The organism is Paraburkholderia sp. 22098, assembly GCF_052045935.1.
Classification (GTDB): domain Bacteria; phylum Pseudomonadota; class Gammaproteobacteria; order Burkholderiales; family Burkholderiaceae; genus Paraburkholderia; species Paraburkholderia caledonica.
On the sequence record NZ_JBQEPV010000008.1, the window covers coordinates 226,521 to 282,855 of the forward strand.

A 56,335-nucleotide genomic window follows, 5' to 3' on the forward strand; every position below is an offset into this window, starting at 1 on the left:
CCTCCGAGGAATGCGGGCGGAATCGACCAGAACTGGCACAGTGCTCCCAGAATGCCAATCGTGGCGAACGTGAGGGACACGACAGCCGACGTGACGTTGTGCGGTACCAGCGTGCTCGCCACGAGGCCGGCCGCGCCGATCACGGCCGGCAGCGCCACATGCCAGCGACGCTCCTTGCTCCGGTCCGAACTGCGTCCCAGCAGCACCATTGCGATGGCCGCGGCGCCGTAGGGGATCATCGTCAGCAGGCCGACGTTGAAAGCGTCGCTTACGCCGGATGCCTTGATGAGCGTGGGAAGCCAGAAGCTGATGCCGTAAAGGCCCATGATGATGCCGAAGTAGCACAGGCACAGCACCCAGACGCGTTTGTTGGTGAATGCACCGCTCGCACTATGCACCTCGATGTGCCCCGCCTCCTTAGCCAGCCCCGTCTCGAGCAGCGACTTTTCTTCATCGGTCAGCCATTTCGCGGCGCTGATCCTGTCGTCGAGATACAGCAGCACGGCAATGCCGCCGAAGATGGAAGGCAACGCCTCGAGCAGGAACAGCCAGCGCCAGCCCGCCATGCCGTGCACGCCGCTGAAGCTGTTCAGAATCCAGCCCGACAGCGGACCGCCAATGACGCCGGCAATTGGGATTCCGGTCATGAACATCGCGGTAATCTTTCCGCGGCGCGAAGACGGATACCAATAGGTCAGGTAGAGGATGATGCCTGGAAAGAAGCCGGCTTCGGCGACGCCGAGCAAAAAGCGCAACGCGTAAAAGGCGGTGGGCGTCTTCACGAAAATCATCGCGCCGGAAAGCACACCCCAGCTGAGCATGATGCGGGCGATCCATTTCCGCGCGCCAAAACGATGCAGCGCGATGTTGCTCGGCACTTCGAAGATGAAATAGCCGATAAAGAAAATCCCCGCGCCTAAGCCGTAGATCGTTTCGCTGAATTTCAGGTCAGTCAGCATCTGCAGCTTGGCAAAGCCTACGTTGACCCGATCGAGGTAAGCGAAGACGTAGCAGAGAAAGAGGAAAGGAATCAGCCGCCATGTCACCTTCGCATAGGTCCGGTCTTCGCTGTGAGCCGGCGAGACGACATCGCCGTAAGTGGACTTCAACATCGTTGTCTCCTTGATCCGCGGCCGGTGCGCTCTAGTCGCGCCGGTGCGGTCTGTTGTGTATGTGACGGCCTATGCTGGCCGTTCAGTCGAACATGTCCGGGCTGGTCTGCGCGAGCTGGTCATAAATCGGCTGGAAATGCAGCCAGCCGATGTATTCGCTGCCGACGTGTTCACGGCTGTAGCGCGAACTGTGCTCCGGCACCATGACGGGCTTGATGCCGGTCGCCTCCACCAGTAACTGCTGCTGACAGCAGCGCTCCAGCGCGATGAACCAGAACGCGGCGGCTTCGATGCTGTGGCGGCTCACCGTCAGCAGACCGTGATTCTGGTGAATGGCTGCCTTGACGTTCTTGAAATAGTCGGCAACCGACAGCCCGGCCTCCTCCTCCACCGCGACCGCGCCGGCCTCGTCCCTGATCACGACATGGTCCTCATAGAAGGCCGCCGCGTCCTGCGTGATGGGGTCGAGCGGCCGTCCGAGCGCCGCGAACGCAGTGCCGTAGACCGTGTGCGCATGGCACATCGCAACAATGTCGGGATTGGCTTCATGCACCGCTGCGTGCAGCACGAAGCCGGCGCGGTTGAGTGCGTACTTGCCTTCCACAACCTTGCCGGTATGGTCAGCGAGAATCAGGTTGGAAAGTTTCACCTGGGAGAAATGCACGGCCATCGGATTGGTCCAGTACAACTCCGGAAACTCAGGATCGCGCACGGTAAGGTGGCCGGCGAAACCATAGTCGAGCTTATGGAGCGCAAAAGCGCGGCATGCGGCGACGAGGCGTTCCTTGCGGTGCTGGCGTTCCTGCGCGAACGACGAAAAGTCGGGCAGCTCGGGAAACTTCAGCCCTGCCTGCTTCGGGCGATAAATGGAATTGTTCGAGGGATGCGAAATCGTGCGGCGAAGTTCGGCCTGCTGCGCGCTGATATAGATTTTTCCAGTGCCGGTGCTCATGCTGTCTCCTGTCGTAGCGGTGATCGTGTGTCGCTAACGATAAGGAAAGACCGGCCGCCGATCTAGGCGTGGCGGACAATAGGATTTATTACGCCGCCATATAAATCCCCGGCGCCTATGGCTTCTGCCAGGGCGGCTCGCGGAAGACGTCGACGAAGTAGTCGATAAAAGCGCGAATGCGCGGCACCAGTTGGCGCTCGGGCAGATAGACGACATGGATCGCGGTGTCGTCCTTCGCCTGGTACTCCGGGAGGAGCGGCACCAGATCCCCTCGGCGGATCGCGGGCAATGCAAGGTGTTCGGCGAGGCGCATGATGCCCACGCCGGCCACGCAGAGCTGAAAAAGCGTGGTGCCGTCGGTACTGCGGAAACTGCCCTGTACCGCGACCCGTTCGAGCCTGCCGTTGATCATGAATGGCCACAGGTTGAGATGCTCGCGCGGCGACTCCCATGTCAGGCAGGCGTGCCTCGCCAGGCCGAGCGGAGTCACAGGTGTGCCGTGTGCGGCAAGATAGCCCGGAGACGCCACGACGATGCGCTGGAGATCGCAAAGCTTTCGGCTGCGCAAAGAGGAATCCTGCAGCCGGCCCATGCGGACTGCGACGTCGAAGTTATCCTCGATCAGGTTGACGTTGGAGTCCGACAGGGAAAAATGCACGCATACCTTTGGGTAGGACGACAGAAAACCGGGCAGCGCGGCCACCAGTTGATCCATGCCGAACGCGTGAGGCGCGCTGACGCGCAGATTGCCGCTCGGCTCGCTGGACCGGACCTGCGCTTCCGCTTCCTCCAGGCTTTCGAGAATGTCGTTGCAGGACAGCAGAAAGCGCTCGCCCTCATGGGTCAGCCGTTGCGTGCGCGTTGAACGATGCAGCAACTGCACGCCGAGCCTTCGCTCCAGAGCGTTGACGCTTTGGCTGACGAACGGTTGGCTCACTCCCAACATGTTTGCCGCAGCGGTGAAGCCCCCGGCCTCCACGACCGCCTTGAAGACACGCATCTCCAGCAATCTTTCATCTTTCATCTGTCGGATCCGTGTGCGGCAGTGGGCTCTCTGCAGTTTACCCGGATTGGCATCGATCCCTTCCGTGCCTGCCTGCTCCGCTCGTTCCGTAACGCTGATGTCCACATCACCGCCTTTGATGCCAGACCGCCTTTGTTGCCAGACCGTCTTTGCAGTCATGGCGGATGTCACGCCGCTTGTGGCCCGAACCTCAGCGCGCAACAACGAACGATGTGTGCATGCCCATCTCATAGTGCCCCGGCCGATTGCAAATCAGCACATAGCGTCCTGGCGCAAGTTTCAATGACAAGCGCTTGGTCGAACCCTGCGCAAGGTCCTCCACCTCGCCCATCTTCCTGAACCGGCTCTCCGTGACCACGCCTTTATGGACAGGCAGATGCGCGTCATCCAGCTCTGTCCTCAGCACCACGAACTCATGTTCGGTATTGCCGTTCGCTGCGTTGTTCACCTCGAACGTGACGCGCCCGGCTTTCGCTGTGCCGGGATCGAGTTGAATCATGTTGTCCGAGAGTTTGACGTGGATCGTTTGGTCCGCATGACTGCTCAGCGGCACAACGCCGAGCGCAAGCGCCGCCAGGACAAAAACGGTATGGCTTCTGTCGTTCATGATGTTTCTCCGCGAAAGGGCCGCGTTGCCGCGAGACGCGTCGAACCACGGTGCCGGGTTCGCCGGCGCCGAAGGTTAGCCACGGCGCAAGCAGATTTGCACGCGTTGCGCGCGTGAATGCATCGCGGATGAGGACCGAGCTCGCCAGTGCAGGCGAACCTCGGTAGTAGAACGTGAGCGGGCTTCGAAATATTCCGTCCGATGTCGCGTGCGGTGTGCTGAAAATTGCCTATGCTCTCCCGGTACTGGTACTCGCCGCATTTCGTCATGCCAGGCCCGGCGGAGATTCGTCATGAAAGACCGTGTCCTCTCGAACCGCCGCTGCATTGCGAAGCTGCTCGGCGTTCTTTCGATGATCGGACTTGCCGCAATGGCCATCCATAACAGCGCGGCCGCTGCGGGCACTCCACTCACGGCCGACCTACCGTTGACCCACGTCGCCGACATCCCGCTGCCAGGTCGCGCCACCCGGCTCGATTACGAAAGCTACGATCCTGATAGACATCTGCTGTTCATCGCGCACCTGGGCGACAGCGAAGTAATCGTTTTCGACACGCAACACTCACGCGTTGTCGCCCGAATTGGCAACATCGCCGCCGTTCATGGCGTCCTGGTAGTACGTGAACAGTCGCGCGTGTACGCGTCCGCGACCGGCACGAACGAAGTTGTTGCCATCGACGAGACCACCCTGAAAATCACTGCACGTATGCCGGGAGGCGTCTATCCGGACGGAATGGCCTATGCACCGGACACCCGGAAACTTTATGTATCGGACGAGACAGGCGGGACTGAAACCGTAATCGATACCCAGTCCAATCGCCGCATCAAGGCAATCCCGTAGGGCGGCGAAGTCGGCAACACCCAGTACGACCCAGTGTCCCGTCATATCTTCGTCAATGTCCAGTCACGAGGACAACTCGTCGAGATCGATCCAACGACCGACGCAATCGTCGCGCGGATCGATCTGCCGGGCGCGCGAGGCAATCACGGCCTCTATATCGTTTCGCAGCCACACCTCGCGTTCGTCGCGTGCGAAGGCAAAGACAGACTGCTGACGCTGAACCTGCTCACCAGGCAGGTCATCCAGTCATTCGATGTTGGCGCCGATCCCGACGTGATTGCATTCGATCCCGGTGCGGGCACGCTTTATATCGCCGGCGAGGCAGGCATCGTGTCGATGTTTGCCGTTGGGTCTTCAACGGTGTCGAAAATCGGCGAAGGCCGCATCGGACCCAATGCGCATGTGGTCGCTGTCGATCCATCAACGCATCGTGCCTATTTCCCGCTGAAGAACGTCGACGGACGTCCGGTGCTGCGCGTCATGGCGCCCCGGTCGATGGTGCCGTCTCCGTGAAACGATACCCGCCCCGATGAGGTATAAATCTGAACGTAAGAAGTCCACGACCTCATGGTCGATCTGGCGATGCACCTCCGCGCGATCAACCCCGGGCGCATCCTGACAGATCAGAGCCGCATTGGCCGCGACCGAGGCCGGAGTGAACGGACCCCCACTGCTGCGAGACCAATCGCCAACGGCGCGCTGGCGATTGCATGTTGTTGGGGACCGTTACTGTTCCCGGCGGCTGCGGACGCCGCGAGCGGCGTCCGCAGCAGAACCGTCTAGAACCTTCGCGCGTCGAAACCCGGCAACGGCTGCGTGCCCTCCATTACCACTGCATTGAGCAGCTTCGGATCGAGCCCGAGCACACGCAGTATTGTCGGCGCGACTTGCGTTGTCTGCACGCGCTCACTGACCTCCCGGCCTGCACCCGGCGCGCCAGGCATATAGACGACAAGGCCCAGATGGCTGTCATCCGGCGCATTGCCTCCGTGCTCCTCGTCCTTCTTCGTGCTCGTCGTGTAGATGACGCCAGGGTTCGGCTGAACGATGATGTCCGGGGTTCGGCCACCCGCTGGATCGCCAAAGCGCACGGCGAGCGGACGGCCGTACAGAATATATGCCTGCGGGCCGTCCGCGCAGATCCCTGGCGCGTTGCAACTCAGGTTGTCCTTGAGCGTCTTGACGGCGGCGGCGAGCTGACTCTGATCGCGCAGCCATACGAGCCCGACGTCGTCGGTCTGTACGAAGCCCGTACCTGTGAGTCCGGTCCCGTCGTTGAGGTTGCCGCTTTTGGTGCTCGCCTGTCCAATGTTGCCGTCCGGATCGAAATAGTTGCTCGATTCAAGGAGCTTCGACAGCGTGTCGCCATTTTTCACCAGCTTCGAGTGATCCGTGGGCGACTGGCCGTGCTTGGATGTGACGATGATCGCGGTGGACTGATAGAGCCCGCGCTGCTTCAATTCGGCCACCATTCGACCGAGGGATGCGTCGATGTACGCGATGGCCGCCGCAACTTGCGGGCCGGGCGTGAAGCTCTCGTCCAGATAGCCACCACCCTTCGCCACCGGCGCCTTCTGTGCGACGCTTAGCGTTTGGAAGTTCGTGCCGAGTACCGCAGGCACACTGGCCGCTGCATCGCCCTTCGATGTCTTTCCGTCGATCTGATTGATGATTGCCGCGACGTGGAAGTCGTCGAATTTCTCGGTATGGCTGTAGACGTCCGTATAGTCGGTGCCGGTCGCGGGGTCGATCGAATTGATCTCGGTTCGCATGAGATCGTCGACGCCGCGCCCAGACGGGCCGTTCAGCCAGTCATAGCCCCATGCATGCTTGTCCGCCCAGGCCGTGCGCGCACCTGGAAGGTTTTGTTTGACGACTTCGAAGACCGTGTTGGTCTTCACATAATCGTGCGGATAAACGGGCTTGCAGACGCCACCGATCTTTGCGTGAGGGATAGCCTGTGGATTGAATCCGCCACCGCCATCGAGATGCGTCAGTGCGCCGCCATTCTCGGCGTCAATGCCGGTGGTCTCGTCGAATACGACGTTCCAGCCTTGCGGACCGCTGCACGTCGAATCCGAAGGCGCGTATAGCGTTCTGTCGTATGACACGTCGTAGAAAAGCCCGCGCTCTTAGGCGACCCACCGGTAACGAGCGCGGCGACCCCCGGAAAAGAGTCCGACAAACCCGGCGTATGAGCGTCCGTATAAGTGGTGCCGGCCTTTGCAAGAAGCGCAATGTTGGGACATGAATTAGAAGCGATGCATCGCGCTACGTCTTGTTCGTGCAAACCGTCGAAACTGATGAGAAGCACATGTTCGACCTCATTGTGCCTGCGGTGATCGCCGTCTTGCCCGCGATGATGGTCCTCGGCGGGAGACGCATGCGCTGCGCAAGATACTGCCAGCGTCAGGGCTACAGTGGAGAACACGTTTTGCAACGGCCATTGCGGTCTTCTTCGGTTCATGTCTCGTCCTTATTGATGGGTAACAGAACAACCTGCCGGACCATCAATGTGCAATGTGTTTGCGTCGAGTCCGTGAACGTTGACTTACAACTAGCTGTATTTTGCCCGGATGCACAAGAATTAATTGCGTGCGAGCGTTAGGTTTGCTTAAGGTTTTCTTAAGGACGTCTCTGACCGACCGTTGGCAACCTGTCGGTATGTGTTCGACGCAGTTGATTTGGTACCGAAATTCCAAACGACTCGAGATCGTGCTTTTCCCGTAGGATGCCGAATCATAAACTCGTTTAATGTGATGAAGCACGCGGCCGGACACCGGGGGTCTCGCCGGACCACGAAACTGTACTGGTGGCGCCCTAAGCTTCCCATAAGATTTGGCGGCTAAGATCGACTAATTTTCACTGCGATCTAGACCGATGAATGCACTGGAAGCGCTGAACCGCGCACTCTTTCTGTCGATCAACGCGACACCGTCGGCGCCCGCCTGGCTTATCGACGTAGCCCGCTTTATCGCCGATGATGTGATCTATCTCGTGCCGCTTTTTCTCGCCGCGTTGTGGCTCTCGGGCGGCGAACGTCGACGCGCCGCCGCAGTGCGAGTGTGTTGCGCGGTTCTGCTGGCGCTCGGCATCAATCAGCTGATCGGTCTTGGGTGGATGCATCCGCGGCCGTTCATGATCGGCTTGGGCCATACCTTTATCGAGCACGCGCCAGATTCATCGTTTCCGAGCGACCACGTGACCGTGTTGGCAAGCGGTGCCTTGACCTTGCTGCTCGCCGGCGAGCGCCGCTACGGTTTGTCGATGTTGCTCGCGGGTCTGGCCGTGGCATGGGCGCGCGTGTTTGTCGGAGTGCATTTTCCGCTGGACATGGCAGGCGCTGTCGCCGTTGCATGCATAGCCTATGCGTTGGTTGCTCCGCTATGGAAGATGTCTGGCGCTGCACTGACTCGCGGTCTCATAGCGGTGTATAGAAAGCTGCTGGCATGGCCTATCGGGCGTGGCTGGCTTTCGTCGTGATGGCGTGGCGGCGGATTGGTCGATTGGCGAAGTCCGCATGAAAGCACGGAAGTTGGCGTGAAAAGTCCGCAAGCTCATTCCAGCTTCCTGGCAAGAGCGCCCACCTCCAACGGCTGGGCGAAGTCCCTGTAAATCTCCTGCAGCTCCTTCCACCTGGATTCTCTGCCGCCGCCGATTCACATCCGGTCGGACTTCGCATAGTAGTTATGTCAGCTGACAACCGAGGCGATAGGCGCTCTCCGACCTGATTCGTCGATCAATTACCGCTGATCTGCGTCCGCTTCGCGTGCGAATGCAGACACCTGTCAAGCCATGCAGCCTGGCGTTTCGCCTAACCTCGATAACCACGCACATCGTCGACGATGGGGACAACGGCGAGAGTAACAAGGACGATGGCAAGGGGAACGGTCGACGCAAATCCCAGGTGTCTAAAGCCCACTGCGCCAGTAAGTCCACCTACCAGGAACGACAGTAACAGCGATCCGAGAAGCTTTAGTTTCTGCCGATCTCCGCAGACCAGGTTGCCGGGCATTGCCCCGACATTCCAATAGAACAGCTTACCAAGCTCGATGCCAATATCGGTCACGAGACCAGTGACGTGTGTCGTCCGGATTTCCGCCTTTGAAACCTTCGTGATCATAGCGTTCTGCAGTCCCATCACGTAGCAGAGAAGGCAGACGGTAGCCGGCACGAAGAGCACGTGGTGCGATTCGAGGTTCGAGCCGAGAACACCGAAGATCAGAAGCAGCGACGCCTCGAGCATCAACGGCATCGCGTATTGGCTCTGCAAGCGCCTGCGTCGTCCCCAGTTGATCAGGATCGCTGACGTGGCCGCGCCGACCAGAAAGGACAACAAGGAACTCAATCCCGCCACAGCCACATTCATGTCGCCAAGCGCGACGTTATCGGCAAGCGACGAAACAATGCCGGACATGTGTGAGGTGTACTGGCCCACAGCGAGGAATCCGCCAGCATTGGCTGCTCCCGCGACGAACGCGAGCGATCGCCCGAGGCGACGATTCGCGACGTCGCTGCGCTCAGGCGCCGTGAAACCGCGAAGGTAATTGATGGGCATGCGGATCAGTTCGGTATCGGGGAGCGGTTCACAAAGTTTGCACACGAGTGAGCTTGTCGATCCTAACATGAGACGACGCTGCTTCAGCCTGCGTTTCAGATGAACCGTATTAGCCAACGCGCGTGTCTGGCGTCGCCTGGACTGCCCGATGAACCATTCGAGGAAAGAAATGAGCGCTGCGGCCGAACTCGCTTCACAAGTGCCTCGTTATAGCGCCGTCGCACGCACGCGGCGCGGCGCAATATCCGTGAAGCGTGTCACGTCGGCCATCACGGCGGGCGCTTCAGGCGACGTAAAAGCCGCATCGACCGATGCTTCGTCACGAAACCTGCATTCGCAGATCGCAAGCGTCCCGGCCTGCTGCTCGGCGGGGAAAAAGGCCGCGAGCCCGACAAGGCCGTAGCGTGACCAGTGATGCATCACAAGGGGCAAATGACGGTCGACGTAATACGCGCGATCGAAGCGCGCACCGGCCTTGCCTTCGTAGGTGACATAGATCGTGACGTTGGCATCTTCCGACATGCTGTTCTCCAGTGACTAAGGCGTGAAAGTCGGCATCGATCGGATGCATCGCACCGGTGATGCCGCGCGCGGGCGCCGATGCCAGATTCAGGCGCGTCTCGCGGCTTCACCGTTTATCGCAGCGGACTGATCGGCATCGTGATAAAGACCGCGAGAACGCTGCTAGCCTGGGTCGTCGCCGGCCGGCGCGCGCGTACTCTCGCCGTGCGCCGCGCGATGGATTGCATTGACGATGCTCTCGTAGCCGGTGCACCGGCACAGATTGCCGCTGATCGCGTGACGTATCTCTTCGTGACTCGGCGACGAGTTATGCCTCAGGAGGTCCGCCGCCGCGATCAGCATGCCGCTCGTGCAGAATCCGCATTGGAACCCGTTCTCCGCAATGAACGCCTCCTGCAGCGCCTCGATTCCGCTGATGCCTTCGATCGTCCGCACGTCGTTTCCAGATATCGACGCCGCAAGCACAAGACAGGACTTCCTTACCTCGCCGTCGAGCAACACTGTGCACGCGCCGCAATCGCCGGTCAGGCATCCGATGCGCGTGCCTTTCGCATCGAGTGCATCGCGGATGAGTTCGACGAGCAACAGTCGCGAGTCCACTCGTTCAGACCGCGGCTCGCCATTGAGCGTGAGCCGCACCTCGATCGTTCCTTTCATGTCTTCGTTCCCGTGAGCAGGATGCGCAAATGCCGTTTCACGACGCCAGGCACAACGGCGCGCCGATAGTCTGCGTCCGCGAGTTCATCGCTCCATCCTTCGCCGACAAGATCTTGCGCACTCGTTGCCGCATGCTCGATAAACGCATCGGGCGCGAGCAACACCTGTTCGTCGATCGCGAAGCGGCGATACGCCGGCCGTCGGCCGGCCGCGCCGACTGCAAGCCGCACACTGATCTGCTCGCCCCGATGCAGGGAGCACGCAACGGTCACGATGGGCCACGAACTCGCACTCGCCTTGTACTTCTGATACTCACAGGCGACGAGCGTCGTGTCGCGCGGCACGCGTACGCCAATGAGAAACTCGTCTGCGCGGCGCGCGGTGCAAAAGGCGTCGATAAAAAACTCTCGCGCAGCGACATGACGCACGCCCTGTGACGAGCGCAATTCGAACTCTGCCTCTAGCGCCGCGAGACATCCCGGTGCGTCGGACGAAGGATTCGCGTAGCTTGCTGCCCCACCGAGCGTGCCCTGATTGACGATCGATGCACCACCGGTGACCTGCGCGGCCATCGCCGCAAGCAGCGGCGCATGGCGTGCCACGAGCGGTGAAGCGAGCAATTGCGCATAGGTCGTCATCGCGCCGATGTGCAGATGCGTATCGTCGAGCGCGATTTCATCCAGACGGAGCGCACCGAGACTGATGACATGTCCGGGACACACGAGATTCGCCGACATCGACGGCACCAGCATCGTGCCGCCGCCGAGCACCGAGGCATCCTCGCGAAAGGCGGCTAGCAAGGCAGCCGCTTCGTCGAGGTCCCTCGGTTGGTGAAAATCGAAGTAATGGCCGATCACGCGCGTCGCTCCTCGAGGGACGCCATCACGCGCGCCGGCGTCGCCGGCACGTGCGTCAGGCGCGCGTCGTCACCGAGTGCATTCGCCACGGCATTGGTCACCGCTGACAGCGCACCGCCTAGCCCCGATTCGCCCGCGCCCTTCATGCCGAGCGGATGAAACGGATTTAGCGTCACGCGATGTCCGACGCGAATGGACGGAAGATCGTTAGCGCGAGGTAGTAAATAACTTTTGAAGCGATCGGTAATCATGCGTTGATGTTCATCGAACTTGATCAGTTCCCACAGCGCGGCACCGATGCCCATCACGACCGCCCCTCTAAGTTGCGCTTCGACGAGCGCCGGATTGACCATTGCGCCGCAGTCGTGCACCACGGCATAGTCGAGCAGCCGGCTGTTGCCAGTCGCCGTGTCGAGTTCGAGCGCCGCGGCATGCACGGAATACGAGAACGTCGGGTATGTGGCGATACGGCCTTGCGCATCCGGCTCCACGCGCACATTCTGCGGCGCGAAGCTGCGCGTCACTTCGAGCGGCAGCGTCACGCCGGCGGCCACGGTGAATGGCCGCAGATGCGCCCCGAGCGCGAGTTCGGCCACTGCGATCCTCGTCCCGTTCGACTCGCGCCACGCATGACCGTCGCGCAGTGAAATGTCTTCGGGCGTACCGCCGAGCAGGTTGACGGCGCACTGACAGAGCCGTGCGCGCAACTCCTGCGCGGCGAGATACGCGGCGGTCCCGCCGTACATCAGCGCACGGCTGCTCGCGTTGCCGGTGCCGAGCGGCGTCACGTCCGTGTCCCCTTCGATCACGCTGACCTGGTCCGCGCGCAGGCCGAGCTCACCGGCGACCATCTGCGCAATGCCGGTATCGCTGCCGCTGCCCGGGGACGTCACGCCCGTCAGCACCTGCACGTCGCCCGACGGCATCATGCGAACGGTGGACGTCTCGTATCCATTGGGGAAGTTACCGGGCCGCGCGCCGCCTTCCGGCGTTAGTTCGAACGCAATGCCAATACCGATGCGACGCTCGCTGTTACGCGCTGCGCTTGCGCGCTCCTGCCATTGCTCGTAATCGAACATCGTCAGCAACTGCTCAAGGCCGCCCGGATAGTCGCCGCTATCCACGTTCAGCCCGGACGGCAGCAAACGCGGCAAGGCTTCCCGTGCGACCAGATTGCGACGGCGCAATTCGACTGGATCCATGCCAGTTTGCCGGGCCAGCCGATCGATTGCATGTTCCAGCACGAGGTTGCCGATCTCTTTGCCGTAACCGCGTATGGCTTGCCAGGGCGGTCGATTGGTGATCGCGAGAGAGCACTCGACGTCGCAGTGCTCAATCGTATAGACGGTCGGAAACACGGCCGGCGTGACGAGCGCCATTGCCCAGCTATGACCGGCGCCGATGATGCCGACATCCACCATGATGCGGTCACGCCAGCCGATGAGCCTGCCTTGCTCATCCGCCGCGATCTCATAGCTGTGATGCTGCGAACGCGCACCGGCGAGCAGTGTTTCGCGCCGCTCCTCGACCCAGGCGACCGGGCGTTTCGTGATCCGGCTGAACAGCGCGACCAGCACTTCTTCGGGATGCCCAGCCATCTTGAGCCCGAACGTACCGCCGATGCGCGGCGCGATCACGCGGACCTGCGACTCCTTCACACGCAACGCCGCTGCAATCAGCCAGCGGCTCGTATGAGGGTTCTGGAACGTGCCGGTCAACGTGTAGCGCTCGCCGCGCGCGTCCCACTGGGCGACGTAGCACAGCGTTTCCATTGGCGCACTGGTCGACGGGCCGACCGTCAGTTCGCCTCGTGCGATGTGCGCCGCGCGCTCGAATGCAGCATCGGCGTCCCCCGAACGAATGCGGTCGCGCACGAACAGGTTGGTATCCCAGCCAGGCTGAACCACGGGCGCACCTTCGCGCAGGGCGTCGCGCGCGTTCGCGGTTGCCGGTTGCACCTCGTATTCGACGCGAATCTTCGCGAGCGCGGCTTGCGCGTCGTGCACCGACGTCGCCACGAGCGCCGCGACCGGTTGGCCGAAGTACGTCGCGTGCTCGAGTGCAAGGCAACGACTTTGTAAAGGCCCGCGTGCGCCTTGTGCGGGGAGGTCCATGGCCGGGGGCATTGCATCGCTCATGCGCGCTGCGTCTTCTCCCGTGAGGCCCGCGACGACACCCGGCATGGCGAGCGCCCCCGACAGGTCGATCGAGACGATCGTCGCACACGCGTGAGCGCTGCGCAGGATGGCAAGATGGAGCGCGCCTTCGGGAATGAGATCGGCACTGTAATCGACGCGCCCCGAAACGAAGCGCGCTGCGTCCAGACGCGCCACGTTCTCCCCGAGCAGGCTGCCCGGCGACGCATCCTTGAAAGTCTGTTCCATGTTTGTCGCGCGACGGCCCGATTGCCCGGACCTCGCCGTTCGTTGGTTGCTCATCGGCTCGCCTGGCGTCCCACGCGCACGCAGAGCATCGCGCATGCGCCGAGCGCCAGCAGTGTCGTCATCAGAAAAAGTCCGCTGTTGAGTGTGCCGCTCAGCGTCTTGAGCCAGCCCATCGCGAACGGACTGGCGAAACCGCCGAGCAGACCAAGGCTGTTGACGAATGCGATCGCCGGAGCAGCGGCGGGCGACCCGGCGAAATAGTCGGACGCGAGCGACCACAACAGCGGAATCGTGACGAACACCGTGGTCGATGCGATCGTCAGGAGCACGATGGTCGCAGTCAGATCATGCGCCAGAAGCGGTAGCAGTGAAAGAGCGGTCGCGCCTGCCAGGGCCGCCAGTGCGCCGTGCCAGCGACGTTCGAGAAGCCTGTCCGAGTTGCGGCAGATCAGCACCATGCCGATCGTGGCGATGCCGTACGGAATGGCCGAGAGCCAGCCCATGCGCTCCACGCTCGTCGCGCCTGCGCTCTTCAGTACCGTCGGCACCCAGAAGCTCAGCGCATAAGTGCCGCAAATAAAGGTGAAATAGGCGAAGCTGATCACGTACACCTTCGGGTCGGCGATGACTTGCCGCAACTGCCCGGCGTGTTCCGCGCCGGCTTCGCGGCCGTCGTCGCGCAATGCGTGGCGCAAGGTGTCGCGCTCCGGTTCGGTGAGCCATTTTGCTCGCTCGATGTCGTCCGAAAGGGTGAACCAGGTCACGATGCCAAGCAGCACCGCCGGCGCCGCTTCTACGATATAGAGCCACTGCCAGCCCGCCAGACCCGCAACGCCCGCGAGCCGCGACATCGCCCAACCCGACACCGGACCGCCGATCATCCCCGCGATCGGGAATCCGGTCATGAAGAGACCGAGAATCTGCCCGCGACGGTTGCGCGGGAACCATTGACTCAGGAAGTAGACGACGCCGGGAAAAAAGCCCGCCTCGAACACGCCGAGCAGAAAGCGCAGTACGTAGAACGCCGTCGGGCTCGATACGGTCGGCATTGCGCAGCCGGTGAGACCCCATAGAACCATGATGCGCGTGATGGTCTTACGTGCGCCGATGCGTTGCAGAAGCAGATTGCTCGGCACTTCGAACAGAAAGTAGCCGATGAAAAATATTCCCGCGCCTAGTCCGTACACGGCATCGCTGAAGCCGAGCGCGTCCTGCATCTGCAGCTTCGCGAAGCCGACGTTGATGCGGTCCAGATACGCGATCACATAGCAGACGATCAGAAGCGGCACGAGCCGCATCGCGACTTTGAGGTAAAGCGCGCGCTGCGCGTCTTCCGGGGCCGTTACCTGAGCGGGGGCGTGTACATCGAGAGCGATTTTGCGCGACATGATGACCCTCTCAATGAAGTGGAATGGAACGGCACGTGAATGACGGAAAGCGTTTCATGAGGCTGTCTCCTTGAGCCTGTCGGCGCGCAGATGGTCCGGCGGCGTCTGCTCTTTTTGGCGGGCGCGCCCGAAGGCGGCGGAACGTTCGCGCCGAAAACTGATCGATCGAACAGTCAGCACAGTAGCCGACGAGCCAACTTCCGGTCAACCCGAAACACGGCTGATTTCGCCGGGGACTTTCCCTTGTTGACTGATCGATCAGTCAGGACTAGTATCGACAGCTGGACACATCGCCTGGCGAGAAGCCACACGTTTGCGACAGGCGTCAGAGGGACTTTTCAACCTTCATCAGAGGAAAGAGCCGTGAGCACCTTCAACGAGTACTCAGACAAATTCGAGACCATCCGCATGACACGTACCGATGGCGTACTGGAGATGCACTTCCACACGCACGGCGAGCCACTGGTATGGAATCTGACAGCCCATCGCGAGTTCGAGCAGGCTTTTCTCGATGTAGGACGCGATCGGGACAACGAGGTCGTGATCATGACCGGCACGGGCGATGCCTTCAGCGGACCGGCCATTGCGCCCGGCATGCATCAGAACCGCAATTCGATGACGCCCACGGTCTACGATCCGATCTACTGGGAAGCGAAGCATCTGCTCATCAACCTGCTCAACATCGAGGCGCCGGTGATCAGCGTCATCAACGGCCCGGCCGTGCGGCATGCAGAGATCCCGCTGCTCGGAGACATCGTGCTCGCATCCGACACCGCGACGATCCAGGACACCGCACACTTCCAGGGAGGCATGGTGCCGGGCGACGGCATGCATCTGATCATGCCGCTGCTGATGGGTCGCGCGCGCGGCCATTACTTTCTTCTGACAGGTCAGAGCATTCCCGCAAGCGCGGCGCTTGAAATGGGATTAGTGAACGAAGTGCTGCCGTCGGCCGAGCTTTTGCCGCGCGCCCGCGAACTCGCCAGGCTGATGCTCAAGCAGCCGCGTCTCGTGCGACGCTATACACGCACCTGCCTGAACCAGGAACTGAAAGCACGACTGCACGACGTGCTCGGATACGGACTCGCGCTGGAAGGCATCGCCCGCATGAGAGAAGTGGCCGCCTGAGCGGGACCCGATTCTTCCTATCTGCATCACTTCACAAATCAAGGAGGCAGCATGACTGTCAGCAGTATTACCAGACCGATCGATATGGTAGGTTCGGTCATCGATGTGGTCGATTCCACGCCCGATGTGCTCGGCGAGTCGATCATCTGGGATGAGAAAACGCAACTTCTCTGGTGGGTGGACGGGATCGGTCAATCGATCCATCGCCTCGACATTTCAAGCGGCGCCAAGAAGAGCTGGCCGATGCAGGAAGAGATCGGCAGCATCGGCCTGCGCGCCAAAGGCGGCCTGATCGTAGGCATGCGCTCGGGCTTCTACTTCTTCTCGCCCGAAACCGGTGAGCTGACCGAAGTTGCGCGTCCCGATGCCGAGCGTCCGAAGAATCGTTTCAATGACGGCAAATGCGACAGGCACGGCCGCTACTGGTCCGGCACCGTGGAAGCGGCCGCCTACACCCCGCGCGGACGTTTGTTCCGGCTGGATCCCGATCTGAAGCCGAAACTCATCATGGAAGGCATCACGTGCATCAACGGGCTCAGCTTTAGCCCGGATAACCGCCTTATGTACATGACCGACTCGTTCAGTTGCCAGATCGACGTGTTCGACTACGACTCCGTCGACGGCGCCATCTATAACCGCCGCAAGTTCGCCGAAGTTCCGCTCGGACGTGGCATCTGTGACGGCTCGACCGTCGATGCCGACGGGTGCTTCTGGAGCGCGAACATGGACGGCTGGTGCGTCACGCGCTACGACCCGCGCGGACGAATCGACATGGTCATCAATCTTCCGGTGCGGCGCGTGAGCAGCCTGTGCTTCGGCGGTCCCGATCTCGACACCCTCTTCATCACTACAGCGCGTCGGCGCATGAGCGAGAAGGAGCTCGCGCAGCAACCGCTCGCGGGCAATGTGCTCGCAGTACGTCCCGGCGTGAAAGGACTGCCCGAACCGGAATTTCTCGGATAACGGTGTGGGATGCCCGGTATATCGCGTCGCATGAGGATCGCGATATACTGACTGATCGATCGAATAGTACGGTGAGGGAGTCGCCTGGATGAAGACAGAACGCGAAAAGAAAGCGTCGGCACGCACGAGCAACAGTGCTCAGGAACCAGAGCACGCGCCGGGCACCCGCCTCTCCGCGATCCTGAATGCAGCCGAACGGGTGTTCGGTGAGCACGGCTACGCCGGCGCGAGCATGCGGAACATCGCAGAGGAAGCGGGCGTCGCGCAGGCGCTCGTGCATTATCACTATGCGACCAAGGACAAGCTCTACGAGGCCGTGTTCGAGCGACGGTCGTCGGCGATCAATCAGCACCGTGGCAAGCTGCTCGACGCCCTGTTCGCGAGCGAAAGCACCGCGACCGTCGAAGACGTGCTGACGATCGCCTTCACCCCGCTGTCGGATATTTTTCATGGCGAGGATGCGGTAAATCTCGCGCTTTACGTGCAACTCGTCGCGTCCGTCAGTCTCGGTAGCGACGAGCGTTCACGGCGCATTCGCGAAACCTACTATGACCCGATCGCGGAGCGATTCATCGACGCCCTGCATACGGTCTTGCCTGGCATTGCACGCGAGCAGGCGGTGTGGGCGTATCTGTTTTCGGTGGGAGCGCGGCAGCAGGCCCATGCACTCAATGGCCGGGCGATGCGACTGGGCGCACGGGACCGCGCGAGGAAATCGACGGCGCACTATTCCGACCTCGTGCGCTTCGCGGCGGCGGGCATACGTGAGCTGGTGCGCAACGAATCGGGCACGAACGCACGATCGAAGGAGCCCGAAGGCCGCGTCGCCAAGCCTTCGAGTGGTCGAACGAAGAAATCGCAAGTCAGCACCGTCGCAAACACACCGACTCGTAGCGTGCGCGGTCGTGAGTGACGCGACGCGCCGCCTGTGGAGAAATATGAATGACTGACCTGAGCAAATCGGAGTTGCCGACGCAGCAACTAATTGAATTCGATAACGTCGCTGTCTCGGTGACTGACATCAATCGATCCGCAGACTGGTACGGGCGCCTCTTCGGGTTTCGTCGACGATACGCGACCTACATCGAACCACTCGAGGCCGATTTCCAGATTCTCGAAAGAGACGACATGCGGATCGAACTTCTTTCGCGTGCAACGACCGTTCGCAATCCCGACGCGAATATTGTGCCGGGGCCGCACATCGACCGGACCGGGGCGAAGGCGATCGTTTTTCGCACATCGAGCCTCGAAGCCGTCACATCTCACCTCGAGAATGAAGGCGCGGTCTTCGAATGGAAACTCAAGCCTCTCTCTGCAGACGGCTTACGGTCGACGATGGTTCGAGACCCCGACGGTACGATCATCAACATCCTGCAGTACCCGTAGTTATTCACCTACGAGCTCATTGGCCCAAATGCGGGCGTACTCGCGCGTCGACGCGTGCAGCCGACTCGGCAACAAATAATGGGCGGGCTTGAGCCAGCTATCAGTGCAGCATCGTGGTCGGTTTACTCACTGTGCTGCAGTTATGGAATCCGACAGCATCGTCTCGGCGATATCCAGCATCGCGCGCAAGCGGTCCATGTGTCGCAGGTCCTGATGATAGCCAACCCACAAATCCCGCATGGGAGGTTGATCGGGCGTGTCGATGCGATGCAATCCGGAGATTGCATCGCCAAGTGGCCTTGGCAGCACCGCGATACCTACCCCTCTCAGGCACATCTGTGCCTGGACCGTTCGATTTGTGCTTGTGAAGGCTCGTCGTGAAAGCGGAAACCTCTCCAGCAGCCAACTGACGTCGGGAAAGTGCGACTGCGCGGTATTCATGAGAATGAGCCCTACGGATGCCGGATCGTCCTGCAACGCCTGTGCGGTTGCCGCCGCCGCATAGAGACCATATTGAATTCGCATTAGACGGCGCTGAACAATGTCCGGCTCGCTGAACGGCACGATGCGAAAGGCGACGTCCGCCTCACGACGTGAGAGATCGAGTAGTCGATAGCTTGCAATCACTTCCGGCACGACAGCGGGATGACGGCGCGTCAACTCGGCCAGGACGGGAGCCAGTACATAGCCGGCAAACCAGTCCGCCGATGAGATCCGCAGGATGCCTTCGAGGCGTTGGTTGTTGCCGCTCAGACGCCTTTCCATGGACAGCGCGGCATCCTCCATGGATTCTGCCAGCGCGAGCACGGTGTCCCCGGCGTCCGTGAGCACGAGTCCGTCCTTTGTCCGACGAAAAAGCGGCTGCTTCGCTTCGTCCTCGAGCACCTTGATTCGCCGACCCACTGTCGGATGGCTCACATCCAGCATCCGGGCGGACTCGCCGAAGGACCCGCTGCGAGCTACTGCCAGGAAGATGCGAACGTCGTTCCATTCCATGCCCGATCTCCGTACAAAATTGCACGGCAAATATACATGGACGTCAGTATTCGAACAATGTTGTTCGGGGCACTATACGGCTCGATAAACGGATGTCCCCGCGAACCGACTGCGCGCCAATCCCAAGCCAGTCTGATCTGGAACCTCAAGATATGAATACCGAAGCCCGGCAGGTTGTTACCACTGGGTCAGCAGCCTCCGACTCCCGGCGCTGGCTCGCCCTGGCCGTGCTGTTGACCGGCACGCTGCTGCCACCTTTGGACTTCTTCATCGTCAACGTGGCGCTACCTACCATACGTACAGGCCTGCAAGCATCTTCAGATGTCTCGCAGCTGGTGATCTCGGTGTACGCCGCGGCCTATGCCGTCACCCTGATCCTGGGCGGTCGCCTCGGTGATCTTTATGGCCGCAAGCGCGTATTCATCGCTGGCATGCTTGGCTTTGGGGTCGCTTCGGCGTGGTGTGGCCTGGCACCGTCGTCGGACATGCTTGTCGTCGGCCGGCTGCTGCAAGGGATCTCCGCAGCGATCATGGCACCGCAATCATTGGCCTCGATACACGCCATCTTCCCGGAAAGAGAAAAGAATCGCGCGTTGAGTCTATACGGCGCGACATTCGGCCTGGCCTCTGTGGGCGGTCAGCTGCTGGGGGGAATGCTGGTTTCCGCCAGTCCGTGGGGACTGGGGTGGCGCAGCGTATTTTTGATCAACCTGCCGATCATCATCGTTGCCGTTCCAGCTGCAACGATGCTGCTGCGCGAAAGCCGAGCCGAGCGTTCGCCTCGCCTGGACGTGCCAGGGGCGTTGCTGCTGGCGGTTGGCTTGCTGGCGCTCGTGGTTCCGCTTATCGAAGGGCAAGAACACCACTGGCCGTGGTGGTGCATAGCGCCGCTGGTCCTGAGCATGCCCTTGCTATGGGCCTTCTGGCAGTATGAAAAGGCACAGGAGCGCGCCGGCAGAACTCCTCTCGTTCTGCCCTCGCTTCTAGCCGAGCGCAAGTTGCGACAAAGCTTGGCGTCAACGTTCTTCTTCTACGCGCTCGCTGCGTTCTTCCTGGTGTTTGCCGTGTATGAACAGGCCAGCCTGCGCCACGACGCGTTGACGGCCGGCCTGGCCATCGTGCCGCTCGGCATCGGGTTCTTCCTCGGTCCACTGTGCAGCCCGTACATAGCCCGGCGTATGGGCACCCGCACTGCCGCATTTGGCATGGGTCTGGAGGTGCTCGGTCTGATCATGGTCGCAGCGCTGGCTTTCGCCGGTGCGTCGTCCTGGCTTGCGTTGCCCCTGTTTTTGATTGGCGCCGGGCAAGGTATCGCCCTTCCTGCGCTAGTGCGCCTGAACGTAGACCATGTGGAAACACGTTGGGCGGGGCTGGCCTCGGGCCTGGTAAGCGCTACGTTGCAGATCAGCGCTGCAGTAAGCGTCGCCTTGTTCGGCGGTCTATTCATCGCGATCGCGCCTGATGGTGCAAGCGCTCAGGACGTGCAACTGGGCTTTGCGGTGGCTTCATTGGCCATAGGCGCGTCACTGGCACTGGCAGCCGGACTAAGTTGGAGACTCCGGGAATCATGAAGAATCAAGATCGATACGAAATTATCCAAACACAGAAATTCTTGCCATGAACAGTTCCAGCTTTCCTCTCGCCGGCAAGCGCGCGCTTGTGACCGGTGCAGCGCGTGGCATCGGCGCGGCCATCGCACTGAAGCTGGCCGAAGACGGCGCCGACGTCGCGATCACCTATGAGAAATCGGCCGCAAAGGCCGAGGCGCTCGCCGCTGAAATCCGCGCCCTGGGCCGCACGGCCGTCGCCATCCAGGCCGACGCCGGCAGCCCGGACGCCACGCAGACCGCGGTCGAACAGGCCGTCGCCGATCTTGGCGGGTTGGACATCCTGGTGAACAACGCTGGTGTCCTCATCGCCGGCCCCTTCTCCGAGCAGTCGCTGGAGGAGATGAATCTGCAGTTGAACGTCAATGTGCGCGGCGTCTTCGTGGCGACCCAGGCTGCGTTGAAGCACCTCCCGAACGGCGGCCGCATCATCACAATCGGCAGCAACGCAGGCCTGTCTGTCCCGTTTCCTGGCATAGCCGTCTATTCGGCCACCAAATCGGCAATGGAGAGTTTCACCCGCGGTCTTGCGCGTGAAGTGGGCCCTCGTGACATCACCGTCAATCTGGTGCGCCCCGGCCCGATCGACACTGACATGAATCCCGCCGACGGCCCGCTCGCGCCTTCCATTCTTCCGAACCTGGGAATTGCCCGCTATGGCAAGACCTGGGAGGTTGCCGAGGCAGTCGCCTTCCTCGCCGGACCTGGTGCCGCTTATGTGACCGGTTCGGGCATTCTCGTCGATGGCGGCATCAGCGCCTGAGTGGATGTCCTGAGAGGACAACTGACCTCCCCGGGCGTTGCACCCACGGCAAATCCATCAGATCGACCAGCACGGCCCTCCCCCCAACAACGATGGCGGGCCGGGCGACGTTGCCCTTATGACGGTAATGGAGAGAGAAAGGCATATGACAAAGATGATCGTGGTCTGCACCGGCGACGCCAACACGAAGTTCGATCGGGATTACTACGCGAATGATCACTTCAACCTGGCGCGCACATGCTGGGAAGAGTACGGGATGCAATCTGCGGAGGCGTTTTTTCCGTACGCTGAAGCCGATGGCTGGAAATCCATTGGCGTCTACACCTTTTCCTCGGAACAAGGCGTCCATGACGCGCTGGCGAGCCCTAAAACACAGCAAGTCATGGACGATGTGAAGAACTTCACCGACGCGCAAGTCGTGTTGCGGAGCCTGTTCACGGCGTTCTGAGCGGCATCGCAGCGTCACTGTTTTTGGATTCACCTCGCGCAATAGCTACTTGTTCAATTTCTCAGCCTCGCTCGGCTCCTCTCTGGGCTTGTATCGCGGCGTGGGCTGCGGCAGCAGAAAGAAGGCGACGCACAGCAGTGCAATGGCGACTCCGATGCGCGACGCCGCGATGACGACGGGAATTGCAGCGATCTGGAGCAGCGTCGCGACTCCGTAGCGACGTGTCATCTGCTGGAGGAAATCGGGCGCGAGCCGTTCGTCCATCAGCCGGCGGCCTGGCATTGCGTAGAACCACTTCGCCATCCACGTGCAGGCGGTCAGGGCAAGACCGGCAACAAGGGTCACTGACGCGGCGGGCTCGAAGCCCGTGCCGAGGTGGAAGCACCAGACGCGGATTGGATAAGGAATGACGACGATCGCCAGCAGGAACAGAAGGTTGATCACGCCGAACCAGTGATCACTCTTGGCGTAAATGCGACCCGAATAATGATGTTGCAGCCAGTACGCCCCAATCACGACGTAGCAGAGAATGAGCGCGAGAAATTCGCGCCACTGCTCCGCCATGGCGCGCGCCAGGTCGCTGTAGTCATGCGTGCCTTCGGGAGATCCGGGGACCTTGATCTCGACGATCAGCAGGGTCAGCGCGATTGCGAAAACCGCGTCGCTGAATCCCTCGAAGCGGTCAAGTCCGCGCTCGGCACCATGCGTTTGCGCGTCGGCAGGTTGGTTTCGCCTATTACGTAGCATCACGTGAGTCCTTTCGCGCAAGCCGGAGCCGCTCCTCCCAGTACAGCACGCACAATCCTCGTTGGACTGTCTGGATTACATCCTGCCATGGGAAGTTGCAAAAGAAGCGTTCGAATTGTCTGCGACCTAGTATGAGCGCTTTTGGCCGGTTGCCGAAGATCACCATTCAAGCGCCGCGCGTCCCCATGCCATCTGGGCTAGGACTTCCGGACCCGAGCCATTGCAGCTGGTCGAGCAGTCTCCGTTCTAAGGGTAGGTATCGGAGTGGAACGGTCATTCAGGGCCGTCGCCTGGAGGACAAATCATCGGCCTCTGCGGACGCTCAGATCGGTGATTTGGCGAGGAGGCTTACGCCTTGCAAGAATGACGTCTTTCGCCCACGAATTGCTCGCGAGCCAATCAGCTTGTCGTTCAACGGATCGAAACAACTGCTGCGGGTTCTTCATCAAGCCACGATAGCGCACCTTCAGATGCCACCGTGCGCGGCTATGAACATGGCGACGGCCGACCGGCAATAGGATTCGATTTCGTTGTCGTCCGCTGCTCTCACCGGATCGAAGCGTGCGACCATCAGAAGATCGGATCCTTTGAAAAGCGCGGCAAACAAGCGGGCCGACCGGAGAGGATCGGGCACGTTCAGAAGCGCCTTCGCGTGCAATTGACGCAACAGGGCCTCGATCTGGGCGATGACATGGGCGGGGCCAGCTTCGTAATGGAGCTTGCTTAACGAGTTTTGATTCGTCTTGTCGGCCATGACCATGGCCTCGACACTGCGAACATCTGATCTCAACAGCGTGCGAAGCAGTGATGATCCCACCGCCATGAGCTGATCTTCGACAGAACCGTCGACGCCTTCAAGAAGGACCTGAGGTGCAAACAGCTGATGGCAGCCGGCCGCGATGGCCGCGCTGAACAGCGCTTCCTTGTTCTCGAAGTGCCGATAGATGCTGAGCTTGGATATCTTCGCCCGCTGGGCGACCTTGTCCAACGTCGTCGCTTGAAAACCCAATTCCACAAACAGTTCGCTCGCTGCGTCAACGATCGTTTGGGCAAGCGCCTCATTGGCGGGCCGGCCACGTCGGGCCTGTTTATTTTCGGTCACGACAATTCCAGTACTTGACAGTATCTCAATTATTTAATTACGATACCACGCAGTATCTTGAATGTGCAAGCCAATGGGTCGCGTCCTCCGAAGAGGTTTTCCCAAAGGGCGCCCGGTGATATCGAAGCGGCAATGGCCCGCCGGTCCACAGTGATGGGCGACTTTCTCGTCGACGCCGAAGCCCTGCTCGCTGCCCATCTTGACCGCGGATCGCTGGACGATATTGCGCACCAGGCCCAGCCCCCTCCATCCACAACACGGAGCCCATCACCATGAATGACGTCATCATCATCGGCGGCAGCTTTGCCGGCCTCGCGGCCGCCCTGCAACTCGGCCGTGCCCGCCGCAACGTCACCGTTCTTGACACCGGCCGTCCGCGCAACCGCTTTGCTGGCCACTCCCATGGCCTCTTCGGCCACGATCACAAGCCGCCACTGGACATACTGCTCGAGGCGCGGCAGCAACTTGCGCGCTATCCAACGATCAGGCTGGTCAATGCCCGTGCCGAGAGCGTGTCTGGCGCCATCGACGATTTCTGCGTGGTCACTGATGATAGCGAAAGGCTAGGGGCGCGCCGTTTGATCCTGAGCTATGGCGTCGCCGACCAGATGCCTGATGTTCCGGGCTTTGCCGAAAGCTGGGGCACGTCCATCGTGCCCTGCCCCTACTGCGATGGCTTTGAAGTCGCCGGCCAGCATTGGGGCCTCGTTTGGTCCGGCCCGCAGTCGCACCAGTCTGTCAGGCTGTTCCACGATTGGACCGACAAGTTGACTGTATTCTCCGATGGTCACGACATTCCATCCGATATCCAGGCCGATCTGGCGCGCCGCAAGATACCTGTCGTCGATGGCCGTATCGTCGAGATCGCCCATCACGAGGGCCATATCGCCACCGTCAATCTCGATACAGGCCGCAATGTTGCGGTCGACGTCCTGTTCGCCCATCTGCGTAACAAGCCGTCCGCGATACTGCATGAATCACTAGGCCTCGCCACGTTGGATACGCCCCTCGGCATCGTTCTCAAGGTCGACGAGCGCCGCCAAACCAGCACGCCCGGCATCTACGCCGCCGGCGACCTCGCAACGCCCTTCTTGCCCTCGGTCACCCAGGCGTCATCGCAGGGCGCGATGGCGGGCATCTTCGCCCAGCAGTCGATGCTGGTTTGAGAGGAAGGTGCGCACCATGGTCCGCCAGGATGCCGGTCGGGCACAATCGCTGAGAGCACTTGGTGCAGACCTCGCCAATCGCCGCCCACAATCTTGCGCGGTGCGTGACAGAGGTGTTGGCGAATCCCGGTCTCACCTTGGAAAGGCTTACGAGCTGACCGGTCCCCGTGCGGAGACTCTTCGCGAGGTCGCCGAAGATTTCACAAGAGTCTTGGGGCGTCCAATCACCTACATGGACATCCCGTTGGAACCGTGGCTGGAGGGTTTGCGATCCATTGGCGCATCCGCACACGTGGTCGCGCACCTGGAGTCGATGGCACTGCGGCACCCAGTGACCAGGTAGCTGGAGGCGGGATCGCTGGAAACGATGCGCACTTTGGGATCGGATGGCTCAGCTAAGAACGAATCAGCCCAAGGAGATGACATGGCAGAGCAAAATGCTTATCAGGTCGCCGACTGGAATGGTCAAAGCGGGAAGCGTTGGGTCGCCAACCAGGCCCGGCTCGACGCTATGGCGTCGGTGTTCGGCCAAGCCGCGATCGAAGCCGCCGCGCCCGTCACGGTCGAACGCGTGCTGGACGTCGGCTGCGGCGCGGGCGCGTCGAGTCTGGCACTGGCCGCTCGCGTCGGCCCGGAGGGCCAAGTGCTGGGCGTGGACATATCCGAACCGCTGATCGGCCGGGCGCGCGCGCTTGCGCCACAGGGTACGCCGGCCCTGTTCCAGGTGGCGGACGCCAGCAGCGCCGAGCTGCCCGAGGGTGCGTTCGACATTCTGTTCTCACGTTTCGGCGTGATGTTCTTCGACGATCCGACAGCGGCGTTCGCCCATATGCGACGCGCGCTGCGGCCGGGCGGCCGGGTCGCTTTCGTCTGCTGGCGCGGCGCGGCCGAGAACGCTTGGGTGCGCCTGCCGATGGGCGCGATCAAGGGCATCCTGCCGTCGAGCGCGCCGCCCGATCCCGAAGCGCCCGGCCCATTTTCGTTCGGCGACCGGGGGCGGGTGTCGCGCATCCTGACGGCAGCCGGCTTCACCGATATCGCCATCGCGCCCTTCGATGCTTCCGTCCCGTTTGGCGAGGGCGGGACGCGGGACGCTGCGATTGACGACGCGGTGAAGATGACGCTCGAGGTCGGCCCGCTGTCGCGCGTGGTCGCTGATCAGCCCGACGACATCCGCGCCCGCGCGTCGGCCGCGGTTCGTGCCGCCTTCGCGGGCCTCACCGGTGAGCGGTCGGTGATGATCGACGGCGCGGCGTGGATCGTCACGGCACGCAATCCGGCAAGCTGACAGGGACTATCAGGGGAGACGCCCCTGCGCGGCGGAGCTAGGCGTCGTTGGCCGCAGAGATTGATGTGCCTTCTGGCCGATGAACGAGCACTCGCCTTGTGACAATCAGATGGCCGGTTGCGAAGCAGAGCCGACGCCTAAGCGGCCTACAGGCGGCGCATGTGAGCAGCAGTTTGTGGCCGAAATGCGAAGAACAGCCGATCTGTCGAAAGTATGAACTGTAATCCAACCCGACGCCGAGGTCTTACGCGTGCCGTTTCGGGTGGTGCCGGTCCCAGTGCGGCATGGACGGCCCTTACAGCTGGGTCTGTGACCGCGATACAACCGCGCCTGTTCCTATAAAGTTGAATGGAGCTTTGCCGCTTGCCTTTCGCTCGGCCGGCTGACGAGCATAGTAGATGTCCCATTCGTCTTCACTAGTCTGTACGAAGCCGTGCCGTCTGTAAAAGCGGTTCGAATCACTGCCGCGCAAGGCGCCGAGACGGACTGGCATGCCTTGCCCGTCCGCGCTCGTGAAGACGTCGCGTAGGACGGTCGCGCCGATACCCTTTCCCTGGTGCTCCGGCAGAATATAAAAGTGATCGAGTGACCAGTGGTCTACTTGCGGGCGAATGACAATGAAGCCAGAGCGAACACCATTGACCTCGATGAATCGACACAACGCAGGATCGAACGACGTTACAAACCGCTCCCGCGCGCGCTGCGGGTCGAAACGATCGACACGCTCCAGGCTCTCGCGCATCGCGGCGATACGAATGGCAACGAGTGTTTCGGCATCGGACTGCGTCGTAAGGGGATAGGCGATGTTCATTGAAGGCGGCTTCCGGAAAACGGTCATGCGGCGCTGCCGATAATAACGCCGCGAATCGGGAGTTCAGACGAATTTTCGCCGGCCCTAACGGCTCAACGACCGCGACTCGGAACAAGGGCAAGCCTCCGACAAACCACAGATCACGCCTGCTTCAGATCACCGATGATCCATTCAAGACACGATGACGCAAGATCGTCCAGGCTGCGGCCCGCAAGCGTCAGCACCTGGAGACGGCGCTGCGTAAGCAGCGGGTTATCGAATGGAATCGCCTTCATGCGGTCCACGCCAAGCCGCTTCGCGACGGACACATATCCCGACGGCATGATCGCCTCCGGTACCACCAGCGCGAAACGGTACAGCGCCGCGACGTAGCGGCTCGTCATCATCGGCACGATTTCAATGTTCTCGACATTGCACGCGATGTCGAAGAGCTGGCGGTTGGTCGTGCCCTTGTCCTGCAGCACCACGGGATATGCCGTCAGATCCTTCAGCGCGACCTTCGCCTTGCTCGCGAGCGGATGCGTCTCGTGCATCAGCGCCATGACCGGCGCGCGCTGCGTGTACTGCACGGTGACGCCCGGCTCTGGCTTGAAGCTATTTCTGGACGCCCGCACTGGCGAGCGAGTTCGTCTACAGCTATACACACGGTTCGGGTGTGGGCACGATTGGCTCATCGAGCTACAACACGCTGTCTTTGTCGCTCGACTACTACCTTTCGAAACGCACGGACGTCTATGTGATCGGCAGCACCCAGTTCGCGAGCGGAACCGATTCGACCGGCCGTGCGGCGCGCGCGACGCTCAATGCTCTGACGGCTTCATCGACGGACCGGCAGACATTCGTGCAATTGGGCATTCGGCACAAGTTCTGTTGCCGTGCAATCGGAAATGGGCCCGTCGCTCAATTCAGCGAATTTACCGTCTGAGAGCGGAAGGACCGGCGATCCAGGCAAGACGTAGTCCCGCGAGCGAATGCGTCTTCGACATATTGCCCGTGCCGATGCCGCGCTCGTAGAGGTCGGCCATCGACGCGCGCCCAAGAGAATATGCTTGCCCGTCGTGCGTTCCCGCGTTCGCGTTTGCGCTCCGTCATCGAGCCGTCGTATGGCGTAGTCATGCAGACCCAGCGGCTGCAGACATCGACAAGCGGTGAAATGCTCGATGTGAGACTCGAACGCTGCGCTAAAACAATAGCCGCATTTCAGGTCGCCCGAGGCCGTTCACCGTTGAAGGATCATTCCCCAACCTTTCGTCTGCTCCCATGGGTTTTGCGGCGACGCTTCAACAACGACGAAACGGTATCTGGACCTCACTGCTTTTCAATACTTACTGACCAACGTCGTCGCGGGTTGCAGCAACGAGCGATATTGGGTCGGCGTAATCCCCACCGTCGTCTTGAATTGACGCGTGAATGCACTGTGATCGGTGTAGCCGCAACGCGTCGCAATGTCGGTGATGTTAAGGTCACCCGCGAGCAATTGCGAAGCTGCATCCAGCCGCGTTTTCAGCAGCATCTGTCGAGGCGTAAGGTGAAAGACTCTGAAGAAATAGCGCTCCACCTGCGCAACTGACATGTCGATAAGTGCTGCAAGATCCGCCAACTTCAGCGGATGCGCGTAATGATCCTGAATGTGCTTTACTGCAATCGCAACACGTTGATACGAGGGATGTGTACTTGCAGCCGCTCGAAGATCGCGCGAGATACCTGCGACGCCCAGGACGCGTCCCTTTATATCGCGCAGCGGTACTTTCGAGGTAAGACACCAGCCGGGCTGGCGCCCTGGATAGAGATGCAGTTCAAGTTGATCGACCAGCCGGTTGTTATCTCGCACAACCGCCTTGTCCTGTTCCATATAGATGCGGCCAAAGCGCGAAGGGAATGCTTCTGCTGCTGTCTTCCCCAGCAATGACTGCCGGTCCTTGTAACCGCAGCGGGCCGCGAGGGTCGCATTGGCGATCACATACCGTGCCTCGTGATCCTTTACGAAAAAGACCACATCGGGCATGGCATCGAAGAGCGGCACGAGCAGCGCGTAATGCGCCACCATCTGCTGCAGGGTCGTGTTTCCAGTGACAGCGGAAAGGAGCAGTTGGTTCATGGCTAAGTGTTGCGGATCAGGATTGGCTTGATTATGCCGACGCCCAGGTCACTCGAACGCTCGCGGTTCCCGGCGTTCAGACCGGCGTCTGGAAGCTCATTAAAGTGCTCACGCGTGCAGGCGAGAACGGCGGACGCTGCCCATAGCGCGACCAGCCGAGGCAAAACGCTGCTGCTTCCCCGCAAATCTTGCCTTGGCAAGGCCCCATGCCGCAGCGTGTGTGCAACTTGGCATCGCGCCAGCCGCGATGCTGCGCGACCTCACCAAAGCTGACGTCCTCACAGCGGCACATCACAGTGTCTGCGGTGGCGAGTCCGCGGAGTTGCTGATCGAGGGCGAAGGCCGTATGCATTTTCGCTGCAAAGCGGCGGTAGCGTTCGCGCTCCGCAAAGAGAGCACGCGCATCGGCTGCGTTGCCAATCGCAGCAAGCGCGGCGATGCGCCCTTCGACAGCAGACAGTTCCATGCCGCCGACGCCCGTACATTCTCCGGCCGCATAGATGCCCGGCTGGGTGGTTGCCTGAAAATCATCGACGACGATGGCGAGCACGCCGTCCGTTTCGGCGACATCGCAACCAAGCGCCGTGCCCGGGATCGTGTTGGGGACGAGACCATACGCGCAGGCGAGCCTGTCGCAGTCGATCTGCGTTTGCCTCGTACCCTGCTGCACCACGACCTGCGTGATCTTCTGATCGCCGTGTGCGGCGCTCACATAGGCGCCGCGCAGATATGGCGTCGCGCGCAAAGCGAACCGCATGCGCGCCGCCTGGGCGAGTTTCGCTGGCGTGCTCACGAGCGACATTGCGAACTGCCGCACTGCATGCGTCGGCGCCTGCTCGACAATCGCCGCAACGTGCGCGCCCTGTTCGCGCGCGGTCACGGCCGCCGCCCACAATAACGGGCCTGTCCCTGCGATAACGATGCGCTCGCCACGCACCGGCATGCCGCCCTTCACCAGCGCCTGCAACCCGCCCGCCCCTGTCACGCCAGGGAGTGTCCATCCCGGGTACGGCAGAAAACGCTCGCGCGCGCCGGTTGCGATGATGAGCTTGTCGTAACCGATCGCATAGCCGCGCGTAGCATTCTCCACGAGCAACTCGTGTTCGCGAAGCGCCTGCACGACGCGCGTACCCTGCAAACGCGCGACGTTCGCGGCTTGCGCCACCGCATCGATTGCTTCGCGTCCGCGCCCTTGCGGTCGATGATGCGGTCCTTGGCGCCAGATCTGACCGCCAGGCAGTGCGTTATCGTCGACGATGCCAACTGTAGCGCCTGCTTGCGCTGCGACACTTGCAGCATGCAGCCCCGCAGGCCCCGCACCAATGATCAGGATATCGAAATTCATGATGCAGACCTTGCTGTCCTGATGTTCATGCCGTCGGTGCAGAGCGTCTGACAGGCGAGCCGATGGCGCACGCCGTCGATCGTCACGCGGCATTCCTGGCAAACGCCCATTCCGCACAGCGGCCCGCGTTGCGCGCCGCTCACGGATTCACGCGTCACCACGTCCGCACCGCCCGTTACGAGCGCGATAGCCGCTACGACCGAACTGCCGCGCTCGACCTGCACGTCGCGTCCGTCCACGCTAATCGTCACGGGGTCACGCATGACTGGCTCCCACGTTTTCGAAGCGTGCAGGCAGGTACGGCGCAGCGTCGATTGGCAGCACGTCGCCCAGATCGAGCATCTGCGCGGCGATCAGTTTGCCCGTGGCGAGTGCAGTCGTGACGCCGAGGCCCTCGTGACCCGTCGCGAGCCACGTAGAACGGTGACAGGAGTCGTCCCCGAACGGTGCTGCGGGCCCGATCAACGGCAAGCCGTCAGTCGTGGCCGGACGAAAGCCGGTCCAGGCCCGAATCGCGTTGAGCGTCGGCAATGCCGGCAGATACTCCGCGGCCCGGCGCAGCATGCGTGCGAGAACGTCTGGTTCGATAACCGGATCGACAGTGTCGAATTGCCGTGACGATCCGATCAGGATCTGACCGGTTGGACGGGGTTGCACGTTGAACGCCACCGACGTACCGCTCGCGTTGTGGGCGCTCTTGATATAGCCGAGTTCAAGTATTTGATGACGGATCGTGCCCGGATAACGATCGGTGATCAGCAAATGCCCTTTTTTCGCCTGCATCGGTAGCCCGGGCAGCAGATCGGACGCTTGCAGACCGTTCGCCACTAGCACGGCGCCCGCTGCGATCGCCTCACCGCTCTCGAGCACGACGCCCTCGCGATTCACGCGCGCAACCTGCGTATCGAGCCTGCACGTCACGCGTCCTTTCACTGGCTGCGCGAGTAGCCATGCGGCAGCGGCAGGCGCGTACACCACGGCGTCGTCGGGGAGCATCATGCCGCCACGCAGGCCTTCGCGCAGTTCGGGTTCCGCTTCGCGCATCTGCTGTGCGTCCAGCAACGAGCAGTCGACGCCCGCCTGCGCAAGCGCCTGCTGGCGCGTCTGCGCGAGTTCGTATTCCTCGTCGTCTACGGCGACCCAAAGCGTGCCGCATCGCACGAACGCCTCGCGCTCACTCAGACGCGGCGCGAGCTCGAGCCACAGATCGCGCGACCATGCAGACAACGCGAATTCGGCAGGCGAGTCGTCCATCAGCACGAGGTGGCCCATACCCGCTGCCGTCACTCCGCCGCCCACGCCCGCGCGATCGAGCACGAGCACGTCAGCGCCCTGCTTCGCCAGTTCGTGTGCACAAGCCGCGCCGACGATGCCCGCGCCGACCACCACGACGTCGGGACTCGACTGACCCGGCTGAATCACGCGCGAATGCCCCATGCGAAAGGATCGTCGGCGGAGAAAATCAGCTTTGCCTCCGCGCTCACGTGCGCCGTGCCGCGAATGCTGGGACGCACGTAGCGGCGGCTGGCATTGTCCACGTTATGACTCGTGTCTTCATGAGGCTCGTAGCTCGCTTCGAATATGCTGCCGATGATGCTTTCCTGCCGCCAGGTCGCGCCGGGTGCGAGGTGAGCGTCGGCGGCGAGGCAAGCGATCTTTGCACTCGTGCCGGTGCCGCATGGCGAGCGGTCGTACGCCTTGCCGGGACACAACACGAAGTTGCGGCTATCGACACCGGGCGTGGTCGAATCCGCAAACAATTCGATGTGGTCGATGAGCGCACCGCCTTCGCCAGTGATGCCGTTGGCTTCGAGCGCGGCGCGAATTGCCCAGGTGACATTCGTGAGCGATTCGACGTTTGCAAATTCGAGCGTCTGCCCGTGATCGGCGACGAGGAAGAACCAGTTGCCACCCCATGCGATGTCGCCATGCACGCGGCCGAGTCCCGGCACGTCGAGCTGCACTTCCGTGCGATAGCGATACGCGGGCACGTTACGGACGCTCACGCTGCCGTCGCCGTGCAATTCGGCTTCAACCACCCCCACGGGCGTTTCGATGCGATGTACGCCCGGCTTGATGCGACCCATGTGCGCGAGCGACACGATCAGGCCGATCGTGCCGTGTCCGCACATGCCGAGATAACCGACGTTGTTGAAGAAAATCACGCCCGCCGAGCACCTCGTATCATGCGGTTCGCAAAGCAGCGCGCCGACCATGACGTCGGAGCCGCGCGGTTCGTTGACCACGCCCGCACGCACGTGATCGAAATCGCGGCGAAATATGTCGAGCCGCTCAGCGAGCGGGCCACGGCCCAGATCAGGGCCGCCTTCGACGACGAGCCGTGTAGGCTCGCCGCCGGTGTGGGAGTCGATAACGGTAATGGAGTTCATGTCCACCATCCTACGCATCGGCCGCAAGGCCGTCTTGTTCGAACGCCGCTATGGCAGTGACGATTTGGGCACAGCAAAGGGAAGTGCGCCACGGCACCCGGACCCACCGGTAAGCACTGCCAGCACTCAACCACGCGAGCTATGCGAGAGTAGAAACTTGCGAGGGAATCTCGACGGGCATCGTCGCGGTATCTGGAGGCAAATCGCTCACGTGTTCCGCGCTTCCGGTGACGTGAGCAGTCTGCGCGGGCGGTGTCTGAGGGCACCGCCCATCTTCGATGGTGACTTACTTCGTACCCACCGTTTGCAGCGGCTTCCATGTGCCATTGACGACCTTGTACACCGTCACGCCGCCGTACTTGAGGTCGCCGTACTGGTCGTAAGAGAGTTCACTTGTAGTGACGCCCTTCATATTCGTAGCCTTCAGCGCGCTCAGGAACACATGCGGATCGGTCGAGTCCGCTTTCTTCATCGCATTGAACACGGCCATTGTGCCGTCGTAGGCATACGGTGCGTACAGCTCGACCGGCTGGTTGAAGCGCTTCTGGTAACGCTCGGCGAACGCCTTGCCGCCCGGCATCTGCGAGAGCGGGCTGCCCTCGGATGCGGCCAACGTGCCTTCGGACGCCTCGCCTGCAATCTTGATCAGGTTATCCGACTGGAGCATGTCCGGACCGAGCAGAGTCGACTTGATTGCGAGCGAGCGCATCTGCTTCAGCATCGGCGCAGCCTGCGTGTCGGCGCCGCCGTAGAACACCGCGTCGACATTCGCCTGCTTGATCTTGGTGAGAATCGCGCGGAAGTCCACGGCCTTGTCGTTCGTGTATTCCTCGGTGACCACCGTCGCGCCCGCCGCCTTCGCGGCCTTGGCGAACTCTTCGGCCACGCCTTGTCCGTAGGCGGTGCGATCGTCGACGATCGCGAGGCGCTTGAACTTGAGCCCCTTCACAGCGAAGTCACCGAGCACCGCGCCGAGTTGCGTATCGGAAGTCAGCAGGCGGAACGTGGTGGGCAGCCCGAGGCGCGTGTAGCTGGGGGCAGTGGCCATGGCAACTTGCGGCGTGCCCGCTTTCGCGTAGATCGGCGCGGCCGGAATGCTGGTGCCCGAGTTGTAGTGACCAATCACGGCGACCACACCGTCGTCCACGAGTTTTTGTGCAACCGTCGTGCCGGTGCGAGGATCGGCCTGATCGTCCTGCGCATCCAGTACGAAATGCACAGGCTTGCCCCCGATAACCGGATTCGTCCCGTTCATGTCCTCGATGGCGAGCTGCACGCCGCTGCGGAAATCTGCGCCATAGTGGGCTTGACCGCCGGTGAGGGGCGCAGCGAAGCCGATCTTGACATCGACCGGCGTTGCGGCATAGGAGCATGGTGCGCCTGCCAGGGCGAGGCCCATGACGATTGCGCTGGAGATGACGGTCCTATGGAATTGCATTGTTCTTGTGCTCCTCGTTTAGTGGATTACCGCGGTACCCGCGCCCGCACTTGTGTGGCAGGCACATGCCTGTCGCCTTCCGGTCCGACCGGTGGATGGCTTGAGCAATATAAGAGTCCAAAAATCGCGGAGTCTTGAGGGAAATCGACAGCAACCAGGCAGAAATCTGCATAGTCGTCGGCGCACTCGCGCGTCGCTTTAACCGGAGCAGGCGCGGCTGTCTCCAAGGGTTTTCTCTCGCGGCTTCCAATGAAAAAAGCGCCCACGTGGGGCGCTTTCCGATGTTGCATGCACTGCAACTGCTCGAGCCTCAAGCATTCACTTCCTTCGACCACTCTGCATACCAGTTGCGGAACAACTCGTACTGCGTCTGCGCGTAACGACGCTGCGCCTCGCTCAGCGCATCGGTTTCGTAGAAATGCAGCGAATATTCCGTGTCACCGTTGAGCACCATCAGGTACTTGTAGTAAAGCACCAGGTCGGTTCCTTCATCGAACGACGACAGCACAGCCAGCGCCGACTCCAGTTCCCGCGCCTGACGGCGCGCGGTGACATCGCCCTTCGCCGCCTTGCGGCACAGGTCGACCAGTTGGAGGACTTCGCGCGGCAATGCGTTGCCAATGCCGGTAATAGCGCCCGTGGCGCCGCAGTTGACGAAGCCATGGAAGACCTGCGTGTCAACGCCTGCCATGAGCGTCACGGTGTCGTCCTGGCTCGTGATGTGCTCGGCTGCGTAACGCATGTCGGCAGCACCGCCAAACTCCTTGAAGCCGATCAGATTCGGATACCTGCCGCGCAGTTCGAAGAACAGGTCCGCACGCGTAGCGAAACCATAGTACGGGCTGTTATAGATGACGGCGGGTAGTGCCGGAGCCGCTTCGAGAATCGCGGCGAAGTGCGCTTTCTGCGCGGCGGGCGACGCCCCGCGAGACAGCACGCGCGGGATAACCATCAAGCCGCTCGCCCCTACTTTTGCGGCGTGCGCAGCGTGAGAAATCGCTTCTTTTGAGTTGACCGCGCCCGTGCCAACGATGGTGGGGATGCCGGCGGCCACGAGCCGCGCGACACCTTCCTGACGTTGGGCTTCGGTCAGTAGCGGCCAGTCGCCCATCGAACCGCAGTAAACGACGGCGGACATGCCGAGATCAACCAGTTCGCGTGCTTTGGCGACGAGTGCGTCGTAATCGGGCAGGCGGTCGGCGGTGCACGGGGTCATGAGGGCCGGAATCGTGCCAGTGAAGATGTTGTTGCTCATGCTGTTTCCTTTTGATTTGGGAGGTTTGGAAGCCGCTTTCCCGATTTGCTTTACGAGGCTTGTTCCAGCTGAGCAAGCGCCCAGGTAAGCCGATGCACTCAACAAGGGACGACTCGCGCTAAGCGCCTGTACTGGAAGCAGGTCGCAGTGACAGTATGTATGCCGGGAATTTTAGGCAGCGCTTATCTGGCCGTCTTGTCTCCGTGGCGCGCCGACGACGACGATTTCTGCATAGAGTCGCGTTTGGGGAAGCGCTGCACACAGAATCTGGGCACTGTTACCAAGCACGGTCGCTGCCTTGCGTTCCCGCAGACTTTGTTATGCGCCCATACCTCCCCTCAAAAACTTGACAACCTATCTTTAGATATATATCTTACGACACATCTTAAGACACAAATGGAGTGTGCGAGATGCGTCATCACCATCGTTCAGGCCGCCCGCACGGCGGCGACAATCCTTCGGGCGCGGGTTTCGAGCGCCGGTTGCTGCACGCGTGGTGGCATGCGTTCGGCCATCATCGTGAAGCTCACGGCCAGGGTCCCGGCGAACACGCCGATGCGGGCCATCGCTTCTCACCGCATGCGCTCTGGCATGCGATTGGACGCCACCATGACCACCGCGGCGGGCGCGGCCATTTCGGCGGCGGGCCGGGCGGCTTCGGCGGCGAAGGCGACGGATTTCCGCGCGGCCGTAAATTCAGCTCCGACGATCTGCAACTGCTGTTGCTCTCGCTGATCGACGCGCAACCGAGCCACGGCTACGAACTCATCAAGGCGCTGGAAACACGCTCGAACGGCTTCTACAGTCCGAGCCCCGGCATGGTCTATCCGGCGCTCACGTATCTGGAAGAACTCGGCTACGTCACCGTGCAACTCGAAGGCAATCGCAAGCGCTACGAACTGGCGCAGGCGGGGCGCGACTATCTCGCGGCCAACCGCGACCGCGTCGAGTTGATGCTCGCGAAGCTCAGCCACATCGCGCGCAAGATGGATTCGGTGCGCCGCGCGTTTGCCGGTGAAGAGCCGGCCGACATCAGCGAAGGCGGTTGGGCACCCGAGCTGAACGAAGCACGCCGCGCGCTGAAAAATGCGCTGCTGCGTCGTGACAATGCGCCGGCCGACGAACAGCGCCGCATTGCCGCGATCCTGATGCGCGCGGTGAAGGAGATCGAAGGCGAGCGCAATCCGGGCAGCGGTCATAGCGACGACGCATCCACCGCCTGACATCGCGAACGCCGGCGTCTCACGCGCCGCTCTTCACCGCACGCACGCCGCGCTAACGCGCGGTACGCGGCTCACCGAACCTACCGCTTTGCATCGGACCAGCTCAATGACGACTTCAGAAAACCGACCCGACCTCGCCGTGCATCGCGTGCGGCACCCGCTCAAATTCCGCCTGCTGCAAGTGAGCAAAGTGCAGGCGCTGACACCGCATCTGATCCGCGTGACCTTTACCGGCGAAGACTTGCACGACTTCGTGTCCGCTTCATTCGACGATCACATCAAGGTGTTCTTCCCGGAACCGGGCGCGGACAAGCCCGTGCTGCCGGAAGCCGGCCCCGACGGTCCGGTGTTTCCCGAAGGACGGCGCCCCACCGCACGCGACTTCACGCCGCGTCGCTTCGATCGCGAGGCTCGCGAACTCGACATCGAATTCGCCATGCACGAAGCCGGCCCGGCAGCCACATGGGCTGCACAAGCGCAGGTCGGGCAGTACCTCGGCATCGGCGGGCCGCGTGGCTCGCTCGTGATCCCTGCCGCTTTCGACTGGCATTTGCTGATCGGCGACGACACCGCACTGCCCGCAATCGCGCGCCGACTTGAGGAGCTGCCGGCCGGCAAGCGCGTGGCCGCCGTGATCGAAGTGGCCGACCCGTCGGCTCACATCGAGTTCGAGACTAGGGCCGAGTTGCATCTGGTGTGGCGTTATCGCAGCGAAACCGGCTCTCGCGGCGAGGCTTTGCTGCAAGCGGTCCGCGAAACGTATCTGCCCGAAGACGGCGAAGGCTATGTATGGGCTGCGGGCGAGTCGGCGACCATCCGCGCGATTCGTCATCATCTGTGCATGGAACGCGGCGTCGACAAAGCGCGGATTCGCGCGGCGAGCTACTGGAAGCAGGGCGCGGCGGCCGTGCATGAAACGATAGACGACTAAGCGCCGTACGAGCATCCGGCTTATGCGATGAGTGGCCAGACGCGTGCAAGCGGCGCGCTTATAACAACAACAAGGAACCTTGCCAATGTATTCAATTGACGCAAAGCACGAGCGCCGTTTGCTCTGGCTGCTCGCGCTGACCCAGTTCACCATCATCATGGACTTCATGGTGATGATGCCGCTCGGTCCACAGATCATGCACGCGTTTGGCATTGCGCCGGCCGGCTTCGCCACCGCGGTGTCGGCGTATTCGTGGTGCTCGGGTCTGTCCGGACTTTTTGCGGCTACCTACATCGACCGCTTCGACAGACGGCGTCTGCTGCTCACCATGTATGCGCTCTTCGCGATGTCGAATCTCGCGTGCGCGCTGGCGAGCAGCTTCGCGTTGCTGCTGGCCGCGCGAGCTTTCGCAGGGATAACGGGGGGCGTGCTGGCATCGGTGATCATGGCGATCGTCGCCGACGTGATTCCCGTGCAACGACGCGGCGCCGCAACCGGCACGATCATGACGGCCTTCTCTCTCGCCGCAATCGCCGGCGTGCCGGCCGGCGTGATGCTAGGCGCGCATTTCAGTTGGGCCGCGCCATTCTTCCTGCTGGTCGGGCTGTCGTTCGCCGTGTGGGTGGCGGGCTGGCAACTGGTGCCGTCGCTGGCCGGACATCTCAGCCGGCGCCAACCGCCGCTCGCCGAAATACTGCCCGATCTGTTGCGGCTTCTCGGCAACCCACGGCATATGTCGGCCTTTGCACTGACCTTCGTAATGATGGTCGCGCATATGCTGGTCATCCCGTTCATTTCGCCGGTGCTCGTTGCCAATCACGGCGTGTCGCCCGAACAACTGTCGTGGCTATACATGGCCGGTGGAGCAGCAACGTTCTTCACCTCGCGACGGGTCGGCAGACTCGCAGACCGGTTCGGTGCACGGCGCGTCTTCCGTATCACGGCGCTGCTTGCCTGTCTGCCAGTCCTTTTCGTCACTCATCTGCCGGACCTGCCGTTCTATGCGCTGCTTCTGTTCTTCCCGGTTTTCATGGTGTTGATGTCGGGGCGAATGGTGCCGATGCAGGCACTCTTGACCACCGTGCCGCAGCCCGATCGACGCGGCGCGTTTCTCAGCGCGAACAGCGCGCTCCAGGCGCTCGGCACAGGATGCGGCGCGTGGATCGGCGGTCTCATGCTCGGCAGTTCGTCCGCCGGCCAGATAGTCGGCTATGGAACCGTCGGATGGGTGTCGGTCGCGGTCGCGCTCACCGGCGTGCTGTGGGTTTCGCGAGTTCGAGGCGCGCGCAGCGACGGCGCCGCACCGGCACCCGCGGTCGTGCACGGTGAGGTCGTCGGCGAAAGCTGAAGCTTACGGTCCCTACCGCACGGCCTCGGCGCGATCATCACACCGGTTCCGCGCCGAGATCCGCCAACGGATGTGCCTCCTGCTTCCAAGGCGAACTCAGAAAGTGCCTGACGCGCTCGGGCCGCACTTCTGCGAGCGTGGCAGGCGCCCAGCGTCCTTTGCGATCTTTATCGATCAGCTGCGCGCGCACGCCTTCGCAGAAGTCGCCCTCCTCGATTGCGCGCTTCACGATGCCGAGTTCCATCCGGAAACACTCGGCAAGCGTCATCTGGCGGCCACGCAACAGCGCCTCACGTGTGACGTAAAGCATGGTGGGTGAATGCGCGGCGAGCGCGTCGTAAGTGGACTGCAGCCACTGCCTGACTTCGCGCGGCGGGTCGCGTTCGAGATCGTGCCGCAACGTCGCCATGATTCTGTCGACGCCGGAACGCCGGTCGAAGTGCCGCTGGATCAGTTGCGTGAATGGCGTGATCGCGGCGTGCGGAACGATGTTGCACGGCGGCTCGACGACCCCGCGCAAAGCGCTCAGCAGATCGCCCTCGTGCGACATGTGCTGCAATCGCTGTTCGCAAGAAACCAGCCAGTCGGCAGGCACACATTGATCGGCCAGTTGCAGCCGCAACGCATCGGCGCCGGACAAAGTCGCGCCGGTCAGGCCCACGTACAACTCGAGCTCCGCGGGCATCACGCTCAGAAAACGCGTTGCGCCGACGTCCGGCAGGAAGCCGATGCGCGTCTCCGGCATCGCAATCTTGCTGCGCTCGGTGACGACGCGCAAACGCGCCGCCTGTCCGAGGCCCATGCCGCCGCCCATCGCGATACCGTCGAGTATTGCCACCACCGGCTTCGGGAAAGTGTGCAATGCGTAATCGAGCCGGTATTCGTCGACGAAAAACGCGAGCCAGCGGCTGTCGCCGCTTGTGGCGAGCCGGTGCACTTCGCGCACATCGCCGCCCGCACAAAAGCCCTTGTGTCCAGCCCCTTTCAAGGCAATCGCGACAATGCTGTCGTCGTTGCGGCAATGCTCGACGAGCACCGCGAGCTCGCGAATCATCGCGTGCGACAGCGCATTAAGCGCTGCCGGCCGGTTCAGCGTGATGACGGCGACTCGGTTGATCACGCGAAACTGGATTTCTCGTTGAGCTTCGCCGCCTGTAACGGACGCGTTCTCGGGCACGACGCTCTGCAAGGCGCTCATCGTTGCGTCTCCCCGCGAGCGTGTGCTGCTTGCGTCGAACTCGTTGTGTGTTCGCCTTGCGCGATCTGCCAGCGCGGCGTGCGTTTTTCGAGGAACGCATTGACGCCCTCGCGCTGATCGGCGCCGTCGAACAGATCGACAAAGTGCTCACGTTCCACTGCAAGCGCGGCTGAACGCGGCACGCCATTGCGCGCCTGATGAATCAGCGTCTTGCTGAAGCCGACTGCCTGCGGGCTCAGTGTCGCGACGCGCGCCGCCATGCTCAATGCAGCCTCGCGCGCGGCGCCCTTCTCCACGACTTCTTCAACGAGACCGATGCGCAGCGCGGTCGCTGCATCCACGCGTTCGCCGGTGAGAATCATGCGTTTCGCCCAGCCTTCGCCGACGAGCCACGGCAGCGTTTGCGTTCCGCAACCGCAAGGCAGCAGGCCAACTGCGGTTTCGGGCAGCGCCATCACCGCGTGCTGTTCGGCGATCCGTATGTCGCACGCCAGCGCGCATTCCAGCCCGCCGCCCATCGCAAAGCCGTTGATCGCAGCGATCACCACGGGCCGCGCATTCTGCAACGCTTCAAAGGCCGCGCCGAAGCGCACTGCCGCGACGCGCGCCACTTCGCGATTGCCGTCGGCGAAAGCATTCAGATCGGCGCCAGCACTGAAGAACTTCGGACCTTCGCCGGTAATGACTATTGCGCGGACACGAGTCTCGCCGTTCAGGCGCTCCACCGTCTGCTGCAACTGCAACAGACCGTCAGGTGTGAATGCGTTCGCAGGGGGACGCTTCAGCGTGAGTTGCGCGACGGCGCCCTCATGTGCGTAGTCGAGTTCAATCATCGCGCATCTCCATTACCGGTGGCTTTGGCGGTGTTTTCCGCGGTCTCGTGACGATAGAGCTTGATGACTGCGGAAAAGTCCAGACGACCCGCGCCTTTTGCGCTCATCGTTTGATAAAGCTGCTGCGCGAGTGCGCCGAGATAGACCGGTTGACGCGCGAACCTGGCGGCGTCGGTGGCCAGTCCGAGGTCTTTCAGCATCAGATCGGTGCCGAAGCCACCGCTGTAATCCCGCGACGACGGCGCACTATCAATTACGCCCGGCATCGGGTTATACGTGTCGGAACTCCAGCAACGCCCCGTCGACGTATTGATAATGCCGGCCAGCACTTTCACGTCGATGCCGAGTGCTTCACCCAGCGACATGGCCTCCGCCACGCCCGCCATCGTGATGCCGAGCACGAGGTTGTTGCAGATCTTCGCGACCTGGCCGGTGCCGGTATCGCCGCAATGCACGATGTTCCTGCCCATCGCCGACAACACCGGCTTGACCTTCTCGTACGCACTCGCACTGCCGCCGACCATGAACGTCAACGTGCCCGCAGCCGCACCGCCGGTTCCACCCGACACGGGCGCATCGACAAACGTGTTGCCCCGTTGCTGCGCGAGTTCGGCAAACGCCCTCACGCTTGCCGGATCGATCGTGCTCGAATCGACGATGGTCACGCCTTGCGGGATGCCGGCCAACACGCCGTCGTCCGCGGTCAGCACGCTGCGCACATGCGCTGCCGCAGGCAGCATCGTGATCACGCATTCGACGTCGGCCACCACCGCTTTTGGCGAAGCGGCAGCGTGAGCGCCCGCGTCGACGAGCGCCTGCACCGCTTGCGCATTGAGGTCGAATACATTGACCGCGTGGCCGGCCTTCAGCAGGTTGTGCGCCATCGGCGCGCCCATGTTACCGAGCCCGATAAAGCCTATTTTCATGATCTCGTCTCCGTTCTCGCGGCGTCGTTCAGCGCAGGCTGATGGTCGTGTTCACGCCGTCGTTGACCGTGTCGTCGTCGAACCAGCGCGCGGTGACGGTCTTGGTTTGCGTGTAAAACTGCACGACCTGCTTGCCATAGGGGCCGAGGTCGCCGAGCTTCGAGCCGCGCGAACCCGTAAAGCTGAAGAACGGCACGGGCACCGGAATCGGAATGTTGATGCCGACCTGGCCCACGTCGATTTCGCTCTGGAACTTGCGCGCCGCCGCGCCGCTCTGCGTGAAGAGCCCGACGCCATTGCCAAACGGATTGCTGTTGACGAGCGCGATCGCATCGTCGAGCGTCGCCGCGTTCAGCACGAGCAGGACGGGCCCGAAAATCTCCGTGCGATAAATCTCCATCTCCGTGCTGACGTCCGCGAATATCGTCGGGCCAATGAAATTGCCTTGCTCGTAGCCGGGCACAGTCACGTCGCGGCCGTCGAGTGCGAGCGTAGCGCCCTCTTTCACTCCGGCTTCGATCAAGCCGAGAATGCGCTCTTTCGCCGCGCGCGAGACAACGGGGCCGATATCGGTGTTCGGCTCGTTGCCCGCGTTCACCTTCAGCGTCTTCGCCTTGGCGACGATGTCCGGCAGCCATTGCTGCGCGGCGCCCACCAGCACCACCACCGAAGTCGCCATGCAGCGCTGCCCGGCCGCGCCAAAGCCCGCACCCGCAAGCGCGTTCAAGGTCTGCTCGCGGTTTGCATCGGGCAGCACGACGGCGTGATTCTTTGCGCCCATCATCGATTGCACGCGTTTGCCGTGTTCGCTGCCGAGGCGGTACACATGTGTGCCGACCGCCGTCGAGCCGACGAACGAGACCGCTTTTACCAGTTCGTGCGTGCAGAGCGCATCGACCACGTCCTTGCCGCCGTGCACCACGTTCAGCACGCCTTTCGGCACGCCCGCCTCCAGCGCGAGTTCGACCAGCTGCATTGTCGACATGGGGTCCTGCTCAGAAGGCTTCAGCACGAACGTATTGCCGCATCCGATCGCCATCGGGAACATCCATAGCGGGATCATCGCGGGAAAGTTGAACGGCGTGATGCCGGCGCACACGCCGAGCGGCTGGCGCAGCGTGTAGGTGTCGACGCCACCGGCGACGTTTTCCGCGAATTCGCCTTGCTGCAAGCTACCGATAGAACACGCATGTTCGACCACTTCGAGTCCGCGGAAGATATCGCCTTCTGCATCGGGAATCGTTTTGCCCTGCTCGGCGCTCAACGTCTTCGCGATTCGCGGCATGTGTTCGCGGATCAACGCCTGATACTTGAGCATGATGCGCATGCGCGCGCCAATCGGCGTGTCCTTCCACGTCTTGAACGCGGCATGCGCCGAGCGGATCGCTTCGTCGATTTCACCGGCGGTAGCGAACGGCACGCGCGCCAGCACCTGTTGCGTCGCCGGGTTGACGACGTCGCGCCATTCGGTCGTCCTGGATTCGACGAACTCACCGTTGATCAGCAGCTTGACGGTATTCGAAGCAATTGCGCTCATGCTGAAACTCCTGTGCGTTGGCCGCGTGACGGCCGGACAGTGACTGAAAACAGAAAATGTTCGATAACGCTTTGCGCGACTCAGCGCAGGTCCGGGAAATCTTCTTCCCAGTATTCGTCCGGCAAGCGCGCCGGTTCCGCCTGGCGCTCCATTTCACGGCGCCGCAACTCGACGCGGCGAATCTTTCCGGAGATGGTCTTCGGCAACTCGCTGAATTGCAGACGGCGAATACGCTTATACGGTGCGAGTTTTTCGCGCGAGAACGCGAACACGGCGCGCGCGAGCTCAGGCCCTGCCTGATAGCCGTGGCGCACCGTGACGAATGCCTTGGGCACCGACAGGCGCAGCGCATCGGCGCTCGGCACAACGGCCGCCTCGCCGATGGCCTCGTGTTCGATCAGTACGCTTTCGAGTTCGAACGGGCTGAGCCGGTAATCGGACGATTTGAAGACGTCGTCTGCGCGACCGACATACACGTAGTAGCCGTCCTCGCGGCGCAGCGCCACATCTGACGTGCGGTAAAAACCGTTGCGCATGGCTTGCGCGGTCGCTTGCTCGCTGTTCGCATAGCCTGTCATCAGACCGAGGGGCCGCTGCTTGCCGTCGGGTCCGATCGGCAACGCGATCTCGCCTTCGGTCACCGGCTGATCGTCGGCATCGAGCAGCTCGATTCTGTAGCCCGGCAACGGACGGCCCATCGAACCCGCAACGACCGGTTGCCCCGGCGAATTGCCGATCTGGCAAGTGGTCTCGGTCTGCCCGAAACCGTCGCGAATCGTAATGCCCCAAGCGTGCTTCACGCGCTCGATGATCTCCGGATTCAACGGCTCGCCCGCGCCGACGATTTCGCGCAGCTTCACCGGATAATCGGTGAGGCGCTCCTGCACGAGCATTCGCCACACAGTGGGCGGCGCGCACACCGTCGTGACGTTGAAGCGCACCAGCACATCCAGCGTGTCTTTCGGCACGAAGCGCGCAAAGTTGAAAACGAATACACAGGCCTGCGCATTCCACGGCGCAAAGAAGCAGCTCCACGCGTGCTTGGCCCAGCCGGGCGAACTGATATTCCAATGGATGTCGCCCGGTTGCAGGCCGATCCAGTACATCGTCGACAGGTGGCCGACCGGATAGCTTTGATGCGTATGCTCCACGAGCTTCGGCTTGGACGTCGTGCCCGACGTGAAGTAAAGCAGCAGCGGATCGGTGGCGCGAGTCACACCGTCAGGCGTGAATTGCGGCGATGCGTCATACGCCGCCGCAAGATCGATCCAGCCGTCGCGCCGCGCGCCCACTGAGAGACGCGTCAACGGCACGTCGAGCGAATCGAATTTGGATAGCTCGGCACTGTCGACCACCACGAAGTTCGCGCCGCCGATCTGCACGCGGTCGCGCACATCGTCCGCGGAAAGCTGGGTCGTGGCCGGCAGCACGATCGCGCCGAGCTTCATTGCGGCGAGCATGACGTCCCACAGTTCGACGCGATTGGGCAGCATCAGCAGCACACGGTCGCCGCGTTTCACCCCGACGCTGCGCAGGAAGTTCGCCATGCGCGCGGAGCGCTCCGACATTTGCGCATACGAGAGACGCAGCCCTTCGCTGGCCGGGTCGTCGACGATCCACAGCGCGGTGTTGTCGTTGTCGCGTGCGATGACGTCGAAGTAGTCGAGAGCCCAGTTGAACTGTTCCAACGCGGGCCATGCAAATTCGCGGTAAGCGCGCTCGTAATCGGTTCGATGGCGCAATAACAGGTCACGCGCGTCGAAAAAGGCTTTCGCTGCAGTCATGGTCGTCTCCTGATGGGCGCGGTATGAATCCGCGTTTGCTCGGGTTTAGTTTTATCCGCAAGCTATTTTGCGCTCAAACGCCGTTCGCGCAGCGTTCAAACGTGACGCGCGATCACCATGCGCTGCACTTCGCTGGTGCCTTCATAAATCTGCGTGATGCGAGCGTCGCGGTAGTGGCGTTCCACCGCGTAATCCTCCAGATAGCCATAGCCGCCGTGAATCTGGATCGCGTTCGAGCAGACTTCTTCTGCGACCTCGGAGGCGAACAGTTTCGCCTGCGATGCCTCCGACAAGCACGGCTCGCCCGCCGAGCGCAGGCGCGCCGCGTGATGCACGAGCAGACGCGCGGCGTTCAGGCGCGTGGCCATGTCGGCGAGCATGTTCGCGATGGTCTGGTGGTCTTTCAGCGCCTTGCCGAATTGCATGCGCTCGCTCGCATAGGCTCGCGCGGCGTCGAACGCGGCTCGCGCAATACCCACGGCTTGCGCCGCGATGCCGATGCGCCCGCCTTCGAGATTCGACAGCGCGATGCGCAAGCCCTCGCCCGGTTCGCCGAGCAGATTCGCTTCAGGCACCGCGCAGTCGTCGAGTGAAATCGGACACGTGTCGGAGGCGCGAATGCCGAGCTTGTGTTCCGGCTTGCCGACGTTGAAACCCGGCGTATCCGTCGGCACGATGAACGCGGACAGGCCACGCTTGCCGCGGTCGGGATCTGTGACCGCGAACACGATCGCGATGTCGGCTCGCGCGCCGTTGGTCACGAACTGCTTGCTGCCGTTGAGTATCCATTTGCCGTCGCAGAGCACCGCACGCGTGCGCAGATTGTTCGCTTCGGAGCCCGCCTGCGGCTCGGTCAGGCAGAACGCGCCGATGCGCCGACCGGTCGCAAGGTCGTGCAAATGGCGGTCTTTTTGCGCGTCGCTGCCGAAGTTCAGGATCGGCCCGCAGCCGACCGAGTTATGCACGCTCATCAGCGTCGCGCACGCGGCGCAGCCCGCGGCGATTTCCTCCAGGGCGAGCGCGTAGGCCACGTAGTCGGTGTACGAGCCGCCCCACTGCGACGGCACGTTCATGCCGAGAAACCCCAGATCGCCCATTTGCCTGACCACGTCCGCCGGCAGTTGCGCGTCGCGATCCCATTGGGCAGCGTTCGGCGCGAGGCGCTCGGTTGCGAAGTCGCGCGCGGCGTCGCGGATCATGCGTTGTTCTTCGGTGTAGAAGCTGTCCATGGGTCCGAGTCCTTTGCTTGCGTTCGAGGCCAAGTGTAGGCAAGCGACTCGCCGGCTTCGATGCTCAGCCCGATCATTGTGTGTGAGCGCGTTTGCCATACTGGTACGATGCAGTACTGCCACGCGGCCGCTCTCTCGCCCGGTGTCGAGTCACCATAGGGAAAACGTTGAGCGCGATTGCCACTCTGCCATGCTTGCGAACAACTGCTGATGAAGACCGATAAAGGCACGATCTCCGTGAGTCTCGTCGAGGAAACACTCGCGCTTGCCAGGGCACGCGGTTTCGACGCGCTCCCGCTCGCCGAAGCGGCCGGCATCGCCGCACCCATGCTGGCGTCGCCGAAAAGCCGCGTGTCGTCCGCGCAATACGGCGCGCTGTGGGCGGGCATAGCACGCGCGCTCGACGACGAGTTCTTCGGTCAGGACTCGCATCGCATGAAATGCGGCAGCTTTATCGCGATGACGCAGACGGCGCTCACGGCGCGCAACGGCGCGCAGGCGCTGGCGCGAGCGGTTGGCTTCATGCGGCTCGTGCTGGACGACCTGGGCGCGTGCATCGAGACGGACGCCCAGCGCGTGCGGCTACGCTTCGTCGAACGCAAAGGCGCAAAGCCGCCGACGATGTTCGCTTATGCGACGTATTTCATCGTCGTCTACGGGCTCCTGTGCTGGCTCGTCGGACGCCGCATACCGTTGATCGAGGCGCGCTTTCGCTGCGCGGAACCTCCCGCTGCGCACGAGTACCGGCTCATGTTCTGCGACGACATGGCATTCGCGCAACCGGAGTCGTACGTGGATCTCTCACCCGTATTCGCCGAGCTGCCCGTGATCCAGACGGCGAAGTCGGCCAAGCCGTTCCTGCGGGACGCGCCGGCAAGCTTCATCGTCAAATACCGTAATCCCGGCTCGTTCGCGGCGCGCGTTCGCAAGACGCTGCGCGCGCTGCCCATGATGAACTGGCCCGCAGCTGACGAGATGGCCGCGCGCCTGCACGTCGCCGAGGCGACGATGCGGCGGCGGCTGAAACAGGAAGGTCATACCTATCAGTCGATCAAGGACGACCTGCGGCGCGACATTGCAATCGGCGAACTGCAGCAATCCAGGCGGACGATCGCGGACATCGCCGCGTCGGTAGGCTTCGCCGAGCCGAGCGCATTTCATCGCGCATTCCGCAAATGGACAGGCATGCGGCCCACCGACTACAGGCCGGTGCGTGCGGACTTCACGCGGCGCCTGGAATCGGACTAAGCTGTAAGCAGCAGGCCAGTCTTACTGGAGTGTCGGCCCGCGCCGGTCGATACCCGTCGACGGCGCGCGGCGCCCTTAGCGATGAGCACGTATCCGCGTCGCCCGTTCCGGCAATCCGGCGCGCATCGGCCGTTTATCCACGGCGGTGTTGTGCGCCGGCTCATGCGCGGCATGACCGCGCGCGGCATGCTTTTGGCGTTCGTAATCGGGGTCGCGCTTGCGTGGGTGTCCGGCTTCCTGTTCGCGTCGCGCGAATACTCGTTGGCGCCCGCGGCCCAGGCGGCGCCGGTCACTACACAGGCCGCCACCGGGCATGTGCCCAATAGCGTCGTCGTGATTCCGGTGAGCGGCGCGATCGGTCCGGCAAGCGCCGACTTCATTGTGCGCAGCCTGCAGCGCGCCGCCGACGACCACGCCCAGCTCGCGGTGCTGCAACTGGATACGCCGGGCGGGCTCGATACGTCCATGCGGCAGATCATCAAGGCAATACTCGGCTCGCCGGTGCCGGTCGCGACGTTCATCGCCCCGAGCGGCGCGCGGGCGGCGAGCGCGGGCACCTACATCGTCTATGCGAGCCACATTGCGGCGATGGCGCCGGGCACCAATCTCGGTGCGGCGACGCCGATCCAGATGGGCATTGGCGGCGCGGAGCCGCCAGGCCGCGACAAACCGGGACTGCCCGGCTTGCCCGGCACGGACGACCGGCAGCCGAAGGCGCCGACCGGTCCAGCGGGCGCTGCTTCCGGCACTGCATCCGCCGGCGCTTCGGGCAACGCTTCGCGCGGCGCGGCAAGTGACGCCGCCACCGGCGCCGCAAGCGCGCTCCCGCTCGACACTCAATCGACAGAACTGCGCAAGCAGGTCCACGACGCCGCTGCCTACATCCGCGGCCTCGCGCAAATGCGCGGTCGCAACGCCGATTGGGCCGAACGTGCGGTGCGCGAAGCGGTAAGCCTGAGCGCAAGCGACGCGCTCGCGCAACATGTCGTGGATCTGACCGCGCGCGACGTGCCGGATCTGCTGCGCCAGCTCAATGGCCGCACGGTCACGACGACCACCGGCAACGTCAAGCTCGCGACAGCCCAGGCCCCCGTCGTGATGCTCGAGGCCGACTGGCGCAGCCATTTTCTCGCGGTGATCACCGATCCGAACGTCGCGCTGATGTTGCTGATGCTGGGCATGTACGGCCTCTTCTTCGAGTTTGCCAATCCTGGCTTCGTGCTGCCGGGCGTGGTCGGCGCAATCAGCTTGCTGATCGGTCTGTTTGCCATGCAGATGCTGCCGATCAGCTACGTCGGCCTCGGTTTGATCTTTCTCGGCATTGCGTTTCTGATCGGCGAGGCATTCCTGCCGACGTTCGGTTCGCTTGGCTTCGGCGGGATCGTCGCGTTCGTGATCGGCGCGTTGATGTTGATGGACACCGATGTGCCCGGTTACGGCATCCCATTGCCGATGATCGCCGCCGTCGTCGTATTCAGTGTGCTGTTCGTGCTGGGCGTGTCGAGGCTCGCGCTGCGCGCGCGGCGCAGGCCGGTCGTGACCGGTTCGGAAGGGTTGATCGGCAGCGTGGGCGTGGTGCTCGAAGGCGGTCTGCCTGTTGGCACCACCAAGGCCAATGGCATGGCCGCCGGCTGGGCGCAGGTCAAGGGCGAGCGCTGGCAGGTGTCGAGCGCGGTTCCCGTTGCGGCGGGCCAGGCGGTGCGAGTAACCGCGCGCAATGGGCTGACGCTAACGGTTGTGCCCGTGGCGCCCGTTGAGGGAATGGTGGAGCAAGGAGCTCGCGTGGGATCGGAGTAAGCGCTGAAGCGCTAACTCTGGTCGACCGCTCTGCATGGGAGACAGTTCATGATTGGGTTCACTTTTGGTTTCTCCAGCATTCTGATCCTGATGGCGGCCGCGCTCATCGCTTCGTCAATCAGGATCTTTCGCGAGTACGAACGCGGCGTCGTGTTCATGCTCGGGCGCTTCTGGAAGGTCAAGGGGCCGGGGCTCGTGCTTATCATTCCGGTCGTCCAGCAGGCTGTGCGCATGGATCTGCGCACCGTCGTATTCGACGTGCCGCCGCAGGATGTCATCACGCGCGACAACGTCTCGGTGAAGGTCAACGCCGTCGTGTACTTTCGCGTCGTCGATCCGGAAAAAGCTGTGATTCAGGTGGCGCGCTATTTCGAGGCGACCAGCCAGCTATCGCAAACCACGCTACGCGCAGTGCTCGGCAAACATGAACTCGATGAACTCCTCGCGGACCGCGAGCAACTGAACGCCGACATCCAGAAAGTGCTCGACGCGCAGACCGATGCGTGGGGCATCAAGGTCGCGATCGTCGAAATCAAACATGTCGATATCAACGAAACCATGATCCGCGCGATTGCCCGTCAGGCCGAAGCGGAGCGCGAACGGCGCGCCAAGGTGATTCACGCGGAAGGCGAATTGCAGGCGTCGCAACAACTGCTGCAAGCAGCGCAGACGCTCGCGCGCGAGCCGCAGGCGATGCAGTTGCGCTATCTGCAAACCCTCACGACGATTGCCGCCGACAAGAACTCGACCATCGTTTTCCCGTTACCGGTCGACCTGCTGAACACGGTGGTCGAGCGTCTCACCAGACCGCCGCCGCCTTGATCCCGCACCCTGCTTTCGCTCACCGGATGAAACGGTGCATTGCCTCGCAACGCCTTATTCCGGATACCTGCGAAATTTAAAATGTTCGAATCGTCTATTACCGCTCCCAAGGAGCCTGTCATGAAAGTGTTCTTTCGATTTGTACTCGGCGCGCTATTGGCCGCCGCCAGCATGAGCGCCGCGTTTGCGCAGTCGTCAGCACGGCCTTACGACCCCTCCGCGCCGAAGACGCGCGCCGAGGTCAAGGCCGATCTGGTCGAGTGGCTCGCCGCCGGCTACGACCCGCTCGACTGGATCGATTACCCGTACAACGCGCAGCGCGCCGCGAGCATCGTCGCCGAACGGCGCTCGCAGCAGCCGGCGCCGAGCGTCACGCAATAAGCGTCTTGCTGCCGAACGGCAGGCTGCGCTGCCCGCACCGCGATCGCAACGGTCGCGAGCGGCGGGTGGCTCGGAAGCGGCCTGCCGTTCTTCGTTTGACCCCGGCTTCGGCCATCTCCGGCCATCTCGGCCATCTCAACGCGACATCGTAAATTCGCTTGCGGCTCCGACCGGGGCGCTGGCAAGGTATCATCTCGCCCCTACGACGAGAGACCCGCCATATGGATTCCATAAAACGCTACTTTGGCCTCGACGCGGCCGGCACAAACCTGCGCACGGAAGTGCTGGCCGGCCTGACGACTTTTCTGACCATGGCTTACATCATCTTCGTCAACCCGGCAATTCTGGGCGACGCAGGGATGCCGAAAGACGCCGTGTTCGTTGCGACCTGTCTGGTCGCGGCGCTGGCCTCGCTGATCATGGGCCTTTATGCGAACTACCCGATAGCGCTCGCGCCCGGCATGGGGTTGAACGCGTACTTCGCGTACACCGTGGTCAAGGGCATGGGTTTCACGTGGCAAGCCGCGCTCGGCGCAGTGTTCATTTCCGGTTGCCTATTCCTCGTGGTCACGCTGTTTCGCGTGCGCGAAGTGATCGTCACCGGGATTCCGCACTCCATACGCATTGCGATTACCGGCGGCATCGGCCTCTTTCTCGCGATCATTTCGCTGAAGACGGCCGGCGTAGTGGTCGGCAATCCGGCCACGCTCGTCACGCTCGGCGATCTGCATAACCCGCATGTGGTGCTCGCGGTCATCGGCTTCTTTGCCATCGTCACGCTCGACTACCTACGCGTGCGCGGCGCAATTCTGATCGGCATTGTCGGCGTGACGGTGCTGAGCTTTTTCTTCGGCGGCAACCAGTTTCACGGCATCGTCTCGGCGCCGCCGTCAATTTCGCCGACACTGTTTCAACTCGACATTCGCGGCGCATTGTCTACCGGTGTGCTGAACGTGATTCTGGTGTTTTTCCTCGTCGAATTGTTCGATGCAACCGGCACGCTGATGGGCGTGGCCAATCGCGCGGGCTTGCTGGTGGAAGGCAAGATGCACCGCCTGAACCGCGCGCTGCTCGCTGACAGCACTGCCATTCTGGCCGGCTCGATGCTGGGCACATCGTCCACCACGGCTTACATCGAGAGCGCGTCGGGCGTCCAGGCAGGCGGGCGCACCGGCATCACCGCGATTACCGTGGCCGTGCTGTTCCTCGCGGCGCTGTTTTTCGCGCCGCTCGCGGGCGTGGTGCCCGGTTACGCGACGGCGCCGGCGCTGCTCTACGTGTCGTGCCTGATGCTGCGCGAAATGGTTGACCTGCCGTGGGACGACGCAACCGAAGTCGTACCGGCCGCGCTCACCGCATTGCTGATGCCGTTCACCTACTCCATCGCCAATGGCGTGGCGTTCGGTTTCATCTCGTATGCGGGGCTGAAGCTGCTCACGGGCCGCGCGCGTCAGGTGAAGCTGGTGGTGTGGATCATCGCCGCGATTTTTCTGTTCCGCTACTTCTATCTAGGCAGCGAGTAAGTTCACACCGGGCCCGGCGTGCCGCTCTCCTCAGGCACGCCAGTTCGCTTCATAAAAGCGCACATAGCCGCTTCGCAGCACGACGCACTGCGCGCTCGTTTCCGACAGGAGGCGCCGCGTGGCTGCTTCGATTCGCTCACGGTGCGTGTCGAATGCGCCCACCATGTCTTCGAGACGCGGTGAGGCGGCGCCAAAATGATCTTCCAGCGCTTCTGCGGTGATCATGCACTCGACCCTCTGCCCATCGACCAGCGCCGGAAACGCCAGGGTGAGTTCGCGACCTGAATATTCAGGACTTTCGTTCGGGAAAAGTATCTGCATGGGAGTCACCTGGAAGTTGGGCACTGCGCATGATTCGCATGGGTAATGCGCACGCCGGTTGCAGCTGGTCGCGCCTTCAGCTTCTTCCTCCTTGTCTGATGCTGGCGACGCGGGCTCGTCATCTGTCGCATGCGGACGCAGTTCGCGCCCCGCGAGGATGATTTGATTCACTTTAGACGAGTTCGCGCGCGGCGCAAGTTTTCCTTTTTGTTTGCCTGATCGCGGTGCGGCGCGCGCACAGATTGTGCACGGTGCGTCGTGCCGCCGCGGTATTTTCCCTGCCGCGCACAAGCGTTGACGTCCTGTACTATCGGTGTTGGGCCGCAAGCGTGCATGCTGCGCTGCGGCATCGAAAGGCGGGCAATGTACCCGCCTGTCCGATTACCGGAGACATGCCTTGACCCATCGCACTGCAACGCCGCCCACCGTGGGTCGGCCCGACGTCATCGCGCAAGCTCACGCGCGCTCGGTCGAACTCGGGCTGCGCGCATCGGAAACGCCGGATTTTCATCCGCTGAACCGGCTTGCACTGCGTGAACTGGTGGATCGCAATCAGTCGCTTTATACGCACGCATTGCCGGTCATGGAAACGCTGCACGCGCAGATCGTCGACACGCAAAGCATGGTGCTGCTGACCGACAGCCGCGGCGTGATCCTGCACAGTCTCGGGGACAGCGACTTCGTCGAGAAGGCGAACCGTGTCGCGCTCTGTCCGGGTGTGTCGTGGGCGGAGGCCGATCGCGGCACGAATGCTATCGGCACTGCGCTCGTCGACGCGCAGCCGACCGTCGTTCACGCAGATGAACACTTTCTGCACGCTAACCGTATTCTCACCTGTTCATGCGCGCCGATTGCCGATCCGTTCGGGCACACCATCGGCGCACTCGACGTCAGCGGCGACACACGCGGCTTTCACAAACACACGCTCGCGCTCGTGCGCATGTCCGCGCAGATGATCGAAAATCATCTGTTCTCCAATCAATTCGCCGATGCGGTTCGCGTGCACTTCCACGCGCGCGCCGAATTCATCGGTACGCTCTTCGAAGGACTTGCCGCGTTCGGCGCGGACGGTACGTTTCTCTCGGCAAACAGGAGCGCGCTGTTCCAGTTCGGCCAGCCGCTCGCCGCTTTGCAGAGACAACCGTTCCACGCACTGTTCGGCGTCCCATTCGCCCACGTGCTGCAGCAGATCGCGCGCGCGCCCGGTGAGAACACCGTGCTCACTTTGCCGAGCGGCGTGCGGGTCGTCGCGCGCGGCGAATATTCCGCGCAGCGTTATGTGACGCCGTCAATCGGCGAGACGGAAGGGTCGCGCGGCGTTGCGTCGAAAAGTGCGCGTGGTGTGCCGCATACCCCCGATCCGGCGCCGCTCGCTACGCTTGAAACGCTCGATACCGGCGACGCGAAAGTGGCCGCGATTCTGGCGCGCGTGGCCAAGGTTCGCGGTCGCGACATTCCCATTTTGATTCTCGGCAAAACGGGCACCGGCAAGGAGTGGCTCGCGCGCGCGATCCATCACGATTCGCCGCGGCGCGCGGCGCCGTTCGTCGCGTTGAATTGCGCATCGCTGCCCGATACGTTGATCGAAGCTGAGTTGTTCGGCTATGAGGACGGCGCGTTCACCGGCGCTAAAAAGCGGGGCAGCGTCGGCAAGATCGTGCAGGCCGACGGCGGGACGCTGTTTCTCGATGAAATCGGCGATATGCCGCTCGCCCAGCAAGTGCGGCTGATGCGCGTGCTGCAGGAACGCACGGTGCTGCCGCTCGGCGGTACTCGCGCGATTCCCGTGGACCTGCGGATCGTGTGCGCGACGCACCGCAATCTGCGCGCGATGATCGCAGAAGGCACCTTCCGCGAAGATCTGTACTACCGGATCAATGGACTCGTAGTGACCTTGCCCGCACTGCGCGAGCGCACGGATCTCGCCGCGCTGGTCGAGCGGATGCTCGAACTCCAGCCCGAGGCCGACGGCTTGCCGCGCCGCGTTTCCGCGGCGGTTCTCGAGCGCTTCATGCAATGCCGCTGGCCCGGCAATCTGCGGCAACTGGCCAATGTACTGCGCACCGCAAGCATCATGGCCGAGGGCACGGATCAGATCGAACTCGACGATTTACCGGAAGACTTTCTGCACGATTGCGACGACGCGGCGGCCGACGAGAACGCGCCGTCAACGCTTAAAGCCGTTGATGATGCGACGGGCGATGCAGGCAGCGCGCACACGCCTCAGCCTTCGCGAATGGACGACTGGCAAGCCGCGCTGATCGCGCAGACGCTGGCGCGCCTCGACGGCAACGTGTCGGCCGCGGCACGAGAACTGGGGCTCGCGCGCAATACGGTGTACCGGTATTTGCGGCGCGGTGGGGCGGCTCATTAGGTGTTGTTGGTGCGGGGTGGTAGCTTAGTGCTCTCGCTGCGACCGTGTCACCGCGTGCCGCCAGCCGCATGCTGCTAGCCGAGTGCTGCTCGTCGAGTGTTCGCCTCATAAGCTTCGCACTGCGGTCGGCAACCGCGTGGCGGCCGGTTCACGGCGCCGCCCGCCTATTGGCCCCGCGCATTCTCCATCCGCCGTGTAAAGTGTGACGCGTCCAGCAACACATTCACACGATGTCCGATCAAAACCGCCCGCCTCTCGTTCGCGTGGAGCCGCTCGGCTGCAGCTTCGAAGCACCCGATACACTGACGATTCTCGAAGCCGCCGGCTTTGCGAACCTGCGTCTGCCCCGCTCGTGCCGCAACGGTACTTGCCGAACATGTCTGTGCAAAATGACAGCTGGTCGCGTGCGCTATACGATCGAATGGCCGGGACTTAGTCGTGAGGAAAAACAGGAAGGCTACATCTTGCCGTGCGTTGCGATCGCCGAAACGGACGTAGTGATTGAAGTACCGGAAGCGACAGAAGTCCCGCCATCACGCTAAACAGCGCGGCGAAAGTTCCCCCATGCGGGTGCGTCCGGTGTGCGCGCGTTCACTCGATCGCAGCAAAGCGCGGCACCTTCGCGCCCTCATGCTCCACTTGCTCGAAGAACACCGACGCCGGGCGCGTCCAGATCGTGCCGTTGGCCGCCTTGTAGACGATCATCGTGATAGCCGGATCCGACTCCAGCGTCGCCTCGCATATCAGTTCGTAAATACCGCCTTTGTAATGCCGGTAACGTGTGGTCTGCACCATTCAATTGTCCTTGTGAGAAAGCGCCAGATTCAGCCGCCCTCTTTCATCTGCTTCAGAATTTTATAGACGGTCGCGCGCCCCATCGTCAGCACGGCGGCGACGTAATTCGCCGAACTGCGTCCGCGAAACGCGCCCTGCGCATGCAGCGCCTCGACGATTTCACGCTTATGCTCGCGCGTGAGCGCGTTGATGCCGATTTGCCGCTCGCGCAGCCACGTATGCAGGTAAGTGT

At 62.3% G+C, this 56,335-nt stretch carries 52 protein-coding genes and 2 pseudogenes (2 of these 54 only partly in view); 22 read left to right on the forward strand and 32 right to left on the reverse strand.

The window, feature by feature from the left end:
• The 4 genes from ACTJLB_RS18790 to ACTJLB_RS18805 form a co-directional block, all read right to left on the reverse strand.
• A protein-coding gene (locus ACTJLB_RS18790) for an MFS transporter (protein WP_288824053.1) crosses the window boundary here: on the reverse strand, positions 1 to 1,112 show its 5' portion. The gene continues 193 nt to the left of window position 1, outside the view; the window shows 1,112 of its 1,305 coding nt (coding positions 1-1,112); its start codon is at positions 1,110 to 1,112; its stop codon lies beyond the left edge, outside the window.
• A gap of 82 nt (positions 1,113 to 1,194) precedes the next feature.
• On the reverse strand, positions 1,195 to 2,064 hold the full coding sequence (locus tag ACTJLB_RS18795; protein ID WP_440784144.1) for a class II aldolase/adducin family protein: 870 nt from the start codon (positions 2,062 to 2,064) through the stop codon (positions 1,195 to 1,197).
• 115 nt (positions 2,065 to 2,179) lie between these two features.
• Positions 2,180 to 3,088: a LysR family transcriptional regulator gene (locus ACTJLB_RS18800; RefSeq protein WP_020070950.1), complete on the reverse strand. Its 909-nt coding sequence runs from the start codon at positions 3,086 to 3,088 to the stop codon at positions 2,180 to 2,182.
• A gap of 190 nt (positions 3,089 to 3,278) precedes the next feature.
• On the reverse strand, positions 3,279 to 3,695 hold the full coding sequence (locus ACTJLB_RS18805) for a cupredoxin domain-containing protein (protein ID WP_440784145.1): 417 nt from the start codon (positions 3,693 to 3,695) through the stop codon (positions 3,279 to 3,281).
• A 292-nt stretch (positions 3,696 to 3,987) separates the two neighbouring features.
• Between ACTJLB_RS18805 and ACTJLB_RS18810 the strand changes: the two are divergent.
• Positions 3,988 to 5,049, forward strand: a pseudogene (locus ACTJLB_RS18810) (hypothetical protein).
• A 266-nt stretch (positions 5,050 to 5,315) separates the two neighbouring features.
• Here the strand turns inward: ACTJLB_RS18810 and ACTJLB_RS18815 are convergent.
• Positions 5,316 to 7,003: pseudogene (locus ACTJLB_RS18815) on the reverse strand (alkaline phosphatase family protein).
• Between the two features lie 413 nt (positions 7,004 to 7,416).
• On the opposite strand from ACTJLB_RS18815, the gene ACTJLB_RS18820 reads away from it, so the two are divergent.
• Positions 7,417 to 8,019: a phosphatase PAP2 family protein gene (locus ACTJLB_RS18820; protein WP_440784146.1), complete on the forward strand. Its 603-nt coding sequence runs from the start codon at positions 7,417 to 7,419 to the stop codon at positions 8,017 to 8,019.
• A gap of 331 nt (positions 8,020 to 8,350) precedes the next feature.
• On the opposite strand, the gene ACTJLB_RS18825 is transcribed toward ACTJLB_RS18820, so the two are convergent.
• From ACTJLB_RS18825 to ACTJLB_RS18850, 6 genes are all read right to left on the reverse strand, one after another.
• Positions 8,351 to 9,094, reverse strand: coding sequence for a YoaK family protein (locus ACTJLB_RS18825; RefSeq protein ID WP_020070955.1), 744 nt, complete (start codon positions 9,092 to 9,094; stop codon positions 8,351 to 8,353).
• A 207-nt stretch (positions 9,095 to 9,301) separates the two neighbouring features.
• Positions 9,302 to 9,616 carry an EthD family reductase gene (locus ACTJLB_RS18830; RefSeq protein ID WP_440784147.1) on the reverse strand — a complete coding sequence of 105 codons (315 nt, stop codon included), beginning with the start codon at positions 9,614 to 9,616 and terminating at the stop codon, positions 9,302 to 9,304.
• A 162-nt stretch (positions 9,617 to 9,778) separates the two neighbouring features.
• Positions 9,779 to 10,273, reverse strand: coding sequence for a (2Fe-2S)-binding protein (locus tag ACTJLB_RS18835; protein WP_440784148.1), 495 nt, complete (start codon positions 10,271 to 10,273; stop codon positions 9,779 to 9,781).
• Positions 10,270 to 11,130, reverse strand: coding sequence for an FAD binding domain-containing protein (locus tag ACTJLB_RS18840; RefSeq protein WP_440784149.1), 861 nt, complete (start codon positions 11,128 to 11,130; stop codon positions 10,270 to 10,272). Before ACTJLB_RS18840 ends, ACTJLB_RS18835 begins: the two co-directional genes overlap by 4 nt.
• Positions 11,127 to 13,514: a xanthine dehydrogenase family protein molybdopterin-binding subunit gene (locus ACTJLB_RS18845; RefSeq protein ID WP_440784150.1), complete on the reverse strand. Its 2,388-nt coding sequence runs from the start codon at positions 13,512 to 13,514 to the stop codon at positions 11,127 to 11,129. Before ACTJLB_RS18845 ends, ACTJLB_RS18840 begins: the two co-directional genes overlap by 4 nt.
• 50 nt (positions 13,515 to 13,564) lie before the next feature.
• On the reverse strand, positions 13,565 to 14,902 hold the full coding sequence (locus ACTJLB_RS18850; RefSeq protein ID WP_440784151.1) for an MFS transporter: 1,338 nt from the start codon (positions 14,900 to 14,902) through the stop codon (positions 13,565 to 13,567).
• Between the two features lie 363 nt (positions 14,903 to 15,265).
• Here ACTJLB_RS18850 and ACTJLB_RS18855 point away from each other — a divergent pair, with 363 nt between their 5' ends.
• The 4 genes from ACTJLB_RS18855 to ACTJLB_RS18870 all read left to right on the forward strand — a co-directional run bounded on the left by ACTJLB_RS18855 (position 15,266) and on the right by ACTJLB_RS18870 (position 18,379).
• Complete coding sequence (locus ACTJLB_RS18855; protein WP_006047399.1) at positions 15,266 to 16,030, forward strand: enoyl-CoA hydratase/isomerase family protein; 765 nt, start codon at positions 15,266 to 15,268, stop codon at positions 16,028 to 16,030.
• A 51-nt stretch (positions 16,031 to 16,081) separates the two neighbouring features.
• Complete coding sequence (locus ACTJLB_RS18860) at positions 16,082 to 16,993, forward strand: SMP-30/gluconolactonase/LRE family protein (protein WP_020070961.1); 912 nt, start codon at positions 16,082 to 16,084, stop codon at positions 16,991 to 16,993.
• 88 nt (positions 16,994 to 17,081) lie between these two features.
• Complete coding sequence (locus tag ACTJLB_RS18865; protein ID WP_392393662.1) at positions 17,082 to 17,906, forward strand: TetR/AcrR family transcriptional regulator; 825 nt, start codon at positions 17,082 to 17,084, stop codon at positions 17,904 to 17,906.
• A gap of 29 nt (positions 17,907 to 17,935) precedes the next feature.
• Complete coding sequence (locus ACTJLB_RS18870) at positions 17,936 to 18,379, forward strand: VOC family protein (protein ID WP_440784152.1); 444 nt, start codon at positions 17,936 to 17,938, stop codon at positions 18,377 to 18,379.
• 126 nt (positions 18,380 to 18,505) lie between these two features.
• On the opposite strand, the gene ACTJLB_RS18875 is transcribed toward ACTJLB_RS18870, so the two are convergent.
• On the reverse strand, positions 18,506 to 19,375 hold the full coding sequence (locus ACTJLB_RS18875; protein ID WP_440784153.1) for a LysR family transcriptional regulator: 870 nt from the start codon (positions 19,373 to 19,375) through the stop codon (positions 18,506 to 18,508).
• Positions 19,376 to 19,527: 152 nt separating this feature from the next.
• Between ACTJLB_RS18875 and ACTJLB_RS18880 the strand changes: the two genes are divergently transcribed.
• The 3 genes from ACTJLB_RS18880 (at position 19,528) to ACTJLB_RS18890 (ending at position 22,193) form a co-directional block, all read left to right on the forward strand.
• Positions 19,528 to 20,946 carry an MFS transporter gene (locus tag ACTJLB_RS18880; RefSeq protein ID WP_440784154.1) on the forward strand — a complete coding sequence of 473 codons (1,419 nt, stop codon included), beginning with the start codon at positions 19,528 to 19,530 and terminating at the stop codon, positions 20,944 to 20,946.
• A gap of 46 nt (positions 20,947 to 20,992) precedes the next feature.
• Positions 20,993 to 21,745, forward strand: coding sequence for an SDR family oxidoreductase (locus tag ACTJLB_RS18885; protein WP_440784155.1), 753 nt, complete (start codon positions 20,993 to 20,995; stop codon positions 21,743 to 21,745).
• 145 nt (positions 21,746 to 21,890) lie between these two features.
• Complete coding sequence (locus ACTJLB_RS18890) at positions 21,891 to 22,193, forward strand: EthD family reductase (RefSeq protein WP_440784156.1); 303 nt, start codon at positions 21,891 to 21,893, stop codon at positions 22,191 to 22,193.
• A gap of 45 nt (positions 22,194 to 22,238) precedes the next feature.
• Here ACTJLB_RS18890 and ACTJLB_RS18895 read toward each other — a convergent pair whose 3' ends face one another.
• On the reverse strand, positions 22,239 to 22,961 hold the full coding sequence (locus ACTJLB_RS18895) for a TMEM175 family protein (RefSeq protein WP_408417419.1): 723 nt from the start codon (positions 22,959 to 22,961) through the stop codon (positions 22,239 to 22,241).
• 445 nt (positions 22,962 to 23,406) lie between these two features.
• A complete protein-coding gene (locus tag ACTJLB_RS18900) occupies positions 23,407 to 24,042 on the reverse strand; it encodes a TetR/AcrR family transcriptional regulator (RefSeq protein WP_088173859.1) in 636 nt (211 codons plus the stop codon).
• A 272-nt stretch (positions 24,043 to 24,314) separates the two neighbouring features.
• On the opposite strand from ACTJLB_RS18900, the gene ACTJLB_RS18905 reads away from it, so the two are divergent.
• Together ACTJLB_RS18905 and ACTJLB_RS18910 are read left to right on the forward strand one after the other, a co-directional pair.
• Positions 24,315 to 25,208: an NAD(P)/FAD-dependent oxidoreductase gene (locus ACTJLB_RS18905; RefSeq protein WP_440784157.1), complete on the forward strand. Its 894-nt coding sequence runs from the start codon at positions 24,315 to 24,317 to the stop codon at positions 25,206 to 25,208.
• A gap of 424 nt (positions 25,209 to 25,632) precedes the next feature.
• Positions 25,633 to 26,496 carry a class I SAM-dependent methyltransferase gene (locus ACTJLB_RS18910; protein ID WP_440784158.1) on the forward strand — a complete coding sequence of 288 codons (864 nt, stop codon included), beginning with the start codon at positions 25,633 to 25,635 and terminating at the stop codon, positions 26,494 to 26,496.
• Positions 26,497 to 26,791: 295 nt separating this feature from the next.
• On the opposite strand, the gene ACTJLB_RS18915 is transcribed toward ACTJLB_RS18910, so the two are convergent.
• Entirely contained in the window at positions 26,792 to 27,307 is a 516-nt protein-coding gene (locus ACTJLB_RS18915) for a GNAT family N-acetyltransferase (RefSeq protein ID WP_440784160.1), read from the reverse strand.
• Between the two features lie 140 nt (positions 27,308 to 27,447).
• Positions 27,448 to 27,921, reverse strand: coding sequence for a LysR substrate-binding domain-containing protein (locus tag ACTJLB_RS18920; protein WP_440784161.1), 474 nt, complete (start codon positions 27,919 to 27,921; stop codon positions 27,448 to 27,450).
• A gap of 41 nt (positions 27,922 to 27,962) precedes the next feature.
• Here ACTJLB_RS18920 and ACTJLB_RS18925 point away from each other — a divergent pair, with 41 nt between their 5' ends.
• Entirely contained in the window at positions 27,963 to 28,232 is a 270-nt protein-coding gene (locus tag ACTJLB_RS18925; RefSeq protein WP_440784162.1) for a hypothetical protein, read from the forward strand.
• Between the two features lie 393 nt (positions 28,233 to 28,625).
• Here the strand turns inward: ACTJLB_RS18925 and ACTJLB_RS18930 are convergent, their stop codons facing one another.
• The 7 genes from ACTJLB_RS18930 to ACTJLB_RS18960 form a co-directional block, all read right to left on the reverse strand.
• Positions 28,626 to 29,405, reverse strand: coding sequence for a helix-turn-helix domain-containing protein (locus ACTJLB_RS18930; protein WP_440784163.1), 780 nt, complete (start codon positions 29,403 to 29,405; stop codon positions 28,626 to 28,628).
• Positions 29,406 to 29,481: 76 nt separating this feature from the next.
• Positions 29,482 to 30,750 carry an FAD-dependent oxidoreductase gene (locus tag ACTJLB_RS18935; RefSeq protein ID WP_440784164.1) on the reverse strand — a complete coding sequence of 423 codons (1,269 nt, stop codon included), beginning with the start codon at positions 30,748 to 30,750 and terminating at the stop codon, positions 29,482 to 29,484.
• On the reverse strand, positions 30,747 to 31,013 hold the full coding sequence (locus ACTJLB_RS18940; protein WP_088173864.1) for a (2Fe-2S)-binding protein: 267 nt from the start codon (positions 31,011 to 31,013) through the stop codon (positions 30,747 to 30,749). Before ACTJLB_RS18940 ends, ACTJLB_RS18935 begins: the two co-directional genes overlap by 4 nt.
• Positions 31,006 to 32,187, reverse strand: a complete 1,182-nt coding sequence (locus tag ACTJLB_RS18945; RefSeq protein ID WP_440784165.1) for an NAD(P)/FAD-dependent oxidoreductase — start codon at positions 32,185 to 32,187, stop codon at positions 31,006 to 31,008. The genes ACTJLB_RS18940 and ACTJLB_RS18945 overlap by 8 nt, the downstream gene beginning before the upstream one ends.
• Positions 32,169 to 33,149, reverse strand: coding sequence for a 4-hydroxyproline epimerase (locus ACTJLB_RS18950; RefSeq protein ID WP_020066216.1), 981 nt, complete (start codon positions 33,147 to 33,149; stop codon positions 32,169 to 32,171). Before ACTJLB_RS18950 ends, ACTJLB_RS18945 begins: the two co-directional genes overlap by 19 nt.
• Positions 33,150 to 33,426: 277 nt before the next feature.
• The gene (locus ACTJLB_RS18955) at positions 33,427 to 34,578 is read right to left on the reverse strand and encodes a branched-chain amino acid ABC transporter substrate-binding protein (RefSeq protein ID WP_020066217.1); all 1,152 of its coding nucleotides are present in this window, start codon (positions 34,576 to 34,578) and stop codon (positions 33,427 to 33,429) included.
• Between the two features lie 310 nt (positions 34,579 to 34,888).
• Positions 34,889 to 35,833 (reverse strand): dihydrodipicolinate synthase family protein, encoded by a 945-nt coding sequence (locus ACTJLB_RS18960; RefSeq protein WP_310066656.1) that lies wholly within the window; start codon positions 35,831 to 35,833, stop codon positions 34,889 to 34,891.
• A 410-nt stretch (positions 35,834 to 36,243) separates the two neighbouring features.
• Here ACTJLB_RS18960 and ACTJLB_RS18965 point away from each other — a divergent pair, with 410 nt between their 5' ends.
• The 3 genes from ACTJLB_RS18965 to ACTJLB_RS18975 all read left to right on the forward strand — a co-directional run bounded on the left by ACTJLB_RS18965 (position 36,244) and on the right by ACTJLB_RS18975 (position 39,335).
• Positions 36,244 to 37,056 carry a PadR family transcriptional regulator gene (locus tag ACTJLB_RS18965; RefSeq protein ID WP_408166999.1) on the forward strand — a complete coding sequence of 271 codons (813 nt, stop codon included), beginning with the start codon at positions 36,244 to 36,246 and terminating at the stop codon, positions 37,054 to 37,056.
• A 106-nt stretch (positions 37,057 to 37,162) separates the two neighbouring features.
• Positions 37,163 to 37,987, forward strand: a complete 825-nt coding sequence (locus ACTJLB_RS18970) for a siderophore-interacting protein (RefSeq protein ID WP_440784166.1) — start codon at positions 37,163 to 37,165, stop codon at positions 37,985 to 37,987.
• A gap of 85 nt (positions 37,988 to 38,072) precedes the next feature.
• A complete protein-coding gene (locus tag ACTJLB_RS18975) occupies positions 38,073 to 39,335 on the forward strand; it encodes an MFS transporter (RefSeq protein WP_408195922.1) in 1,263 nt (420 codons plus the stop codon).
• Between the two features lie 37 nt (positions 39,336 to 39,372).
• Here ACTJLB_RS18975 and ACTJLB_RS18980 read toward each other — a convergent pair whose 3' ends face one another.
• From ACTJLB_RS18980 to ACTJLB_RS19005, 6 genes are all read right to left on the reverse strand, one after another.
• A complete protein-coding gene (locus ACTJLB_RS18980; RefSeq protein WP_020066222.1) occupies positions 39,373 to 40,533 on the reverse strand; it encodes an enoyl-CoA hydratase/isomerase family protein in 1,161 nt (386 codons plus the stop codon).
• Positions 40,530 to 41,366, reverse strand: a complete 837-nt coding sequence (locus ACTJLB_RS18985; RefSeq protein WP_310350960.1) for an enoyl-CoA hydratase — start codon at positions 41,364 to 41,366, stop codon at positions 40,530 to 40,532. Before ACTJLB_RS18985 ends, ACTJLB_RS18980 begins: the two co-directional genes overlap by 4 nt.
• Entirely contained in the window at positions 41,363 to 42,292 is a 930-nt protein-coding gene (mmsB, locus tag ACTJLB_RS18990) for a 3-hydroxyisobutyrate dehydrogenase (protein WP_440784169.1), read from the reverse strand. Before mmsB ends, ACTJLB_RS18985 begins: the two co-directional genes overlap by 4 nt.
• A gap of 28 nt (positions 42,293 to 42,320) precedes the next feature.
• Positions 42,321 to 43,829 (reverse strand): CoA-acylating methylmalonate-semialdehyde dehydrogenase, encoded by a 1,509-nt coding sequence (locus ACTJLB_RS18995; protein WP_440784170.1) that lies wholly within the window; start codon positions 43,827 to 43,829, stop codon positions 42,321 to 42,323.
• 80 nt (positions 43,830 to 43,909) lie between these two features.
• A complete protein-coding gene (locus ACTJLB_RS19000; RefSeq protein ID WP_440784171.1) occupies positions 43,910 to 45,613 on the reverse strand; it encodes an AMP-binding protein in 1,704 nt (567 codons plus the stop codon).
• Positions 45,614 to 45,708: 95 nt separating this feature from the next.
• Positions 45,709 to 46,842, reverse strand: a complete 1,134-nt coding sequence (locus tag ACTJLB_RS19005) for an acyl-CoA dehydrogenase family protein (RefSeq protein ID WP_440784173.1) — start codon at positions 46,840 to 46,842, stop codon at positions 45,709 to 45,711.
• Positions 46,843 to 47,052: 210 nt separating this feature from the next.
• On the opposite strand from ACTJLB_RS19005, the gene ACTJLB_RS19010 reads away from it, so the two are divergent.
• From ACTJLB_RS19010 to ACTJLB_RS19030, 5 genes are all read left to right on the forward strand, one after another.
• On the forward strand, positions 47,053 to 48,090 hold the full coding sequence (locus ACTJLB_RS19010) for an AraC family transcriptional regulator (RefSeq protein WP_440784175.1): 1,038 nt from the start codon (positions 47,053 to 47,055) through the stop codon (positions 48,088 to 48,090).
• A gap of 81 nt (positions 48,091 to 48,171) precedes the next feature.
• Positions 48,172 to 49,887 (forward strand): NfeD family protein, encoded by a 1,716-nt coding sequence (locus ACTJLB_RS19015; protein WP_440784176.1) that lies wholly within the window; start codon positions 48,172 to 48,174, stop codon positions 49,885 to 49,887.
• A gap of 48 nt (positions 49,888 to 49,935) precedes the next feature.
• On the forward strand, positions 49,936 to 50,709 hold the full coding sequence (locus tag ACTJLB_RS19020; RefSeq protein ID WP_131318740.1) for a slipin family protein: 774 nt from the start codon (positions 49,936 to 49,938) through the stop codon (positions 50,707 to 50,709).
• Positions 50,710 to 50,829: 120 nt separating this feature from the next.
• Positions 50,830 to 51,090 (forward strand): DUF4148 domain-containing protein, encoded by a 261-nt coding sequence (locus ACTJLB_RS19025; protein ID WP_020066231.1) that lies wholly within the window; start codon positions 50,830 to 50,832, stop codon positions 51,088 to 51,090.
• A gap of 221 nt (positions 51,091 to 51,311) precedes the next feature.
• Positions 51,312 to 52,613: an NCS2 family permease gene (locus tag ACTJLB_RS19030; protein ID WP_020066232.1), complete on the forward strand. Its 1,302-nt coding sequence runs from the start codon at positions 51,312 to 51,314 to the stop codon at positions 52,611 to 52,613.
• A gap of 30 nt (positions 52,614 to 52,643) precedes the next feature.
• On the opposite strand, the gene ACTJLB_RS19035 is transcribed toward ACTJLB_RS19030, so the two are convergent.
• Positions 52,644 to 52,934 carry a DUF1488 domain-containing protein gene (locus ACTJLB_RS19035; protein WP_025597272.1) on the reverse strand — a complete coding sequence of 97 codons (291 nt, stop codon included), beginning with the start codon at positions 52,932 to 52,934 and terminating at the stop codon, positions 52,644 to 52,646.
• A gap of 397 nt (positions 52,935 to 53,331) precedes the next feature.
• On the opposite strand from ACTJLB_RS19035, the gene ACTJLB_RS19040 reads away from it, so the two are divergent.
• A complete protein-coding gene (locus ACTJLB_RS19040; protein WP_440784179.1) occupies positions 53,332 to 55,308 on the forward strand; it encodes a sigma-54-dependent Fis family transcriptional regulator in 1,977 nt (658 codons plus the stop codon).
• A 230-nt stretch (positions 55,309 to 55,538) separates the two neighbouring features.
• Entirely contained in the window at positions 55,539 to 55,850 is a 312-nt protein-coding gene (locus tag ACTJLB_RS19045) for a 2Fe-2S iron-sulfur cluster-binding protein (protein ID WP_088173879.1), read from the forward strand.
• Positions 55,851 to 55,899: 49 nt separating this feature from the next.
• Here the strand turns inward: ACTJLB_RS19045 and ACTJLB_RS19050 are convergent, their stop codons facing one another.
• Together ACTJLB_RS19050 and ACTJLB_RS19055 are read right to left on the reverse strand one after the other, a co-directional pair.
• Complete coding sequence (locus tag ACTJLB_RS19050; protein ID WP_440784181.1) at positions 55,900 to 56,103, reverse strand: DUF1653 domain-containing protein; 204 nt, start codon at positions 56,101 to 56,103, stop codon at positions 55,900 to 55,902.
• A 29-nt stretch (positions 56,104 to 56,132) separates the two neighbouring features.
• Positions 56,133 to 56,335, reverse strand: the 3' end of a protein-coding gene (locus ACTJLB_RS19055; RefSeq protein WP_440784182.1) for a helix-turn-helix transcriptional regulator. It continues 442 nt past the right edge of the window; 203 of the gene's 645 nt are visible here — the last part of the coding sequence; its start codon lies beyond the right edge, outside the window; the stop codon is at positions 56,133 to 56,135.

Excerpts from the sequence above, each read along its gene's own strand:
- ACTJLB_RS18795 (WP_440784144.1), bottom strand. The coding sequence starts at position 2,064 with ATGAGCACCGGCACTGGAAAAATCTATATCAGCGCGCAGCAGGCCGAA.
- ACTJLB_RS18800 (WP_020070950.1), bottom strand. The coding sequence starts at position 3,088 with ATGAAAGATGAAAGATTGCTGGAGATGCGTGTCTTCAAGGCGGTCGTG.
- ACTJLB_RS18805 (WP_440784145.1), bottom strand. The coding sequence starts at position 3,695 with ATGAACGACAGAAGCCATACCGTTTTTGTCCTGGCGGCGCTTGCGCTC.
- ACTJLB_RS18820 (WP_440784146.1), top strand. The coding sequence starts at position 7,417 with ATGAATGCACTGGAAGCGCTGAACCGCGCACTCTTTCTGTCGATCAAC.
- ACTJLB_RS18825 (WP_020070955.1), bottom strand. The coding sequence starts at position 9,094 with ATGCCCATCAATTACCTTCGCGGTTTCACGGCGCCTGAGCGCAGCGAC.
- ACTJLB_RS18830 (WP_440784147.1), bottom strand. The coding sequence starts at position 9,616 with ATGTCGGAAGATGCCAACGTCACGATCTATGTCACCTACGAAGGCAAG.
- ACTJLB_RS18835 (WP_440784148.1), bottom strand. The coding sequence starts at position 10,273 with ATGAAAGGAACGATCGAGGTGCGGCTCACGCTCAATGGCGAGCCGCGG.
- ACTJLB_RS18845 (WP_440784150.1), bottom strand. The coding sequence starts at position 13,514 with ATGGAACAGACTTTCAAGGATGCGTCGCCGGGCAGCCTGCTCGGGGAG.
- ACTJLB_RS18850 (WP_440784151.1), bottom strand. The coding sequence starts at position 14,902 with ATGTCGCGCAAAATCGCTCTCGATGTACACGCCCCCGCTCAGGTAACG.
- ACTJLB_RS18860 (WP_020070961.1), top strand. The coding sequence starts at position 16,082 with ATGACTGTCAGCAGTATTACCAGACCGATCGATATGGTAGGTTCGGTC.
- ACTJLB_RS18865 (WP_392393662.1), top strand. The coding sequence starts at position 17,082 with ATGAAGACAGAACGCGAAAAGAAAGCGTCGGCACGCACGAGCAACAGT.
- ACTJLB_RS18870 (WP_440784152.1), top strand. The coding sequence starts at position 17,936 with ATGACTGACCTGAGCAAATCGGAGTTGCCGACGCAGCAACTAATTGAA.
- ACTJLB_RS18875 (WP_440784153.1), bottom strand. The coding sequence starts at position 19,375 with ATGGAATGGAACGACGTTCGCATCTTCCTGGCAGTAGCTCGCAGCGGG.
- ACTJLB_RS18880 (WP_440784154.1), top strand. The coding sequence starts at position 19,528 with ATGAATACCGAAGCCCGGCAGGTTGTTACCACTGGGTCAGCAGCCTCC.
- ACTJLB_RS18885 (WP_440784155.1), top strand. The coding sequence starts at position 20,993 with ATGAACAGTTCCAGCTTTCCTCTCGCCGGCAAGCGCGCGCTTGTGACC.
- ACTJLB_RS18890 (WP_440784156.1), top strand. The coding sequence starts at position 21,891 with ATGACAAAGATGATCGTGGTCTGCACCGGCGACGCCAACACGAAGTTC.
- ACTJLB_RS18905 (WP_440784157.1), top strand. The coding sequence starts at position 24,315 with ATGAATGACGTCATCATCATCGGCGGCAGCTTTGCCGGCCTCGCGGCC.
- ACTJLB_RS18910 (WP_440784158.1), top strand. The coding sequence starts at position 25,633 with ATGGCAGAGCAAAATGCTTATCAGGTCGCCGACTGGAATGGTCAAAGC.
- ACTJLB_RS18915 (WP_440784160.1), bottom strand. The coding sequence starts at position 27,307 with ATGAACATCGCCTATCCCCTTACGACGCAGTCCGATGCCGAAACACTC.
- ACTJLB_RS18930 (WP_440784163.1), bottom strand. The coding sequence starts at position 29,405 with ATGAACCAACTGCTCCTTTCCGCTGTCACTGGAAACACGACCCTGCAG.
- ACTJLB_RS18935 (WP_440784164.1), bottom strand. The coding sequence starts at position 30,750 with ATGAATTTCGATATCCTGATCATTGGTGCGGGGCCTGCGGGGCTGCAT.
- ACTJLB_RS18940 (WP_088173864.1), bottom strand. The coding sequence starts at position 31,013 with ATGCGTGACCCCGTGACGATTAGCGTGGACGGACGCGACGTGCAGGTC.
- ACTJLB_RS18945 (WP_440784165.1), bottom strand. The coding sequence starts at position 32,187 with ATGGGGCATTCGCGCGTGATTCAGCCGGGTCAGTCGAGTCCCGACGTC.
- ACTJLB_RS18950 (WP_020066216.1), bottom strand. The coding sequence starts at position 33,149 with ATGGTGGACATGAACTCCATTACCGTTATCGACTCCCACACCGGCGGC.
- ACTJLB_RS18955 (WP_020066217.1), bottom strand. The coding sequence starts at position 34,578 with ATGCAATTCCATAGGACCGTCATCTCCAGCGCAATCGTCATGGGCCTC.
- ACTJLB_RS18960 (WP_310066656.1), bottom strand. The coding sequence starts at position 35,833 with ATGAGCAACAACATCTTCACTGGCACGATTCCGGCCCTCATGACCCCG.
- ACTJLB_RS18965 (WP_408166999.1), top strand. The coding sequence starts at position 36,244 with ATGCGTCATCACCATCGTTCAGGCCGCCCGCACGGCGGCGACAATCCT.
- ACTJLB_RS18970 (WP_440784166.1), top strand. The coding sequence starts at position 37,163 with ATGACGACTTCAGAAAACCGACCCGACCTCGCCGTGCATCGCGTGCGG.
- ACTJLB_RS18975 (WP_408195922.1), top strand. The coding sequence starts at position 38,073 with ATGTATTCAATTGACGCAAAGCACGAGCGCCGTTTGCTCTGGCTGCTC.
- ACTJLB_RS18980 (WP_020066222.1), bottom strand. The coding sequence starts at position 40,533 with ATGAGCGCCTTGCAGAGCGTCGTGCCCGAGAACGCGTCCGTTACAGGC.
- ACTJLB_RS18985 (WP_310350960.1), bottom strand. The coding sequence starts at position 41,366 with ATGATTGAACTCGACTACGCACATGAGGGCGCCGTCGCGCAACTCACG.
- mmsB (WP_440784169.1), bottom strand. The coding sequence starts at position 42,292 with ATGAAAATAGGCTTTATCGGGCTCGGTAACATGGGCGCGCCGATGGCG.
- ACTJLB_RS18995 (WP_440784170.1), bottom strand. The coding sequence starts at position 43,829 with ATGAGCGCAATTGCTTCGAATACCGTCAAGCTGCTGATCAACGGTGAG.
- ACTJLB_RS19000 (WP_440784171.1), bottom strand. The coding sequence starts at position 45,613 with ATGACTGCAGCGAAAGCCTTTTTCGACGCGCGTGACCTGTTATTGCGC.
- ACTJLB_RS19005 (WP_440784173.1), bottom strand. The coding sequence starts at position 46,842 with ATGGACAGCTTCTACACCGAAGAACAACGCATGATCCGCGACGCCGCG.
- ACTJLB_RS19010 (WP_440784175.1), top strand. The coding sequence starts at position 47,053 with ATGAAGACCGATAAAGGCACGATCTCCGTGAGTCTCGTCGAGGAAACA.
- ACTJLB_RS19015 (WP_440784176.1), top strand. The coding sequence starts at position 48,172 with ATGAGCACGTATCCGCGTCGCCCGTTCCGGCAATCCGGCGCGCATCGG.
- ACTJLB_RS19020 (WP_131318740.1), top strand. The coding sequence starts at position 49,936 with ATGATTGGGTTCACTTTTGGTTTCTCCAGCATTCTGATCCTGATGGCG.
- ACTJLB_RS19025 (WP_020066231.1), top strand. The coding sequence starts at position 50,830 with ATGAAAGTGTTCTTTCGATTTGTACTCGGCGCGCTATTGGCCGCCGCC.
- ACTJLB_RS19030 (WP_020066232.1), top strand. The coding sequence starts at position 51,312 with ATGGATTCCATAAAACGCTACTTTGGCCTCGACGCGGCCGGCACAAAC.
- ACTJLB_RS19035 (WP_025597272.1), bottom strand. The coding sequence starts at position 52,934 with ATGCAGATACTTTTCCCGAACGAAAGTCCTGAATATTCAGGTCGCGAA.
- ACTJLB_RS19045 (WP_088173879.1), top strand. The coding sequence starts at position 55,539 with ATGTCCGATCAAAACCGCCCGCCTCTCGTTCGCGTGGAGCCGCTCGGC.
- ACTJLB_RS19050 (WP_440784181.1), bottom strand. The coding sequence starts at position 56,103 with ATGGTGCAGACCACACGTTACCGGCATTACAAAGGCGGTATTTACGAA.